The organism is Aquisphaera insulae (genome assembly GCF_011064615.1).
GTDB classification, from domain to species: domain Bacteria; phylum Planctomycetota; class Planctomycetia; order Isosphaerales; family Isosphaeraceae; genus Aquisphaera; species Aquisphaera insulae.
Genome location: NZ_JAALJH010000025.1, coordinates 56,729 through 101,177 on the forward strand (window position 1 = coordinate 56,729; position 44,449 = coordinate 101,177).

Sequence of the window (44,449 nt, forward strand, 5' to 3'; positions counted from 1 at the left end):
ATCACCCCTCTTCCGAGGAATGACCCGGCCGCGTTGCGCCGAATCCTGGACCTGGGGGATCGAGGAACCCTCGATCCCCGCTATACCGCGGGCACGTTGCCGCGGCCGAAGATCAGGCTGATGACGAGGAGCACCACGAAGATCAGCACGAAGATCTTCGCGATGTAGGCCATGTCTCCGGCGAAGCCGCCGAAGCCCAGGACTCCCGCGATCAGCGCCAAAATGAAGAAAGCAAGTGCCCACCTGAGCATCTGAGTGTCCTTTCCGATCCTGCACGGGTTGAGTGTGACCACCGCCCTCGCGGGCTCTTCGGAATTTTCAATGAAACTCCGATAAGCAAACGAGATGCCACGGCGGGCGGCGGTTGTGATGCCGCCGTCGCCGCGGTGGAGCGGCCGGTCGTGCGGATCAGAGGGGCGGCCGTCGGGGGCGGAGCGAAACGGGAGGCTGGAGGATTTCGGCGAGGACGGTGACCTCGCGGAGGCGCATGGGCGACGCCAGCATGGCGCGGATCTGCTCGCCGCTGAGGATCGGCTGGGCAGGGCGGCCGACTCCCGACGCGGGGAGGGGCGAGGGCGAGGTCGCGGCCGCGCCCGACGGCTCCGTGAGGGGCTGCGAGAGGGGCGTGAGGGGGGCGATCTCGAGGGGGCGATTCTTCTTCCGGGAGAGCGACTCCTGGAGCTGATCGGAGAGGGCGCGATGGGTCTCCGGCTCGCGCGGGCGTCCCGAGTCGCCGCCCGTCGACCTGGGCCGAGCGCCGCGGCGGCCCTGGCCGGGTCGAGGCGACCGCGCGGGGGTGATCGACGGCGAGCCGGCGGGCCCGGGGGTGAGGGGCCGCGAGGCGGGCTTCCGCCCGGTGGGGTCGTTCTCGAGGTAGACGATGGCATCATCCGGCGAGCCCGGGGTCGGCCTCGTGGGGAGGCGCCGGGGCGTCTGTCCTCGGAGATCCGGGTCGATGGTCCGCCATCCGGACGACGGCTCGACGAGCCGTCCCGGTCCGCTCGCCGGCCGGGCCGGCGCGGGGCCGACGGCGGGGCGGCCCGGCGGCGCGGCCATCCCCCCCGGCCCGGAGCCGAGGCCCGGCCCCGGGCCCATCCGAGGCCCCGCCGGTCGCCCCGGGCGGGGGGGCAGGGGCTGGGGGTCGCGGTTGAGCAGGCTCGTCAGCGCCCAGATCGCCACGAACGTGAGCGGGACGATGTACGGGATCAGGTTTTCGAGTCGCATCACTGAGCTCTCCTCAAACCTGTCGGCCGGCTCACTGGGGCAACGGGGCCACCTCGCGGCGGACGGCATTGCCGGTGCCGGCGATCGAGCTCCTCATCTCGGTGTCGGCCTGGACGTTCCGGAGCTGGTAGTACTCGGCGATGCCCAGGTTCCCCTTCCGGAAGGCCTCGGCGATGGCCATCGGGACCTCGGCCTCCGCGGAGAGGACCTTGGCGCGGTTCTCCTGGACGTGGGCGAGCATCTCCTGCTCCTTGGCAGCGCCGAAGGCCCGCCGCTCCTCGGCCTTGGCCCGAGCCACCCGGGTGTCGGCCTCGGCCCTCAGGGCCTGGAGGTTGGCGCCGATGTTGTCGCCGACGTCGATGTCGGCGATGTCGATCGAGAGGATCTCGTAGGCGGTGCCGGCGTCCAGGCCCTTCTCGAGCACTCGCTTGGAGATCGAGTCCGGCCTCTCGAGCACCTGGTCGTGGGTGTCCGCGGAGCCGATCGCGTTGACGATGCCCTCGCCGACGCGGGCGATGATGGTCTCGTCCGTCGCCCCGCCGACGAGCCGGTCGAGGTTGGTCCGGACCGTGACCTTCGCCTTCACCTTGAGCTGGATGCCGTTCTTGGCCACGCCGTCGATCGTCTGCCGCCCCTGGCTCGGGTCCGGGCACGGGATGACCTTCGGGTTGACGCTCGTCTGGACGGCCTCCAGCACGTTGCGGCCCGCCAGGTCGATGGCGGTGGCCCGCTTGTACGAGAGCGGGATGTCGGCGCGGTTGGCCGCGATCAGGGCACGAACCACGTTCGGCACGTTGCCGCCGGCCAGGAAGTGGGCCTCCAGGGCCCGGGTGGTGACGCCGTCCTTCTCCGACAGCCCGGATTGATGGGCCATGATCTTGGAGCGGACGATGATATTCGGATTCACCTTGCGGAAGGTCATGCCCACCAGGTCCCAGATGCTCACGTTCGCCTGCGTCATCTTGGCCTGGATCCAGAGGTTGAAGTACTTGGCCAGGAAGATGCAGAACATCAGCGCGATGACGCCGATGAGGATGACCAGCAGGTAGAAGTAGGTCGAAGCCGCGGACGGCGCGTTCACTTGCGCGAAGAGCGGGGCGCTCATGGAGACTCCTCGAGGATGGAGACCGCATCGGCGGTCGTGGGGGACGTCGGGATCGGCCCGGAGACATCTCGGACTTCCGGCCCGGCGCCTTCATCGCCCGGCCGCCGCCATTCTTTCCACGCGATGGCCTCGGGTTCAACCACCCCGCGGACGACCACCTGGCCGGAGCGGACGCGGACGATCCGGACGGACGTCCCTGCGGGCAAGAACCCCTCTTCCGCGAGCGCGTCCAGCCGCCGGCCGTCCACCTCGACGTGCCCGCAGGGCCGCAGCGGGGTCAGCACCCGGCCCTGGCGGTCGATCAGGCCGTCCAGCCTCGCTTCCGCGGTGGTGTCCTCGATCTCCTCACGCGTGGGGGGCCTGAGGAAGAACCGGCGGCCCAGCGGGGTCCGCGACCAGAGCGAGAATGCCAGCGAGACCGTCACGGGGATGGCCACCAGGTCCACCAGGATGAAGGCCGCCCCCAGGCCGAGCGACGAGGAGAATGCATACCAGAGGCAGAGCGCCAGGCACGCGAGCGAACAGATCCCGATCACCCCGCCGGAGGGGATCAGGAATTCGAGCAGGATCAGCAGGAGCCCGCAGACCAGGAAGACCAGGGGCCAGAAGACCACGCCCATCGTGTTGACTCTCCACGCATTCCGGCCCTCGTGATCAGGGTCGCGGGAACCGCCGGCTTGGCAAGCCCCAAGAACCCTGAGGCCGGCCGGCCTCCCTGGCTGCCTCATCCAGTGTAATCCATCCCGCTTACCTCCCGCCAATCCCCTCCATCGAGTCTCGACCGACGAGGCCCGCCGGTCCCGATCCAATCTCGCGGCCGGATCGACGAATGCTCACCGGATTTCAGGAGCGTGCCGCCCGGCCCCAGGGATCGGGCCCCGGCCATCGACCGCCATCACCCGGAAGCGATCATGCCCACGAGCCACACGATAGACCAGATCCGCCCGTCGACGTCCGAGCGGCGTCACGATCTGGACGCCCTGAGGGCGTTCGCCATGCTCCTCGGGATCGCCCTGCACGCCTGCCTGTCCTTCGCGCTCGGGATACCGTGGCCCGTGCAGGATACCCAACGGTCCGGGGGATTCGTCCTCTTCTTCCTCGCGGTTCACGGGTTCCGGATGCCCCTCTTCTTCCTCGTCAGCGGCTACTTCGCGGCCCTCCTGTGGAGGCGCCGGGGGCCCGCCGGACTGCTCCGGAACCGGACCTTGCGGATCCTGATCCCGTGCCTGCTGGCGATGGTGACGATCAACCCGTTGATCTCGGCGCTGCCGACCTGGGTCTCCGGAGGTTCGCTGAACAAGGCCCTCGTCGACGACGGCTCCCTCGTCGCGGCGGTCCGCCTCGAGGACGAGCCCGCGGCCCGCGATCGGCTCGACCGCGGCGCGAAGATCGAGGAGAAGGACCCCACCCTCCAGCTCGGTCCGCTCTACTGGGCGGCGCTCGAGGGGAACCTCGACATCGCCCGCCTCCTCGTCGAGCGCGGGGCGGACGTGAAGGCGAAGGCGGGCGACGGGACGACGCCCCTGCACGGAGCGGCCTTCCTCGGGCGGCCCGAGATGGTCCGTTTCCTCCTGGAGAAGGGGGCCGACCCGAACGCCAAGGGCGACGAAGGCTCGCGCCCGCTCGAGTCCGCCCGGGCCGACTGGGAGTTCACCAGCGGCCTCGCCGATTACCTCCAGGTGAAGATCGGGGACCGAGAGGACGTCGCCCGCCGCCGCGCCGAAGTCGTCCGGCTGCTGGAGCCGATCACGGACAACACCGCGGAGCGGACGGGGGGCGGCAGGGACCTCGGGCCGTTCAGCGGCCTGCTCAAGGCGTACGACGCCGCGCTCGGCTCGGAGCGACTGGCCGTGTGGATCGGCGGCCACCGCTATCAGCTCGTGAAGAGCAGCGTCTTCGCGCACCTGTGGTTCCTCTGGTTCCTCTGCTGGCTCGTGCCCCTCTTCGTCCTATTCATGGAGGTCGCGTCCCGGCTGGGGTGGAAGCGTCCGCCCGGCTGGATCGTGGTCTCCCCCGCGAGCTTCCTCTGGCTCATCCCCTTGACGTTCCTGCCCCAGTATTTCATGGGGATTGCCTACCCGAACTTCGGCCCGGACACGGCGGAGGGGGTGATTTTGCCCCCGCACCTGCTGCTCTACTACGGGATCTTCTTCGGTTTCGGGGCGCTGTACTACTTCGACGGCGACGAGCGGAACGAGCTCGGCAAGGGCTGGCCGTGGTTGCTGCCGCTGGCCCTGAGCATCCTGTTCTTCGGTGGGCTGATGGCGATCCCCAACCGACCGCTCAGCTCGGTCCTGCAGCCGGCCTACGCCTGGGCGATGTGCTTCGGGATGATCGGGCTCTTCCGGAGGCTGCATCCCGACGAGAACCGGGCGATCCGCTACGTCTCCGACTCGTCCTACTGGCTCTACCTGGCGCACCTGCCGATCGTCCTGGCGGCCCAGGCGATCGTCCGCGACTGGACGCTCGGGTCGTTCTGGAAGTTCTCGATCGTCTTCCTGGGGACGTCGGCCCTGCTCCTGGCGTCGTACCAACTGCTGGTCCGCCACACCTGGCTCGGATGGCTACTCAACGGCACGCGGCATCGGGCGGAGCATGACCAAGAGACGTCTACGCCATCGGCTTGACGATGACCTTCGGGCCCTGGACGTCGATGACCTCGACCAGGGAGTCCGCGTCGACGTAGAAGCCGTCGGCCGTGACGTCCACCAGGAGGTTGCCGAAGCGTGCCTTGCCGGTCGGACGCAGCGGAGACGTGGTCCGGCCGGTCTCCCCGATCAGGAAGGTGAGCGATTCGTAGCCGTCGAGCGAGGGCTTGGCGGAGGGATCGTCGCCGTCGATCCCGGTCCACGGCTCGGGCTTGAGGACCAGTCGATTGAGGAACGGGATGGAGGGGAGGTATCGGGCCAGGACCACCGCGCCGCCCCCGACGGCGACGAGGGCGAGGATGATCTGCACCAGGGTGAAGCCCATCTCGCGGAACTCGTATTCCTGGGTCGGCCAGACGAACGTATGGCTCGCCATGACGATGCTCGCCAGCATCAGCAAGATCCCGGGCATGCCGAAGATGCCGAAGCCGGGGAAGACGAAGAGCTCGATCCCCAGGCAGACCATGCCGACCAGGAAGAGGATGATCTCGAGCTGGTCCGCGGTGCCGCTGAGGTAGTGGCTCCAGAAGAAGAGGAGGAAGGCGAGCGCCGAGGTGATGGCCGGCAGGCCGATGCCGGGGAGCTTGAGCTCGACCACCAGCATGAAGATCCCCACGAACAGGAGGAGCCAGCTCACGTACGGGTCGGTGAGGACGCTGACGAGCGTGTCCACCCAGCTCGGGCCGTCGACGCGGATCGGCTTGCCGCGGAGCCCGTAGAGGCCCTTCAGCTCCTCCTCGCCGGCGACGACCTGCCCGAGGCCGAGCGAGGCCGCGTCGTCCGCGCCCAGGGTGAGGACGCGGCCGGGATCCTTGCGGGGCTGGATCCCCTGGAACCGGGCGCGATTGGCCTCGGCCTCCTCCCGAAGCAGCAGGCGGACGCCGCCGGTCTCGCGATCCGTGGCCTCCACGACGTCCGCGGCCGGGTCCACCATGGCCCGGGCGATGGCCTCGGGATGACCCTTCTTGCCGGCGAGGAAGGCCGCCTTGCGGGCGAGCATCTGGATCTGGGCCTCGCTCAGGTTCTCCAGCCGGTTGCTCCGCGCCGAGAGGATCTGGCGGACGTCGCCCATGCGACCGGTCTTCTTGAACACGATGTCGCGGCAGGCCAGCGGCAGGAGCGCGGCGACGCCCACCGCTCGGTCGTCCACGTAGGCGACGGTCTTCATGTCGGTGATCGCCGCGATCTGGTCGGCGATCCCGTCCGCGGCCATGTCCAGGCCGCCGGGGCTGTCGATCTGGAAGAAGACGAGATTCACCTTCTCCTGCCGGGCCTGCTCGATCCGCCGGGAGAGATACCCCACCTTGACCGAGTCGAGCGGCCCGTTGATCTTGATCCAGACGGGCCGGATCGCCTGTCCCAGGGTCGGGTCCTCGACGGCCGACTGGCCCCCGATCCGATAGAGCCGGGCGACGTCGGCCGGGTTTGCGACGATCGCCTTGGAGAAGCCCTCCGCGCGGGCCCTGGCGGCGGACAGGACGCCGCGCTGGCCCCCTTCCCACGCGGGCTCCTCGGACTTCACCTGGTTGGCCCGGCGGAACTCGTCGAGATGTTCGGGCAGCAGGTAATGGAGGGTGTTATCCGTCGTGCGGACGATCCGGAGGTCCGCGTCGCGGTCGAGCATCCCCAGCAGCAGGTCGGGATCTCTCGTCTTGCGGAGGGCGAGGAAGCGGACCGGCTCGCGGAAGGCCGGATCGAACGCGCCTCCGTCGGGCGTGATCGGGCCGAGCGACGCCGCGGGGCCCATCACGACCTCGGTGCAGGCAACCGCAGGAAGGACCGCATAACCCTTGAGCGGCTGGGGCACGTACGCCACGGTCATCCTGGCGCCGCCCAGCTCCTTGGAGATCAGGTTGGCCAGGTCGAACGAGGTCCCGAACTCGCTGGTCCCGGGGGCGGACTCCCCGGGGAGGAACTCGAAGACCAGGATCGGGCTCTTCCCCTTCGCCGCCCCGGCGTTGCGGTCGACGAGCTGGCGGGTCGCGGCGCGGATGTGCTGGATCGTGTCGTTGTTGATCGGTTCCGTGACGGTGAAGAACTGGCCCGGGGTGGAATCCGCGGCGTTGGTGGCCTGGGCACGGGCGGCGGCGGGACAGAAGGCCGTCGCGAGGGCGAGAGCGGCGATCACCTCGAAGGCCAGTCCGTGACGCGCGTTGCTGAGGCGGATCATAGAAGTCGGACCCCTCCGAGAGTCGTCCGCGGCGCGGATTCCGCCCCCCCGAGGCCGGCGACCGTCTCGACTTTCCTCGACGAGATCGGGGCCGTCGCTTCGATCTGGAGTCGAGCCCTGGGGCGGCGGACGGGTTGAGCGAGGTCGCTAACCCGGTGATTATAGGCAGGCCCGGAGGGACCGTCAAACCGCCGCACCAGTGCCGATTGCGAGCGGGCCGGGCCGGAGACTCCGGTCGGCCCCGTCCCCCCCGGTGGGCCGAGCACTACCGCGGGACGGCCTCGTTGCCGCGGCGGGCGGCGGCGGGGGCGGGACGCCGCGGGGCCGCACCCGGGGCGGGCTGGCGTTGATCACCCATGGGGTTGCGGATCAGCTTCCAGGCGGGGACCGTCTTGCCGACGAAGTTGTTCTCGTTGAGCTTCTTGTTCGGATACAACGGCCCCAGCTTGAAGTCCTTCTTGCTCTTGCCGTCGGGGGAGAGCATCAGGATCCGGACCGGCAGCATGAATTTCCGATCGAGGCTGATGAACGCCGTGCTGAAGCTCTCCATGTCCTCCTTGAGCTTGGGAACGATCCGCACGATGTAGGCGTCCGCCTTGGGGTCTTCCTTGATGAATGTCATGTCGTACCGCCTCTTGGCGTCGTCGGCACGCATGTTGAAGAGGAAGGGGAGGGGGCCCTCCTCGATGGCCTTCTTCTGGTCGTTCTTCTCCAGCGGGAAGATGAAGATCTGCTTGGTGTCGCACTTGTACTGCCAGACCTCGGTGCCGGTGCAGACGATCCGCTCGTTGGGCTCCGAGTCGTAGGCGCCCTGGGCGTTCTTGACAGGACGCTTCTGGTCGTCGGTCTTGATCTTCTTGAAGTCGATGAAGGCGAGGTTCGGGCTCTTGAAGAGGGCGCGGCCCTCGTAGTACTCGACCGTGCCCCAGGCCGGCGTGTCATCGGTGCGAAGGATGATCACTTCCAGGGTCTTGAGGAGCGTGCTCTGCTTCGCCCACTTCTTGAGGATGTCGTCCATTTTCGCGGGGTCTCCCGCACGATCCGCGGCGGCGGCCGGCTGTTGCGCGCCGCCGGCCGGGGCCGGAGCCTGTTCGGCCTCCTGGCCCACGGCATGAGATGCTCCGGCGATCGTCACCCAGGACGTCAGGACAAGGGCCAGATGGAACGTGCTTCGCCATCGCATGGGCAATCGACCTCCGTGCTTCCCGCCCGAGCCGTCGGGCGCCAATCCCTGCTCGCCCGCGAACCGACCGCGCCCCGCGCGGATCGACGCGAACACTACCAGAGACCCGAAATCCGGGCCAGTCCAGACGGATGCGACGACGGATTCGCATCGCCTCGAGGATGCGACAGAAGCTGGGCACGAACGCACGAACTTCCGGCGATGCGTCACCCGTCGCCGAAACCTTGACGCCCTATTCCTGGATACAAACCACCAAATATCAACAACTTGCATTGATTTGGCCGGATGGCACAAGGATTGCTTTGTGGTTAATACACTGGGTGGGCCGGAAAGATCGAGCAGGCCGAATCCGGTCAACCACCTCCCTGTTTTCGGGACCGTGCTTATCGAGAAGGGATGGCTCATGCGTCCTCAACCGATTCGTGAAATCGCTCCTCCCGCCTGGCCGCTCCCCCTGGTCTCCGATCCTCCTCGCAATCCTCGCTAGCAATCCGAGGATATGGAACGAGGGGTCGCCGCGCCGGTTCGCGACGAGCCTCCACCCCGTGCGCCTTGCGCCCCGTTCCCGCGGCGACCAGAACCGGCGTCTCCATGGACTGGACGCCAGGGCCGGCCGTGTGTTAGATTGCTTGACTTGCCCGATTGCGGCTGGCGGTACAATCCGAGATCGAACCACTCCATCCCGCGGCCTGCGCTGCATTCTCGGGGTTGAGACGGGATGGTCTGCGAAGGCCGAGATGTCCACGGCCCTGGCCTGGACGCGGTCGACGGACCTGCCGGGAGGCATGGCGTCCCGGAGCAGGGCGGGGTTGAGATTGGGGAAGGGACGAGCAGCAAGCCGAGGCTGTTGCCCCCACGGCACGACGGCCCCCGATCGCGAGCTTGAATGAACAGGATCTGACGATCATGCCCAAGATGAAGACCCATAAGGGGATGAAGAAGCGGTTCAAGGTGTCGGCCACCGGCAAGGTGTCGCACAAGCGGTGCGGCTCCTCGCACCTGAACAGCCACAAGAGCGGCAAGCAGATTCGCCGGCTCCGGAAGAAGTCCACCCTCCGCGTCTCGGCCGAGAACCGCCGCGTTCGCACGGCGCTTCGCAACAAGCCGTCGGTCAACCCGCTGGCCGTCGAGGCCGAGCGGCTGGCCGCCGAGGCCGCCCTGGCCGCGGCGCTCACCGAGGCCTCCACCGAGGCGGACTGATCGCGGACGAGCCCGATCCGGTCGCCGGGCGACGCCATCTAGCTGGCGATCAGAGAGACGACACGACATTCGGGGGCGTCACGGGAGGCGTCCCCACCGGAACAAGACGACGACGAGACGAGAACTGAACGATGCGTTCCAAGAGTGGTGCCGCCCGCAATCAGTCCAAGAAGCGGCTCTTCAAGGCGGTCAAGGGCTTCGTCGGCGGACGTCGCCGGCTCCTGAAGTCGGCCAAGGAGACCCTGCTGCGGGCCGGCATGTTCGCCTTCCGCGACCGCCGGGCCAAGAAGCGCGAGTTCCGCAGGCTCTTCATCACCCGCGTCAGCGCCGCCGCCGAGATGCGCGGGCTCCGCTACAGCCGGCTGATCCACGGCCTGAAGCTCGCGAAGGTCGGCCTCGACCGCAAGAGCCTCTCCGAGCTGGCGATCCATGACTCGGAGACCTTCGACGCCATCGTCGCCAAGGCCCGCCACGAGCTGGATGCCCACGACAAGGCCGTCAAGGCCCGGCAGCCCGTCGCCGCCGCCCGCTGACGAGCCCGGCCGTTCGCCGCGGGACGAACTTCCGGGGCCTGATCGCCCCGGCCTCCAGGTCCACAGGAACTTCCGGGGCATCATCGCCCCGGCCACGATGAGCTCCCAGGACACGCTCGAAACCGCCCTCGGTGATCTCGAACGCCTCGAATCCGCGGGCCTCGCGGCGCTGAACGCCGCCGCCGGGCCCGAGGCCGTCGAGGCGGCCCGGATCGAGTATCTCGGCCAGAAGGCCGGCCGCGTCAAGGCCGCCCAGGAGCGGCTCAAGGCGCTCGCGCCCGCCGACAAGCGGGCCTACGGCCAGCGCTTCAACGGCGTCAAGCAGGCCCTCGAGGCCGCCCTGGAGGCCGCCCGCGCCCGGCTCCAGCGCCAGGCCGTCGCCGCCGATGCCCTGGACGTGACCCTCCCCGGCACGAAGCCGCGGCTCGGCCATCGCCACCCGCTCTCCCAGACCGCCGACGAGCTGATCGACCTCTTCGGCCGGTTCGGATTCTCGGTGGCACGAGGGCCGGAGGTCGAGGACACCCGGCACAACTTCGACGCCCTCAACATCCCCCCGGTCCATCCCGCCCGCGATCCCCTGGACAATTTCTACCTCTCCGAAGGCACGATGCTCCGCAGCCAGACGAGCACCGTGCAGATCCGCGTGATGGAAGCCCAGGCCCCGCCGGTCCGGGTCATCGCGATCGGCCGCGTCTACCGGCCCGACACCGTGGACGCGACCCACTCCTTCATGTTCCACCAGGTCGAGGGCCTGATGGTCGACCGGGGGGTCACCATGGGCGACCTGAAGACCGTGCTCCGCCTTTTCGCCCGCAGCTATCTCGGCCAGGACGTGAAGATCCGCTTCCGCCCGTCGTTCTTCCCGTTCACGGAACCGAGCGTCGAGGTCGATATGCTCTGGCATGGGGGCGATCGTTGGGTTGAAATGGGAGGGGCTGGGATGGTGGATCCCAACGTCCTCCGCGCCGTGGGCTACGATCCCGAAGAGGTCACGGGTTTCGCCTTCGGCCTCGGCATCGAGCGGCTCTGCATGCGACGGCACGGGATCGACGACATTCGCCTCCTCTACCAGGGGGACGTCCGGTTCCTCGAGCAGTTCTGATCGCCGCGGCGTTCCAGGTCGGCACTCCCCGAAATCGACGATCCTCGCCCGATCCGCGCCCCACAACCCCCCCATACGAGCAGCCCACAACCCGAAGCGAGCCGGCCCCCCGGCGCTTCGCACACGGAGTCCTCGCCATGGCCAACGATTCGACGAAGGTCATCGTCACAGAGGGTGCGACCGGCCACACGACCCAGGCCTATCATCACGACTTCCAGGAGATCCGGGCGGACGGCAAGGGCGCCAAGGATGCCGCCGAGCTCCTGGTCAACAAGCTCAAGCTCGCGATGGATACCGCCCTCACCGAATGGCGCCGGCAGACCATCACCCAGGCCATCGCCGACGTCGAGTCGTTCGTGAAGGCCCAGGGCTGACATCCCGCCCGACCGGCCGCATCTCGCCCCGGAGGACCTCGACCTCATGACGACCGCCGAGACCGAACCGCCCCCGAAGGCCGCCAGGGCGGGGCTGCACCGCGACCTCGGCGTGATCGACGCCACCACGATCGTCATGGGGGGGATGATCGGCTCCGGGATCTTCATCACCTCGGCGGAGTCCTCGCGGCTCGTCGGGGCCCCGGGCTGGCTGCTCCTGGCCTGGTTGCTGGCCGGCGTGATGACCATCACCGGGGCCGTGACCTCCGCGGAGCTCGCCGCCATGATGCCCCGCGCGGGGGGGCAATACGTCTTCCTCCGCACCGCCTATGGCCCCCTCTTCGGATTCCTCTTCGGCTGGTCGATGTTCATGGTCGTGCAGACCGGGACCATCGCGGCGGTCTCGGTCGCGTTCTCCCGGTTCCTGGGGGTCTTCTGGCCGGCAATCGCGTCGGACGTCCATCCGCTCTTCCCGCCGCTCATCGTCGGGCGGTACGCGCTCAGCCTCTCCAGCCAGCAGATCGTCGCCCTCGTCCTGATCGTCGCGCTGACGTTCACGAACACCCGCGGGCTCCGGCTCGGGGCGCTCATCCAGAACACGTTCACGTTCGCCAAGACGGCCGCGCTCATCGGCCTGATCGCGATCGGACTGACGCTCGGCTACAGCCCGAAGGCCGCGGCGTGGACCTCTTCGTGGTGGAACCCGGCGGCGAACGGCTGGACCCCTTCGGTCGGCTACAAGGAGGCGCTGCCGGTCGAGGGGGGCGCGGCCATCCTCTTCCTGCTGGGCCTGGCGATGATCGGGCCGCTATTCTCCCAGTCGTCCTGGAACAACGTCACCTTCATCGGCGGCGAGACCCGGGATCCCGGCAAGACCCTGCCGCGGGCCCTCTTCCTCGGGACGATCAGCGTCGTCGGCCTCTACCTGCTGGCGAACCTGGCCTACCTGGTCTCGCTCCCGTTCGACCAGATCGCGGGGGCGAAGCAGGACCGGGTGGGGACGGCGGCCATGGAGGCGGCGCTCGGGGAGAAGGGCCGATACGTCATGGCGGGGGCCATCCTGATCTCGACATTCGGCTGCGTGAACGGGCTGGTGCTGGCCGGGGCGCGGATCTACTACGCGATGGCTCGCGACCATCTCTTCTTCCGGGCGGCCGGCACGACGAACGCCCACCACGTTCCCGCCGCCGCGCTCGTCGCCCAGGCGATCTGGTCGTCGGTGCTGGCGATGCTCGTGACCGTCACCGTGGATCCGACGACGAACCGGGCCAGCTTCGGCAACGTGTACAGCGACCTGCTCGAATACATCATCCCGGTCGATGTCACCTTCTACATGCTGATGGTCGGCGCCGTGATCCTGATGCGGATCAAGGCCCCGTTCCTGGCTCGGCCCTACCGGGCGATCGGGTATCCGGTCACTCCGGTGATCTACATCGTCCTGGCGTTGCTCCTCGTGATCGATTTCATCTACCTCAAGTTCTGGACCTCGGGGATCGGCTTCCTGATCGTGCTCGCGGGCATACCGGTATACGCGACCTGGCGGCTCGTCGAGAGCCGCCGGCAGGCGGCGCCGAGGCCCAGGGCGGACGCCGAGCCCCGTCCGGATGCGGACGCGACCTGAACAACGATGATCGTAAGCTGGAACTGGCTGACCGACTACGTCCGGCTCGACATGCCGGTGGAAGCCCTGGCGGAACGGCTCGCGCTGACCGGCCTGAACCACGAGTCCACCGAGGACGTCGGGGGGGACCTCGCGATCGACCTGGAGGTCACGAGCAATCGCTCGGACTGCCTGGGTCACGTCGGCGTCGCCCGCGAGATCGGCGTGGTGTTCGACCGGCCGCTCCGGGTGCCGGACCCGCGGCCACGGGCGAGCGGCCCGGCGGTCCTGTCCCGGGCCGCGGTGGCCGTCGAGTGCCCGGACCTCTGCCCGCGATTCACCGCCCGGGTCGTCACGGGCGCCCGCGTGGGGGAGAGCCCGTGGTGGCTGCGGAAGCGGCTCGAGACGATCGGGGTGACCCCCATCAGCAACGTCGTGGACGTGACCAACTACGTCATGTTCGAGTGCGGTCAGCCGCTCCACGCCTATGACCTGGACCTGCTCCAGGAGCATCGGCTGGTCGTCCGCCGGGCCCGGCCCGGAGAGACCCTGAAGGCGATCAACGGCAAGACTTACGAGCTGAAGCCGGAGATGCTGGTCATCGCCGACGCGGGTCGTCCCGTCGGGCTCGCCGGGGTGATGGGGGGGCTCGAGACCGAGATCGGCGACAAGACCCGGAACATCCTCATCGAGGCGGCGCGGTTCGACGCCATGTCGGTCCGGAAGACGTCCCGGGAGCTCGGCCTGTTCAGCCCGTCCAGCTTCCGCTTCGAGCGGCCCATCGATCCCGAGATCACCGAATGGGCGAGCCGCCGGTGCGCCGAGCTGATCCTGGAGACGGCCGGCGGCACCCTCCACGAGGGCCTCATCGACGTCGGGGCTCCCTCCCGGCCGCGCGAGCCGATCACCCTCCGCTACGCCCAGATCGAGCGGGTGCTCGGGATCCCGGTCGGCAGCGAGGAGGTCCGGCGGATCCTCGCGGCGCTCGGTCTCGAGATCGTCCGCCAGGACGGCTCGGCGATCACGGCCAGGCCGCCGACGTGGCGTCCCGACCTGGAGCGGGAGATCGACCTGATCGAGGAGGTGGCGCGGATCCACGGCTATGAGCACATCCCCGAGGACCGCGCCGTGCCGATGACGAGCGCGCCGCGGGCGGTCCGAGAACGGGTCGAGTCCGCGGTCCGCGAGACCCTGACCGGCCTGGGGATGGACGAATCCGTGACCTTCAGCCTGGTCGAGGAGTCCCTCGGCGGGCCGGTGCAGCCGGGGACGGCCGCCGCCCCCCTGCGGATCGATCACTCGAGCCGGAAGGTTGAAGTCGCGCTGCGTCAGAGCCTGCTCCCCAGCCTGCTGTCGGCCCGGGCTTACAACGAGTCCCGCGGCAATCCGGCGGCGGAGCTCTTCGAGATCGCCAACGTCTATCTCCCGCGCGGGGCCGGCGAGCTGCCCGACGAGCCGACCCGACTGGCGATCGTCACCAGCCGAGATTTCCGGGGCGCGAAGGGGGTCGTCGAGGGCCTCCTGGGCCGCCTCCACGTCGCCGGCCCGTTGACGGCCCGCGCGGTCGACCTGCCGCTCTTCGCGCCCGGGCGGGCCGCGGAGCTGCTGGTCGGGGGCGTCCACCTCGGCTATCTGGGCGAGGTCGAGAAATCCCAGCTCGACCGGTTCGAGCTCCGGGAAGGCTGCTCCGCGGCCGAGCTCGACCTGGGGGTCCTGCTCGATCGGGCCATCCTGATCCCGCAGCATCACGCCCTCCCGGCCTTCCCGGCGGTCTCTCGGGACCTGTCCCTGGTGGTGGACCGGGCGCTCGGGTGGGAGGACCTGGAACAGACGGTGCGGGCCGCCGGCGGTCCGTCGCTCGTGGGCGTGGAGTACCTCGATACGTTCCGGGGCGGGAATCTGCCCGAGGATCGCCAGAGCGTCCACTTCGGCCTGATGTTCCGGGAACCCTCGCGGACCCTGACCGGCGAGGAGATCGATCGGGCCATCAAGTCCATCGTTGACGCGTGTGCCACCCGCCTGGGCGCCTTCTTGCGGAACTGACCGAGATCGGCTCAGACGGCGACCAGTGCCAGCCCGACCGCGACGATGAGCGTGATGGCGATCACGATGTAGATGATGTGGCTCGCGCTCGGCTCCGCGAGGAAATCGCCGATCTGCTCTCCGACGCGTTCCAGCCACGTGGACTCGGAGTGGACAGTCGCACTCCGGGCCACCTGCTCGCTCCCGCTGGCGATCGCTTTCTTGAGCTCGATGACTTCCTTGCGGTAGTCCTTGTGGGCCGCGCCGGCGAGTTCGCGACGGAGATCGGCCTCCTCCTCGTCATCATCCAGTTCATGACGAGGGGCGTCCGGTCGGAAGGCGGGCCGCTCCTCGATCCTTGGGGAGGAGGAAGGGGGAGGAGTCGGCGAGGGGTCCGATGCCGGCTTCCGATCGGGACGGAGGGCGGATTCGATCCGGGACCAGTCGAGCGGGTCGTCCGGCGTCGCGTGGATCGCGACCGGCGCCTTGACCCGTCTCTCGATGGTCGAGGAGAGAGCCCGCCGGCTGCTCGGTCGATCGGCCTTGGGGAGGAGCGATTCGAGCGCCTCGGCGACCTCGCCGGCCGACTCGAACCGGTCCTCGGCCCGGAGCGCGAGGAGTCGGTCGATGGCCCGGACGAGTGGGAGCGAGAGATCCGGACGGATCTCCGTGATCGGGACATGAGGCTGGCTGACCCGCCGCAGCATCCGGTCCATCTTCGTTGCGCCCGGGAAGGCGTACTTGCCGGTGAGCAGGCGGTACATCGCGCAACCGAGGCTGAAGAGGTCGGTGCGGGCGTCCATCGACTCGCCGGAGAGCTGCTCCGGGGACATGTAGTCGGTCGTCCCCACCACGAAGCCCTCGTCCGTGTCGTGGGGCTCCGTCTTGGCGCTCGAGACGCCCACGAAGGCCCCCAGCCCGAGGTCGAGCACGCGGACGAAGCCGGTGTTGGTCAGGAACAGGTTCGTCGGCTTGATGTCCCGATGGATGACCCCCTTCTCGTGGGCGTGGGCGAGGCCCCAGGCCGCCTGGGCCATGTAGCCGACGACCTCGTCCGGCGGCAGGATCCCCCGGCGGCGGAGGGCCTTCTCCAGGTCCTCGCCTTCGAGGTATTCCATGACGATGAAGGGGGAGCCCTCGAACTGGTCGGCGTCGAATGCACGCACCACGTTGGGATGGTCGAGCAACCCGACGATCTTCATCTCGCGGAAGAACCGATTCACGGCGTTCGACGAGGTGGCGTGGGCGGGGAGCACCACCTTCAGCGCCACGACCCGGTCCATCAGCCGATGGCGGGCCTTGAAGACTCGCCCCATCGCCCCGAGCCCGATGCGATCCAGCAGCACGTAGCGATTGAAGACCAGTCCCGACGACTTGCCCAGGAGGAGTCGCCCGGCCTGGAACTCCGTCAGGTTGCCCCCCTCGACGAGCCGGCTGGCGACCGCCTGCGGATCGTCGTTGCGTCCGACCCCCTTGCGGATGGCGCGGATCTCGGAATCGGACAGGACTCCGGACAGCTCCAGAGTCGCCAGGAAGTCGCCCACCGTCCTTCGTATCGGCAGACCCTCGAGCTGATCTTCTACCACCGCATCCCGCTCCAGGCCGGCGCCCATCCTCACGGGCGCCCGGCGTCCTAAGACTCCGCGAATGCCACCTTCACATGGTTCGCCAGTTCATCATGTGCAGGCTCCGCACCCGCTTCCAGAGCAATCCACGGCAGACCCTGCTCCGCCCCTAATCGACTCGCCGATTGTTGCCATAACTAGCATTCTAGAATCAACTTATACCACAGGCAATGATGATTGCTTGGGAGCGACGCGCGTTGTGGTGCAGGGACTTCAGCCGCATCATCCGATGGATTGAGCGAATGGCATGCCGTCATCGTATCTGATGGGCGAGGGGAACCTTCCCGACGAGTGAGGCGGTGATCGGCGTCCCATTTTGTTGGCGGTCGTGCGAATCCGTGAGGGCACCCCGATCCTGGGCGGGCCGAGGTCGACGAACGGTGGGCGAGAATCGGTGCGGCAGTTGCTTGGGCGTAGTGGACGGCTTCCATGGTGCGTACCCCGATCGATGGCCGCGGGAGCGCGGTCCGGGTGCGTTGAGTAGGGGCACGACATGCTCGGCTTGCTGAAGCAGTGGCGACTCTGGGTCCTCGCGTTCCTGCTGGTCGGCCCGGTCGTCGTGTATGTCGGGTTCGGTACGATCTGGCTCTGGCAGGCGGGCTGGCTCTGGCTGGCGGCCCTCGTCTGGATCGCCGCGGGCGTGGCGTTTTCGGTCCTCGCCGCCAGATGGACCAAGAATGTACACGCGATCATGCCTCCGCTCGATTGGGATTCGCCCGAGACGTTCTCCCCCCGCGATCGCGACGCCTGGGGCCTCGTCGAGGAGGAGGCGAGGGCCGGCGACGAGCTGTCGATGGAGGAGCTCACGAACGCCGACCTCTACATGGAGACCGGCCGACGGCTCCTCACTCGCCTGGCCGGCTTCTACCATCCGAGCTCGGACAATCCCCTCTCCCAGGTGCCGCTGATCGAGCTCCTGACGGCGATCGAGCTGGCGTCGGAGGACCTGGCCCACCTCTCGCGTCAGGTGCCCGGCGCGGACGTGATCACGCTCGCCCACTGGCAGCGTGCCGTGCAGATATCGAACTACATATCCAAGGCGAATGACATCTACTCGATGTTCTCCCCGCTCCTCAACCCCCTGAGCGGCCTGGCGCGGCTGGGCACGCGAGAGATGCTGGTGAAGCCCGCCTGGCGGGACATGCAGTTGAACGTGCTGCGATGGTTCTACCAGGCGTACGTCAACCGGATCGGCGTCCACCTCGTCGAGCTGATGAGCGGCCGGCTGGCGATCGGCGCCGACCGATATCGTCGCCTGACCCGTCGGTCCGGCGGACGGCGTCGGGAGGAGCCGGCCGCGGATGCGCCGCTCGTCGTCGCGGTCGTGGGGGTGCAGGGGGTTGGCAAGTCCAGGCTGATCGAGGCGCTCAAGCAGGCGACGGCGGGTGACGCGGGCCTGATTCGGGCCTGGTTCGAAGGGCAGGGGCTGGACCCCTCGCTCATCGATCGGCTCCGCCAATTGCGCTGGGTGGAGGCGCCCGGATACTCCGGCACGGTCGATCGAGAGGGCCGCCGCGACCGTCGATCCCGGAAGGAAGCGACCGAGGCGGCCATCCACGCCGACCTGGTGATCCTGGTGCTGGACCAGTCCCGCGGCCTTCAGCCGGCCGACGTCGCCGTGGCGCAGGCATGGGACCACCACTTCATGGAGCATCCGCAGCAAGAGGCCCCGCCGACGCTGGTGGTGGTCACGGGCGTGGATCGGGCCGAGATCGGTGCTCCGTGGGCTCCCCCCTATGACTGGGAGAATGGGAAGGGGGTCCGAGAGGCGGCGGTTCGATCCGTCTTCGATGCCGTGAGGTCGACGCTGCCGCCGGCCTTCGGGGCCTTCGCGGCGGCCGGCCTGGGCGACGACAAGGCCTTCGGCGTGCTGGAGTCGGTCCTGCCGGCCCTGGCCGCGCAGCTTCACCGGGCGGAGCGGACCAGCCTGGTCCGCCAGCTCCATTCCCTCTCCGGACGGTCGGCCCTGGGACGCGTGATGAGCCAGCTCGGGGACCACGGCCGCCACGCCTGGGCCAACATCAAGGAGCGACGGAAGTCGTCCAGGTCGGGTGCATCCTGACGGATCCCGCGACGGCGGAGATTGTACGCATTGCATCGCCGGGCCCGCGGCCGGCGCGGGAATCTCCGTCCCCGGCGGCTGAAGTTGCTCGTCCGGGGCGCCGATAACAGGCCTGGACCAAGCGGTCCGACCCATCGCCGATGGCTTGGCAACGCTCGACCTGGTTGGTTGGCATCTCCAAGGAAGGAGCGCATCCGATCCCCGGATGCACGCTCGATCGTCACACCAAGCGTATGCTCTCGACTGATGGAGATGCACACATGGCATACCGATTCCGCGCGCATCGCGCCGGGGCCTGTCTGGCCGCAATCCTCGCCATTTTCTGCGGTCCCGAGGCCGCCGACGGCGGCGAGAAGGGGGAGGCGGCCGAGATCGCCTGGCGGGGCGATTATTCCCGGGCCTTCGAGGAGGCCCGCAACCGCGACCAGCTCCTCTGGATCCAGTTCACCGGACCGTGGTGCCCCAACTGCACCAGGATGGAGCACGACACCTTCCCCGATCCCGACGTCCGGGAGCGGGCCCGACGCTCGTTCGTCCCGGTCCGGCTCCGCGCGGATGTCGAGGAGCAGCTCGCGCTCGGGTTCAACCTGACCGGCCTCCCCGCCACGGTGATCGTCGCGCCCTCGCGCGAGGTCATGGCCGTCCGCCAGGGTTACCTCAGCCCTCGGGAGCTCGACGAGCTCCTCGACGAGGCCGTCGCCCGACAGCGGGCGCGGATCGACGCCGCGCGTCGCCTCGTCGCCGAGCCCGAGCGGCAGAAATCCGGCCCCGGCGGCGAGGCCGCGAAGGTGGCCCGCGAGCAGCCGCGGCCGAAGGTCGAGGAGCGGCTCGCCCTCTCCGGCTATTGCCCCGTCAGCCTGATCTCGGACAAGAAGCTCGTACCGGGACAGACCGAGTACACCGTGGTGCACGACGGCCGCCTCTACCGGTTCGCCAGCCTGCTCACGTTCAATCTCTTCCGCCGCGACCCGGCGCGTTATGTCCCGGTCAACGGCGGGAACTGTCCGGTCGCGGAGATCGACCGCCAGAGCACCGAGCCGGGCAGTCCCAGGCACGGCGTCCTCTACCAGGGCCGACTCTTCCTGTGCGCCTCGGAGTCCGCTCGCAGGACGTTCCTCGCCCAGCCCGATCGATACCAGGTGGTCGACGTGGCCGAGCGCGGCTACTGTCCTCATTGCCTCTCGCATGAGGGCCTCCTCGTCCGCGGCGACCCCCGGGTCGAGCTCAAGAGCGAGGGGAAGCGCTACTGGTTCCCCGATCCGTCCCACCGCGAGGCCTTCGTGGCCTCCGCAGCCGCCGACGGATCCGTGAGGCGGTGAGCGGCAGGGCCCGAGGCCCCTCGGCGGAAGGCCGGTTTCGCGGGCTCTCTCGGCCCACCTGTTTCGCCGCGGGCGGGGTCTGTAGGATGGATGGCCCGCGACCCCGGCAAGCAAGGCGCGGGAGCGTAACCATCGAGGGCGAGACGTGGCGAGCCTGACCGTCGAGAATTACGTCAAGACGATCGCGCTGATCGCCGCGCGAAGATCCGCAGACCAGGCTGTTTCGACGGGCGAGCTCGCGCAGGCGATGCGCGTCTCCCCCGGCACCGTCACCGGGATGCTCAAGACCCTCTCCGAGGCGAGCCTGGCGACCTACACCCCGTACGAGGGGGCCCGCCTCACCGCGGCCGGCGAGCGGCTCGCGCTCAAGGTCATCCGACGTCATCGGCTCCTGGAGCTTTTCCTGGCCCGGACGCTCGAGATGTCCTGGGATGAGGTGCACGAGGAGGCCGAGCACATGGAGCACGCCGCGTCCGAACGGCTCATCGATCGGATCGACGCGTTCCTCGGCTTCCCCGCGGTGGACCCCCACGGCGATCCGATCCCCCGCGCCGACGGCTCGCTCACCGAGCCCGAGGGGACGCCGCTCGCCCTCTGCCCGCCCCAGAAGGTGTTCCGCGTCGTCCGCGTGATGGATCAGGATCCGGCCTTCCTCCGCTACCTCTCCGAGTGCGGCCTCGAGCTCCATGCCCGCGGGGTCCTGGAAGAGAATCGTCCGGAGGCCGGGGCGCTCGTCTGCCGGATCGGGGACGGCGATCGGACGGTCGCCCTGGGGCTGGCCGCCGCGGCCAAGGTGCTGGTCCGGGTGGAATGAACCTCGATCCTCGGCCCGGCCGTCCCGGTCAGGATCGGAATGTGTCCTCGGCGTGGTCGACCTCTCGATCGAGCCGGAACGGACCGAGATCCATCGCCGGCGTCCGGCCCAGGATCAGGGCCGCCACCAGCTCCGCGGTCGCGGGCGAGAGCTGGAGGCCGGCGCGCTTGTGGCCGGTGGCGACGATCAGGTTGTCCAGGCCGGGAGCCAGCCCGATGTATGGCTTCGAGTCGATGCTCCCCGGCCGCAGGCCCGCCCAGGTCCGCTCCACCTCCGCCCGGCCGAGAGACGGGCAAAGCCGGATCGCCTCGTCGATCAGGGCCCGAACGCCGGCCGCGGTGGGCCGCGTGTCGAATCCCGCGTCCTCCTCCGTGGCACCGACCAGGATCCGGCCGTCGTCGCGCGGGACCAGGTAGCACCGCCCATGCTCCACGATCCGCCGAAGCAGGGGCCGATCGTGGCGGAGCAGCACGATCTGTCCCTTGACCGGCGGGGTGGGTGCCGAGACCCCCACGCCTTCGAGCAGACCTCCCGACCATGCTCCCGCCGCCATCACGACCCAAGAGCAGGCGATGGTCTCGGATCCGACCCGGACACCCGCGACCCGGCCGTCCTTGACATCCAGCCCAAGGACGGGCTGCCACGGCCGCAGTTCGGCGCCGCGGCGACTTGCCGCGATGGCCAGGGCGGCCAGGTGCCGGGGGTTCCTGACCTGGGCGCGATCCGGGAGGAAGTACGCCTGTCGGACCGACGGGCCGAGGGCCGGCTCGATCCGCGCGCAATCGACCGCCGCCAGCCGCTCGTGGACGATCCGCTCGGCCCGCCATCGGCCGGCCGTGGCTCGCAGCGACCGCTCCTCCGCCTCGTCGCAGGCCACGTCCACGCCGCCGCATCGCCGGTAGCCGTTGTCGATGCCCGTCTCGTCCTGGAGCCGCTGCGACCAGCTCGGATAGAGCGATGCGCTCCAGGAACGGAGCGCGGCCAGCGGCGGCAAGCCCGTGACGGAATCGGTCGCGCCGGCACCGCGATCCGGGGGCTCGCTGGGCGGGGGCAGGAGCCCGGCCCCGGCCCAGGATGCTTCGCGCCCGAGCTCCCGCCGATCGAGGACGAGACAGCGAATCCCCTCGCGCGAGAGGGCGTAGGCGATCGAGAGTCCGATCACGCCTCCACCCACCACGACCACGTCTCGACCGGCGACGGACATCACGCACCCCGCCCGCTCTTGATCCCGACCGTCACGGCTTCCCGGATCCTGGAGAGGCCCGCCAGGTGGCCGCGGCGAGGCGATCGACTCCCTGTCCTTCGCTGACGAGGATCAGGTCATCGCCGTCCCAGGTGATCCCCTCGACGGGCCGCTCCGGATAGCGGACCGTCGACAGGAGTTCCCATCCGCCGTCGCGGTCGCGGCGGTAAATCCGCGTGACCGACTCCGAGCAGGCGGCAAGGAGCGTGCCATCGGCGTTCAGGCTGGTCCCCGTGACCGGCTCGACGAATCCCGGCAAGGTCCCCAGTCGCCTGGGCATCGCCGGCCGGAGCAGGGGGGCCGCCGGCCGGAAGGGGATGGCGTTGAGCACCGCCTCCTTGCCGTCGAACCGCTTGGTCGCGACGATCACCGAATGCGAGCCCGCGTCGTGGAAGATCCCCTCGGCGTCGAAGCGACCGCCCGGGGGGAAGCCGTAGAAGCTCGCCGACGTGGGCTTCAAGGCTTCGACCGCCGGCCTCGCCGGGTCGGGCTCGTCGATCTGGTAGATGACGCGGAGGGGGAGCCGGCCGCCGTTGTTGCCCGTGTCCCCGAGGTAGAGATGCCCCTCGTCGTCCGCGGCGATGTCCTCCCAGTCCACGTTCGGCACCGCGATCCGGAAGCTCGCGACGATCGAGCCGTCGCGGCGAATGGCGAAGAGGAGCGGGGCGTTGCCGGAGTCGTTGTGGACCCAGAAGATCCCCGGATGACGCCGGCTGCGGACGATCCCCGAGGCCTCCGGCAGGATCCGTCGATCGAAACGGCCGAGCGACTCGAGCGGAGGCTCCAGGCCCAGGCAGAGCAGGACCGGGGCGAGGATCGCGATCATTCGCGCTCCTCCACGACGGGAGGCACGGGGTCGCCGACGCGGAGCCACGCGGCTTTCAGGTAGGCCCCCTCGGGGGCGTCCAGGGCCACGGGATGGTCCGCGGAGGCCCCGGTCATGGCCAGGAGCTGGACCGATCGACCGGCCTTCCGGGCCGCCGCGCGGAGCAGGTACTGGAAGTCCGCGGCGGCCAGCAGCCCCGAGCACGAGCAGGTCAGCAGGAGCCCGCCGGGCTCCACCAGGCCGATCCCCAGGACGTTCAGGTCGAAGTACTTCCGCTTGCCCGCGGAGACCTCCTCGCGGTCCAGGATCAGCTTGGGGGGATCCAGGACGACGACGCCATAGGTCTTGCCGTTGACGCCCATCTGCCGCATGTAGCCGAAGGCGTCGGCGTGCACGGCGTTGAGGCGCACGTTGTTGGCGTTGCCGTTCTCGCGGGCCAGCGCGACGGCCTTCTCGTCGAGATCGACGCAGGTCACCTCGCTCGCCCCGCCGCGGAGGAGGGCGTTGAGGCCGAATCCACCCGTGTAGCAGCAGGCGTCCAGGACGGCCTTGCCGCCGCAGAATCGGGCGAGGTCCTTGCGGTTGTCGCGCTGGTCGCAGAAGAAGCCCGTCTTGTGCCCCTCGTCGAAGTGGATCCGGTACTTCACGCCGTGCTCGACGATCGTCACCCGCGGCGGCAGGCCGGGGCTGGCCAGGGCTCGGCCGGGGAAATCCTCCTGCATCGCGACCCGGTCGTCGACGTGGACGCGGAAGTGCTTCGTCCCCATCCGGGCCGCACAGAGGTCCAGGATCGGGCCGATTCGCTGGTACATGCCGATGCTGAAGATCTCGACCGAGAGGACGTCATCGTAGCGGTCGACGATCAGGCCGGACAGGCCGTCCCCCTCCGCGTGGAGGAGCCGATAGGCGTTCGACTGCTCGTCGAGCTTGAGCAGGTCTCGGCGGAGGGCGACCGCCCGGTCGATCCGGCCCGCCCAGAAGTCCGGGCCGGGAGGGCCGGCCTCACGCCAGAGCATCCGGAGCGAGATCTGCGACCGGGCATTCCAGAGGCCGTAGCCGATCGCTCGCCCGTCGCGGTCGACGACGCGGACGAGGTCCCCCTGGTTGGGGATCCCGGCCCCGACGGGGCCGTCGATCATCTTGCGGAAGACGAACGGATGGGCCCCGGTCGCCCGGATGGCCACCGTCGGCAGCGCTCCTTCGGGCTCGAGGCTGCGGTCGGGGATCGCCATGGGGGGCGATTCCGACTCCGCTCCCTGGGGGCGGAGCCGGGGCCGGGGATTCGGTCGGGAGCGGGGGCTTCGTGGCGGCATCGGGATGAGACTGGGCTAAGTAGGTTGGGGCAGGGGAGGTGGCGACGAGCCTTCAGACCTCGTCATCGCCGTCGATGTCGTCGATCTCATCGGGGCCGATCTCGCCGCGACGGATGAGTCGTCGGAGCCGGACCAGGAGGGCCGTGGCATAACGCTGGAGCGCGAGCTGCTGCGTCAGCACCGCCTCGTCGGCGGCCGAGACCGGAATCCCGGCCATGATCCGGTGGGCCTGAACCAGGCTGTCCCAGCCGATGTCGATCACCTTGGGGACCGCCTCCGGATCTTGCCGGGCCTGGGCCATGAGCTGGCGGGCCTTCTTCAATCCGGCCTGAGCCTGCTTGAGGTTCCTCAAGGCCGCTCCCGAGCTCATCTCCGCCATGATCCGCCCCGCGTCGTGTGGTCTGAAATCCGGATTTTCACTCGTTCTTCTCCGGCTGCCGATATTAGAGTAGTGGAGACGGACACGCGTGCACAACGCCTCCCAGGAGTCGAACACATGTCGGGAGACTACGAGTCCAGCACCGTTGTCGAGCCGGCGGTGGAGCAGGAAGTCCGCACCAAGCGGCTGCCCCCGTACAACGTGATCCTGGTCAACGACGAGGATCACACCTTCGAGTACGTGATCGAGCTGCTGATCAAGCTCTTCGCCCACTCCCTGCCGCGTGCCAAGGACCTGACCTGGGAGGTCCACTCGCGAGGCCGCGCCATCGCCATGACGACCCACAAGGAGCGCGCCGAGCTCAAGCGCGACCAGGTGCTCGCCTATGGGCCCGACCCGCGGCTGGCTCGCTCGAAGGCCTCGCTCCGCTGCTACATCGAGCCGGCGGAGGGCTGAGCGTGGCAACGACCACGGCCTCCGTCCGGACGCCTCGACGGATCATCGCAGGCATCGCAGGGTTGTGATCAGACGACCGCACTCCTCCCGGGCGGAGCGGACGGACTCCACTCCTGAGCAGCCCCCGATGCGGTCTCCGGATCGCTCCAGGGCCTCCTCGATGAGCTCCGCGTCAAGCCATGGTCGTGCGTGGAGTGCCCGCGGGTCGTGGCCTTCGATCTCTCGGTGCAGGATTGCGGAGACGCGATCCAGATGGGCCGCGATCGAGTTCGAGTGGCTTTCGCCCCCGGTACCGAGCTGAATCTCGGCCTCCATGACCTGCGCGGAGGCATCGACGAGGGCCTCCGGCGGGAGCCGGCCTCCCTCGTAGAGGCTTGCTCGAGACCGGAATCGCCCTATGACCCTGGCGTGTTCCTCGAGGGAACGGCGCCTGTGCGCGAGTATACCGGTGGTGAGGACGACCGCGGCGATGGCAACCAGCGTCAGCAGGTGACGGATCGAGCGGCAGGCCGGCCGACCGGCCTGCGCACCGCGAACCTCGCCGCGGCCCGATCGGGTCATGCCTTGGGGGCGAGGATGGCGGTCATCCGGCGTCCTTCCATGGATGGGTTCTTCTCGAGCTTGCCGACGTCCTCCAGGGACTTCAGCACCTCTTCCATGACCCTCCGCCCCTCGTCGATGTGGGCGAGCTCGCGGCCGCGGAAGAGGACGTTGACCAGGACCTTGTCCTTCTGGTCGAGGAATTCCCGCGCGCGTTTGACCTTGACCTCGATATCGTGCTCGCCCGTCTTGGGCCGCACGCGGATCTCCTTGACCTGGATCTGGTGCTGCTTCTGCTTGGAGAGCTTCTTCTTCTGGGTGTACTTGAACTTCCCGTAGTCGATGATCTTGCACACCGGCGGCCGCTCGTTGGCGGCCACCTCGACCAGATCCATGCCCGCCTCGCGGGCGTGCTCCAGGGCCTTGCTCGTCGGCATGACGCCGAGCATGGCACCTTCGGCGTTGATGACCCGCACGGGGGAGATGCGGATCTGCTCGTTCACCCTCAATCCACGCTCGATCGGTCCGATGACACGTCCTCCTCAAGGACGAAGCAGGATTTCCTCCGCGAACGGGAGCGATCTGCCGCCCGACCCGGGGCGGAAATGCTCCCGAAACGACATCCGCCGGCCACATTAGCCGGCCATTCCGTCGCCGCGAGGCAATCAAGGACTGTAATTTCGGATTGGACTTGTGTCAAGATCCGGCGCGAAGTCATTAGGGGATCGCGCCCGGACTCATTTCCGGGCCTCGCTCCCCGGATCGGCCGGCAGCGTGCGGACGTCGAAGAGGCCCCCCGACATGTTCCCGGGGTGGCCCTGGAATCGGATCGTGATCGTCCGCTTGCCCCTGGTCAGGTCGCGCGGGATGGGAACCTCCACCGTGTAGAAGTCCTCCGTGCCCCGATCACCGAGGGTTGTGGTCGCAATCGTCTTGCCGTCGGCGAGGACGTCGAAGGTCCGGGCGCCGGTCTCCCGGCCCCAGTAGCGGCAGGCGAGCACCGCCCCGGCGGCCGGCTCGACCTTCATCACGTAGCTGAACCAGCCCCCCGGAGAGGCGTCACGCCAGTGCGATTCCATCCGCCGGCCGTAGGCGCCGGGGCCGGTGTTCGATCGCTCAGATTCGAGGTGATGGGCGGACTCCGACACCGGGTCGCCGATCCGCACGAAGTCGATCGACCGGGCGTCGAGCTCACGGAACCGCTTCGCCTCGGCCTCGAGGCGGGCAACCTCCGCGTCGTACGCGTCCGGGCTCAACGTCCGCCAGTAGACCGCGTACCGCGCGTAGTGGTTCCGGTAGAACGGGATCAATTCCTGCTCCGCCGGCCGGAGAAATCCCCTGGTCGTCCGGAACGTCAGGGGCTTGCCCGGGACCGGCTCGAGATGATCGAGCAGGGCCGCGGGCGTCTCCGCCGCGATCGTCGGGACCGTGGCCTCGGGGACCGGTCGGCGGCCGATGGTGTCCCCGATCTGCCAGAAGTCAAGCCGCGACAGCTCGCCCGCCCCGAACGCCCCGGACAGGACGATCGGCCCGTACAGGAACGCCGCGTAGCGATCGCTGTTCCGCAGGCGTTCCATGGTCAGGTGCATCGGCAGGGAGACCGCGACCGAATCGCCGGGCTTCCACTCCCTGGTGATCGCCGCGAAATCGCCCGGTCGAGTCGAGGAGTCGACGGGCTGCCCGTTGAGCTCGAGCTTCAGCGCCCCCGCGGGTATCCACGACGGATGGCGGACCCTCAGGGTCCACGGCTTGCCCGGGGTCTTCACCACGGCGAGCCTCGTCGAGGGGACCTCGGGGAATCCCGTCTCCTGCCGGACGGTGATCCCGGCCTCATCCCAGGCCAGCTCCGAGGCGATGAACAGGTTCACGTCGATCGCCGAGCTGTCCGGCGCGTGAGTGTAGATCATCTGGGCGTACTTGCCGGGGCTCTCCAGGCCGGTGCCGGTGCAGCACCACATCGAGTCGAACTCGTCGGAGTACACCCGGTACGTCCCCGGCAAGAGCGGCGTGTAGTAGCAGACCATGCCTCGCTCGGGCTCGTGGGCCGCCAGCAGGTGATTCCAGAGGATCCGCTCGTACTGATCGAGGGCGGCCGGCGTGGGCCTCGACTCGTGGAGTGCCTCGATGAGCCGGAGCATGTTCACGGAGTTGCAGGTCTCCGGCCCGGCCGGGACGTGGAGCGCCCGCTCGGCCTCGTCGGGCGGGAAGAAGTGCTCCCCCGCGCTGTTGCCGCCGATCACCCAGGAGCGGCGGCCGATGACCTCGTCCAGGAAGTGGCCCGCCGCCTGGTGCAGGCGAGCCTCGCCGAGATGCCGGTAAACCCGCTCGAACCCGGTGAAGGCGGGGATCGTGCAATTGGCGTGATATCCGTCGAGGAAGTCGCCGCGATTCTCGGCCATCGGCCCCAGGACGCGATCGAAGCAGAGCCGTCGAGCCCATTTCAGATACTTCGGGTCACCCGTCAGCCGGTAGACGTCGACCATCGACTCGTGGATCGACCCGTGCTCGCAGAAGAGGAGCTCCTGGACCTTCCGGTCGTCGAGATGATCGAGGACGTCGTGGCCGAACCAGTCCGCGGTCCGGATCAGCACCCGCCTGGCCGTCTCGCTGCCGGTGGCGAGGTAAGCCTCGTAGAGGCCCAGCGTGATCTTGTTCCAGGTGTAGGTCGGCTCGAAAACGCCGTTGATCTGGTAGCCGTAGTTCGGCTCGGGATTCGTGACCTTGAAGTTCCCGGCCGCCACCTCGGCGAACAACGCCTTTCCCCCCGGCACGGGGAGGAGATAGCCGGAGCGATTGGCGGCCTGGACCTCCGCGAGCTGGTCGGCGATGTACTCGAGCCGGGATTTCAGCGTGGCGTCGCCCGTGGCCTGGACGGTCATCCCCGCGCCCGACATGAAGAAGCCCAGGATGTGTCCGTAGAGCAGGGGCGGCTCCGACTCCCAGCCGCGATAAGGGGGCGCCTTCGGCTCCAGCCCGGCCTCCTTGCGGAAGAGGCTGAGCAATCGATCCGGATCGAGCTTCAGGAGGTACTGGCGGTTCTTCTCCTGCTGGGCGCCGAAGGGCCCGCCCCGGAGCCGGACCTGCCGGAGCGGGAAGAGGACGGACCTGGCGGGGACGGCTCGCGGCGGATTCGTGGGATCGGCCAACGATCGCGAGCTCGACAGCGTCCATGCCAAGATCGCCGACAGTACGAGCCTGGTCGCGGACGAGGAGAGGGTCGATTCCAGCATCTTCGGCTCCAAGGCAGACCTCCGTCTCCGGCTCAGTCATCCGTGAGCGCGGTGCGTCGAGACGTGTTGACGGCCGGCCCTTTCCCGCTGCGAATATGGGTGATCTCGGTCCCGGGCCTCCCCGTGATCCAGACCGAGATCACGTGGTGGATCGCCACGCCCGGTGCTTCCGGCGCCTCGATGGCGTTTTCGGACTTCGTGGGCGAGTGGAGGAAGACCCCGTAAACCCCCAGGCCGCGGGCCTCGTGGCGGGTCACGCCGCTGGCGACCTTGTAGGCGGCGTACCCATTGACGCCGTCGTGCCGCCACGCCTCCTGGGTCGGGGCATCGTAGGGGAGCTCGCACTGGTAGAAGAAGACGCGGCCGTTCTCGCCGTTCCAGAGCGTCTGGTACTCCTGGAAGTGCTCGACGAAGAGGCCGTAGATCGTGACGTCGTCGCCGTTGACGATCAGGCCGTTCTTGGCCCGGTTCACGTCCCATTTCGCCCCCGCGCCGTGGTCCGCACGCCAGATCCAGAGGTTGTCCCCGATGACGTCGTCGGAATCGATGACGAGGCACGCGTCCGCGGCCCCCGGGCTCGCCCCGCCGACCCGGCAGAAGACATCGGCCAGGAGGGTCGGGTTGGTGGAGTGACCCGCCTTGCCGGCCCGGCCGACCTGGAGGAGCACGGGCGATTTCTGCCTGCCCGCGTCGATCATGATGCCGCAGATCGAGGCGCCGTCCACGTCGTCGATGACCATCGCCGGCGTCCCACGATCCGGAACGAGCGTGGCGATTCCCAGCCCGAGCACCACGGTCCCCGGCCGCGTCACCTGGATGGGCTCGTCCAGGTGATAGACCCCGGGGGTCAGGAGCAGGTGCTTGCCGTTCGCGAGCGCCGAGTTCATCGTCGCCGCGGTGTCCTTGCCGGCCTGGGCCACGAGGAACCGTTCGATCGAGACGGTCTCCCCGCCCTTCTCGCCGCCGGACCAGCTCACACCCCGGCTGGCCGAGGCGACCAACGCCGGCACCCGGACCGCGAGCCCTCCGCGGCCATGCTGGACCATATAGGGCTTCTCGCGGATCCGCGGGGTCTCCGAGATCACGGTGTAAGGCTTCCCGGGCCACGGCTCCGTGGGCGGATTGTCCGCGCCGACGAAGACCATGTTCCAGTTCGCCCCCAGCCATTGCCTCCACTCCGTGTTGCGGGAGAGCCACTGCTGCTGCGTGCCGGAATTCACCCGGCCGTCGACGCGGGAGTCGGCAAGGAAGCCGCCGCTCGACCAGCCGCCGTCCCAGAGGTTCAGGTGGCCGTGCACATGAACGCGGCGGAAAGACGTCCCCTGGGAGACGGCGAAGTTGATCGGCGTCGGCGACGTCGGCTGGACGGTCAGGTTCTCCGCGCCCCGCCAGAAGGTACAGGTCGCGTTCCCCCTCATCCAGTCGGCCTCGGAATGGACCGAGCCCCGGATGACCACGTCGCCCGGCGACGTGCCCAGCCCCAACGCCTGGGTGTAGAAGCCGAGGTTCACGTCCAGGTCGTAGGTGCCCGGCTTGAAGAGGTACGCGTGCCTGCCCCCGCCGAATTGGCTGTGCTCCTGCTCGTGGAAGACGGCGTTGAGCGTCTTCTGGATCTCCGCGGATGGCATGGAGGGGTCAAGGATCAGCACGTTCGGGCCGAGGTCGGGCTCCTCGGCGGGGGCGGGGGTGACCAGCAAGAGGCAGGAACCGAACGCGAGCACGGCCGCCGCGACGAGTGCGGCCGGTCGACCGGAAAAGCGATCGTTCCGACAGTTCGCCACCATGTCTTTCTCCTCGCCTCACTGCGACCACTTCGTCGGCGTCCGGTCCCAACGATGCCCGCGGAGCTGCTTCAGGAGGGCCGGATCGAGCCGGCGGCCGTCGCTCGCGGCGAGGTTGGACTCGACGTGCCGGACGCTCCGCATCCCCGGGATGATGGTGGAGACCGTGGGCTCCTCGAGGATCCACCGCAGGGCCAGCTCGGGCATGGTCATGCCGGCCGGGATCAGTGGGCGCAGCCCCTCGGCGCGATCGACGCTCGCCGCCAGGTTCTCCGGGACGAAGTAGGTGTTCCGCCAGTCTCCTTCGGGCCAGCGGGTCTCCTTCGTCAGGGTGCCGGTGAGCGTCCCCTCGTCGAACGGGACCCGGGCGATGACGCCGATGCCGTGCTCGCGGCAGAGCGGGAAGAGGTCGTCCTCGGGCGACTGGTCGAAGAGGTTGTAGATGACCTGCACGGCGTCGATCCGGCCGGTCCGGATCGTCTCGAAGACGTTCCAGGGCTCCCAGCGATTGACGCTGACGCCCCAGGCCCGGACCAGCCCCTGTCGCGTCAGTTCCTCGGCCGCGCGCTGCCATCGCTCGTCGGCCGCCCAGGCGTCCTCCCAGACGTGGAACTGCATCAGGTCGATGGCGGGCAGGCCGAGGTTCTCCAGGGACTTCTCCGTGTACTCTCGGATGTGCTCGGGCGGAAAGCAGTCGTCGAGGGTCGAGCCTCGACGCGACGGCCACTGGAAGTTCTTGGGCGGGATCTTGGTGGCGACGTACAGCCGCTCGCCCGGGTGGGCCGCCACCAGTCGGCCCAGGACCTGCTCGCTCTTGCCGGCCCCGTAGCCCCACGCCGTGTCGTAGAACGTGCAGCCGAGAGCCACGGAACGCTCGAGGGCCGACTCGTAGGCCGACTCGTCCGAGCCGGTCCAGCCCGCGAGTCCCCACATCCCGTAGCCGATCTCGCTGACCGACCAACCCGTCCGACCGAATGTTCGATACTTCATCGCTCACTTACCCTCGCAAGGCCCCGGGCTCCGCGTCTGCGCCCGCTAACGGCCGCCGGTGAGCCGTTCCACGAGCATCCGGTCGAACGCCGGCCGGTCCTTCCACGACATGGCACAGTTGATTCGCGGCCCGGCCGGGTCGATGCGGGTGATCCCGTCGTCGCCCACCACGATCGGCAACTCCTCCATCGTCAGCCACTCGTGAGTCCGGGCCAGGTGGATGGCCACCGTGTCGAACAGGATCGAGCTGGCGACGGGTGCGTCTCCCTCCTTCGAAGCGGGAGCCTGCGAGCGATGCCAGATGCGGTAATTCTCGATGACCGCGCGGGCCAGGGGGTCCTTGCTCTCCGCAACCTTGCGGTAATTCTCGCCCGTCAGTTGCACCAGTCCGCACGTATCCAGCGGCGTGATCGTCCTGGGCCACCCGGCGGCGAAGGCGGCCCGGGTCGACTCGACGTCGTTCACCACGTTGGCCTCGGGATCCGGCTTCGGCTTGCCGCCATATCCGAGGCGAATGCTGCCGTGCATCCCCACGAACTTCGCCCGACTCGCGATCTCCGGCGCACGCTTCAGGGCCTCGCGGATGTTCGGCATGGCCCCGATGCAAATGAGCGTGATCGGCGACTCGGGCCTCGCACCCTTGATGGCGTCGATGATGGCCTGGACCCCGTCCTCGTGCACCTTACCGGGATACTGCGACAGCTCGTATCCGGCCACCCACGCGGACTGCGGGCCGCCGTCCCGGCTCTGCCTGATCCCCACGCCCACCGGGATGTCCGCTCGGCCCGCCACCTCCAGCAGCCTGGCGATGATCTTCGACCGATAGACCGTGTCGCCGGTATCCGACACCACCAGCTTCACGTCGAACTCGGGCGAGCGGAGCAACAGCGCCAGCGCCCAGGTGTCGTCGATGTCACCGCCGATGTCCGAATCGAGGATGACGGGGATTTTCGCCGGCTGCGCCTCGCTCGCGCGGCCACCCAGGAGCATCAAACCCAGGAACACGATCAGCGCCGGTCGTCGTGTGTTGCCCATCCCAGCCTCTCCGCGTCACCCGGTCAAAGGACACTTCTGTTCACGAACCCTCAGGACGTCCCATTCCCCGCGCCCGCCGCGATCACCCCGCGTGCCCAGGCATCGACGGCGATATCCAGCGGCGGTACGGGCGGCAAGCTGTAATCGATCCGCAGGTCGTAGCGGGCTCGTCCGTAGACCTGGTCGAGCAGCGCGTTCAGGTCCAGCACCGGCTCCGGATCCTCCGGCAGCAGGGGAATCGGCACGGCCGGAATGGGCTGGGGCAGGCTGAACAGGTACACGGCGGCCCGCCGAGGAGTCTGCCCCCGCCGCACGACCGTCCGGTAGTGGCTCGTGACGCCCAGCTCGAAGTGGTCGGCTCGCTTCCCCGCGCGCATCAGGTCGATCTCGACCAGGCTCGTTCGAGTCGACAGCACCTGGGAACGCTTCCGCAAGTACTTCCGCCGCCCCTTCGGATCCGTCTTGTTCGCCCGCGACAGCAGCTCCACGACCGTCACGATCCGATCGCCCGCCGACTGCCGAATCACCAGATACCAGTCGACCAGCGCCTCGAGCGGGTCGAACTCCAGCATCACCGCCTCGGTCAACTGCGGCGCCGCCTTCGAGGCGGTCAGGGCAACGGCCTCGTCCTCCCCGCCGCGCACGACCGCCAGATCCGGCCGCCTGGCTGGCGGCGCGTCGGTCGGCTCCGTCACCGTCATCCGCTCCTCGAGACTCACGTAATACTTGGGCGCAAGCTGCGGCGACAGTTCATCCCGCATCGCCGCGATCAGGGCATTGTGAACATCCGGCCAGATTGCCGGATGCTCGAGCCATGGGTCCATGCCGGGGAACGGAGGTCTCATGGGCCCATTCTATTCGTCTCGAGATCGCCCGATCAATTCAGCGGGCACCCTCCGACGTCGCGAGGCCGCCCGACGGTCCGCGGTCGAGGCTCACCGGCCCCTGGGCGAGGCCCGTTTCAGTCGTTACTCTGACTTGAGGGCAAGCCTCCGTCTCTTCCAGGGGAATCCCGGCCATGAACGATCACGAGTCAGGGGAATACGGCCTGGCCGATCTCCCCGAGGAACCCGCCCCGAAGCCGAAACCGGTGCCCTCCACGGCAGGCAAGCCGCTCCCGAGGCTCTGGAAGGATGAGGTCGAGCCCGAGGGCGCGGACAAGCCCCCGGGCCGGACGACGGCCGGTCGGGGCAAGGACGCGGCCGGGACGAGGTCGGAATCCTCGGCGGAGCCCCGCCGCAGGTCGGGCCAGCCCGCCGCGACCCGGGGACGGAAGGAGGCGGACGACGGGCCGAAGCGCGTCCTGGTCGAGGATACGCCCGCCCTGGATACCTACGACGCCCGCCAGAAGGGCCGGATCCTGATCGGCGGCCTCTTCGCGCTGGTCTTCGGCCTGGTCGGCTACGTCGTCTACGCGCTCTTCCTCTACGACCCGATGCCGATGACCGACTACACGGGCGAGGAGCCGCCGTCCCCCGCCGCCGCCTCGCCGGCTCTCGCCGCATCACCGTCCGCCAACCTGGAGATCGAGGCCCGCAGCATGCTCGATCGCGCCCGCGACTCGGCCAAGGCCGGCCGCACGGACGAGGCGATCCGGGTGCTCGAGACCGTCGCCAAGACATACTCGAAGACGAAGGTGGCCGCCGAGGCCAAGGAGGCATTGGCGCGGCCATCGGAAGGCATGCCCCTGTTCCTGGACCGGCCCGCCGTCAAGGCCGATGCGCCGGCCCAGCCCCCCCCGGCCGAGCCCGCCGAGCCCCCGGCGATCGTCCAGGCCGCCCCGCCCCGGACGGGCGGCCCGGCCACCCTGACCCTGCCGGCGAATGCGTCCGAGGTCGCCCCGACGAAGCCATCTCCGCTGGCCATGGCCGGGAACAACGCGGCACCCGGGAACGCCACGATCTCCCCGCCGGAATCGGTATCCACGCCGGCCCACGCCCCCACGCCGGCCGCCCGACAGCTCCCTCCCCCCGCGGGATTCCGGGCCAAGCCCGAGGCCGGCTACGACGAATCCGGCTGGCCGCTGGTCATCGTCGGCGACCGCGACGGCGCCCCCATGGTCTTCGTCCCCGGGGGAGTGATCACCCTCGGCGATGATGCGGGGGCCGGCTCGAGGATCGCCCCCCGGCAGGTCGAGCTGACCCCCTATTACATGGACCAGCACGAGGTCACTCTCCGCCAGTTCAAGGTTTTCCTGGGCGAGACCCGCTACAAGGGCCAGCCCCCGCGGAGCTGGTCCGACGAGTACCGCACCAACCCGAATGAGCAGATGCCCCTGACGATGGTCAATCTCCGCGACGCCACGGCCTTCGCGGAATGGGCCGGGAAGAAGATCCCCAGCGAGGCCCAGTGGGAGCTTGCCGCGCGATCCACGGACGGCCGGACCTATCCCTGGGGCAACGACCCGGCGAAGGGCACACGGCCCCCCGGCGCGATCAAGTTCGACCCGGCGGGAGCCTTCCCGGCCGACGTCTCCGCCTATGGCGTCCTCGACCTCGGCGGCAATGTCCTGGAATGGACGCGAGACCCCTACGACGCCAGGTCCTATCGCGATCCCGCGGCCGACGGCAGCGACTCGGCCTCCTTCGGGCGTCTCCGCACCTTCGACGCGGTCGTGAAGGGAGACCGAAAGGTCAACCGCGCCTCGTTCCGCCAGGGTATCAACGCCGACAAGCGGATGAACTACGTCGGCTTCCGCTGCGTCCTGCCCGTGACGGCTCCCCCGGCCCCGGTCGCCGCGAGCCCCGTCCCGACGCCCCCGGCGGCGGCCCCGGCCGCGATGCCGGCCCCGCCGGCGGCCCAGCCGAACGCGCCCGCGTCCACTCCGGCGGCCGGAGCCGGCCAGCCCCAGCAAGGGAAAACCGCCCCGCAGCCCTCGGTGCCATTCTGATCGCCGGAGACGACTTCCGGATGGGATACGCGACCTTACTGCTCGCGACCGCAATCGCGACCCTCGGCGACGATCCGGGCCCGGACGGCCTCCGGATGGAGCCCGTGAACGGACGCTGGTTCCGCGTCGAGCCCGGCAAGCCGGCCACGCTTCGATGGAAGGGGACCGAGGCGGGCAAGGCCGGCCCTCTTCGGTTCATCGTCCGCGACTACGCCGGGACCGAGGAGGCGGCCGGCACGCTCGCGGTACGGGACGGCTCCCCGACGCTCGATCGGACGTTCTCGCAGGGGTATCACGAGATCGAGCTCCCGGGCCTGAAGCGGAGATTCGGCCTGATCGCCGCGACGGCCTTCTCGGGAAGGCCGGATCCGTTCTTCGCGATCGACGGGGCCCTGACCTGGCTGACGGCCGACGACCGGGTCCGCCAGGCCCTGATCGCGGAGGCCCGGGACGCCGGCATTACCCTGGTGCGGGAACGCGTCCGCTGGGGATCCATCCAGCCCGCGAAGGATCGCTGGGCGTGGGACGCCGACGGCAAGGCGGACGGGCTCCGCCTGGCCTTCCGCCGCGCCGACCTGCCGATCCTGGAGATGGCTCACGACGCCCCTGCCTGGACCGGCCTCGAAGGCGTCTACCCGGGCGACCTCGCCGCGACGGCTGATTCCTGGCGTGAGATCGGCCGGCGGTGGCAGAAGACCTGGGGCGGCGTCGAGCTCTGGAACGAGCCCGATATCCAGTTCGGCGGCGACCGTCCCGCGGACCAGTACGCGGCCTTCGGCAAGGCCGCGGCAACCGGCCTGAGGGCCGCGGGGATCGACGCGCCGATCGTCGCGGGGGTGGTGTCGAACTTCAGCCCCGACTTCCAGGAGACGCTGGCCGGCAGCGGCCTGCTCGAGCGGGCCGATGCGTTCAGCTTCCACGACTACGGCTCGGCGATCGACCTGGAATCGAAGACGGCGAGGTTTCGCAACTGGCTCCGGAACTCCGGTCGACCCGACATGCCGCTCTGGCTGACCGAGTGCGGCTGGCCCTGGAAACGCGGGGCCGAGCGGCCGACCGCCGAGGAGGACGTGAAGAGCGCCGGGGCGATCGCGGCCAAGGCCGTCGAGGCGAGGGCCTGCGGCGTGGCCCGCTACTTCCCGTTCGTCCTTCCCTACTACGAGGAGAACGCCAACAACTTCGGCATGACCGATCGCGGGGGCTCGCCGCTGCGGTCGTTCGCCGCCTATGCCCAGACGATCCGCGCCCTGGCCGGGCTCGAGTACCTGGGCGACCTGAAGGTCGAGGGATCGGAGATCGGCCGGGCCCGCGTCTTCGGCGACGGCAAGGCCGCCGTCGTGGTGCTGCTCGCGGCGAAGCCGACCGCGATGGCGAAGCTCCCGGGCCTGACGATTCTCCACATCGAGGGAGCCGACGGCCGCGAGGTCAGGGCGAGGGACGACGAGTCCTTCGAGATCGCCGACGGCCTGGCGTTCGTTCGGGTCGATCAGGGTACGCTGGGCGACCGGCTGGTCGTGAAGACAGCGGCCATGTCGTTGCGGCCGGCGAAGACCGAGGTCCGCGCCAAACCCTCCTCGATCGTGGTCCGCCCGCATCTCGATCCGGCCCGGTTCCTGACCTCGACGTCCGGCTACCGGATCAAGGATTCGGGCCAGACCCGGACCGACCTGGCCGCCGAGGTCTGGAATCTGGGCGACGAGGCGGAGTCGATCGAACTGACGCTGCACCTGGAGGGGGCCCGCACCGACCGGCCGCGGAGGCAGATCCAGGCCGGGCCCCATCAGAAGGTCGTCGCGACCTGGTCCGTCGACCTCAAGGGCTCGCTGGTGGGGTTTCGTCCGATCCGCGCCACGCTGGAGGCGGAGGGCACGGGCGGCCTGCTCGACCGGGCCGAGTTCCGCGTCGGGGGCGAGCCCAGCCTCGAATCCGCCCTGGCCGGGCTGAGCCATCCCACCCGGCTGCCGATCGACGACCTGACTCGCTGGAAGCCGAGCATCAGCGCCGGAGGCATCCTCAAGGTCGAGCCCCTGCCGCCGGCCGGCTGCCGGCTTCGCATCGTCGACCATCCGAAGGGGGACCGCTGGGCCTATCCCGAATTCCGACTCCCCGACGGCGTCTCGATGCGAAACGCGAGGGCCCTGATCGTGCGGGCGCGTTGCGAGAAGTCCGCCCAGGTGCGAGCCTTCTTCTGGGAGGGCGAATCGGGGGTCGGCTATTTGACGCCGTCGCCCATCATTCAGGCCGACGCGGCCTGGCACGTCGCCAGGATCGAGCTCGATCGCCTGGTCCTCAGCTCCGCCAATGAGCCCGATCCGGATGAGTTCTTCGACCGGCACACGGTGCGGCGGATCAGCCTGGGGATGAACAACGAGCATGCGTCCAATGCGCTCGAGATCAGCGACCTCTACGTCGAGTGGCCGGGCGACGAGATCGGGGCCCTCTGGAAGGACCTCGAGAAGGATGAGGTCGAGGCGAGCCGCGCCCTCCTGATCCTCTCGACGCGGCCCGCGGAGGTCGTGCCCTTCCTGAAGGAGCAGCTCAGGCCCCTCAGGCTGGACGCGGTCCGCCTCAAGGCGTACCTGTTGCGGCTGGTGAGCCCCAACGAGGCCCTCGCGAAGAAGGCGTTCGAGGACCTCGAGTACTTCGATCCGCGGCTGGCGATGGACCTGACGGCGCTCATGGAGAAGACCACCGAGACCCCGATGCGACAGCGTCTAGTTGAGGTCCTCAGCGGCCGCGAACGGGGATCGCTCAAGGAGATCGCGGTGGAGCTGAGGTCGTTCGACAACGGCAAGAACTTCAACTTCTTCCAACCCAACGTCGGCTCCTGGTGGGCCGAGCGTGACCTGTCGCTCCTCAACACGCGGGGCTGGGGCGACAACAAGCGGAAGTGGACCCGCGCCGTCCGGGCCATTGCCCTCCTCGAGCACATCGGCACGCCCGAAGCCCGGAAGATCCTCGAGGACATGGCGACCGGCCACCCCGACGCCCTGCCGACCAGGGTCGCGGCGGAGGCGGTGCGGAGACTCCGCGACTCAAGGCCCTGAATCCAGCCCCCCGCGCCAGCCCTCCTGTAGCTGTTCGCTGCACTGGGCGACGACCTGGGCGGCGACCTGGTTGACCCCGTAGCCCCCCGGCAGGCGGACCATGGGCTTGCCGTGGCGATCGCAGAACCGCCTGACCTCGCCGAAGGAATGGCTGGACCAGCGGATCGCCAGCAGGACGACGGCGACGTCGGGTCGGGCCACGTAGGGCTCGAAATGGTCGATCGACTCGTGCTCCTTCGTCTCGAGCCAGGTCAGCTCGGCGAGGTTGAGGGCCGCCTTGAGGGCCTCGTGCGCCCCGGGGCGGCGACTGCCGCCGATCAGGACGGCCGACCGGCCGGCCAGGAGCCTGGCGGCGAGGGCCACCTCGGGGGTGGGCCTCTCCGCGGGCGCGGACTCGGGGGCGGGTGCGCGGGTGGCGAGGTAGCGGTCGATCTCCTTGAGGACGAGCTGGAAGCCCGCGGGAATCGAGTCCAGGTCCGGCATCGCCTCCAGGACCGGCAGGATCGCCTCGCGGATCTCCACGCTGCTCGGCGGCGTGCCGCCGGCGACCAGCTCGTCGACCGACTCGACGATCTTCCGCCAGTCGTGCTCGTCCCCCTTCCCGGAGTCGATCCGCTTGACGTGGTAGCGAAGCTGACTGAGGACGGACTTCCTCCGCTTGCCCCGGTCCCTGGACTGCTGGAACCGAGCGTCCAGGTCCTCGATCCGGTTCTCGAGCTCCGGGAGCCGGGCCGGGTCGGCGGGGTCGTCGATGCGCATGTGCCGGCTGATGTAGATCCGCTCGCGCGCGGTCACGTCGCGGAGCCAGTCGTACGCCCGGTACTGGTCGCCGTCGCGGGGGCCGTCCGCCCGGTCGACCGCGACTCGCAGGGCCGACTGCGCCTCGGCCATCAGGTCCAGGGCGGGTTCGAAGAACTCGCGATTCGCCTCGGCGTCCGGGAGCATGGACCGCACCAGCGCGATCGCGTCGGCGAGGGCCTCGTACCAGCCCGCCAGGTCCTCCAGGGCGGAGAAGTCCCTGGGGATGGTGAAGTCGGGCGAGTTCATCCAGAGGAAGCAACTGATCTCGCCGGCCCGATCCAGGATCTCGCGGTCCCTGGGCGCGATCTCGAGCCGGAAGTCGGCCCCCTCCTCGATCCGTCGCGATCGCGTCGCGGCCCAGCGAATCCCCTCCGCCTTCAAACGGCAACGGGCCTCGACGGCGGGGAGCTCGGAGTCCATCGCCGCCCGCTTGCTCGCCTCCCACCGCAGGGGCTCGATCCGGACCGGCTGATGCGACGGCGCGGCTCGCCCGAAGGTCAACTCCGGGAGCGGCGAGGGCGGCGACGCGGGCGCGGCGGGGGCCGGCTCGGCGGAGGCGGGCTCGGGTGCGATTCCCGGCCCGGTGGCATCAGCCTGGCCAGGGGACGTTGGGGGAGCCTCCTCGGCCGGCCCTTCCGCGGCCTTCGCCAGGGCCCCGGCGAGGACCCGCAGGTCGTCGCGCAGGCCCTGGTCGGTCGCCGCGAGCGCCGACAGTCGCGTCACGAGCGACGCGATCGAGCGGACGAGTTCTTCATCCACGCTGGGCCTCCGTCGTGCAAGTCGAGTCCTCGGTGCCGATCCGCTCGGCGATCAGTCTGCCGGCCCTGCCCGCGCGGGATCCCCCTGGAGGACCTCGCGGAGCACGTACGTCGGCTTGTCCTGGGATTCGAAGTAGGTCCGCATGATCAGCTCGGACTGGATACCCAGCAGGATGCTCATGCCGCCGGCGAGGAAGAACATCACCACGAGCGAGGGGATCGGGGTCTCCACGAAGTCCTTGGGGGGGAAATGCACGAACTTGTAGTAGAGCATCGTGAGGAAGCAGGCGAATCCCGCCAGGAACGACCAGATCCCCAGCCGGCCGAAGAAGTGGATGGGCCGCTGGGCGTAGCGCTGGAGGAACCGGATCAGGATCAGGTCCAGGACGACGTTGAAGGTGCGGCCCAAGCCGTACTTCGTCTTGCCGGCCCGCCGGGGGCGATGGTTCACGACCTGCTCGGTGATCCGGGCGCCCTGCCAGGCCGCGAAGATCGGGATGAACCGGTGCATCTCGCCGTAGAGCCGGACGCCGGCGAGCACCCGGCGGCGATACGCCTTGAGGGTGCAGCCGAAGTCGTGGAGCGGGACGCCGGACAGTCGCGCGACGATCGTATTGGCGACCCTCGAGGGGACCTTTCGCGTCAGCAAGGTGTCCTGCCGGTCCTTTCGCCAGCCCGAGACGACGTCGTACCCGCGATCCAGCGTCGCCAGCAGCTTCGGGATGTCCGCGGGGTCGTTCTGGCGGTCCCCGTCCATGGGCACCAGGATCTCGCCCCGGGCGAGGTCGAGCGCCGCGGAGATCGCGGCGGTCTGGCCGCAGTTCCTCCAGAGGAAGGCCACGCGCACGTGTTCCGGGTCCCGGGCCTGGATCTCCCCCAGCCGGGCGGCCGTGCCGTCGGTGGAGCCGTCATCGACGAATATCAGCTCGTAGGCGATATCGAGCGGGCGGAGCGCGGCGTGGAGCTCCTCGTGCAGCGGCCCGACGTTGTCCGCCTCGTTGTAGACCGGGATCAGCACGGACAGGTCGAGCGAGGGCCGGTCGTCGGCCCTCCGCGTGTTGTGAACTGCGGTCGTCCCCACCGGGATCGTCATGCAATTGGTCCCCCGCGCCGCCGGCCGCTCCCGACGGCCTCAGCCCTTGATGTACTGGAGCAGGTAGCGGCGGCTGATGATGAGCGAGTCGAGCCGCGCCTCGAGCGTCCCCTCGAAGGCGCGGTCCTCGACCTCGATCGCGACGTCCCCCTCGTAGCCGATCTCGCCGAGCGTGCCGAAGAAGGCGCCCCAGTTCACGTCGCCCTGGCCCGGGATCTTGGGCGTGTGCCAGAGCTTGGGGAAGGCGAAATGGCCGTGCTCGTTGAGCCCCGCGCGATCGATCCGGAGGTCCTTGGCGTGGACGTGGAAGATCCGGTCGCGGAACTCGCGGAGGGGGCTGATGTAGTCCATCCCCTGGAGGACGAAGTGGGACGGGTCGAAGTTGAGCCCGAAGGAGGGGCTGGGGATGTCGCCGAACATCCGCCGCCAGATGGCCGGCGACGTGGCGAGGTTCTTGCCGCCGGGCCATTCGTCGCGGCCGAAGGACATGGGGCAGTTCTCGATGCCGACGCGGACCCCCTTCGACTCGGCGTGCGCGATCAGGGGCCTCCACGTCTCGAGGAACCGGGGCCAGTTGTCATCGACGGAGAGGCCGGGATCGCGGCCGACGAACGAATTGACCTGCCTCAGCCCCAGGGCCGACGCGGCGTCGATGACCTTGCGGATGTGGGCGACGGCCACCTCGGCCTCGGACCGGTCCGGGGAGAGGGGATTGGGGTAGTATCCCAGGCCCGAGATCGACACCCCGCGGGCGGCGAGCCGGTCGCGGATGCCGTCGAGGGCGGCCGCGGACAGGTCGGCCACGTCCAGGTGGGTCACGCCCGCATACCGCCGCTCCGCCTTGCCGACGGGCCAGCACATCAGCTCCACGCTCGAGAAGCCGGAGTCGCGGGCGAAATCCAGGACCTGGTCGAGCGAGTATTCCGGCACGATCGCCGTGACGAATCCGAGTTTCATGGTGGGAGCCTCGAGTGGGAAAAACCGTTCCGCCGGGCCGGCCGGTCAGTATCTCAGCACGCCGAAGATGATGCCGACCAGCAGGCCGACCACGTGGGCGGCGTTGGCGATCGGGCCGAGCATCCCGGTCATGCAGAGGACCAGCCAGATCAGCATGGTCGAGATCGTATTCGGGTGGAGGATCATCCCCTCTTCCGGCTGGAACTGGCCTTTCATCCAGAGATAGCCGAAGAGGGCGTAGCCGACCCCGGAGAGCCCGCCGAAGAGATGCACCTCGTCGGGATCCATCCGCTTTCCGTAAAGGTATTGGCCGGCGTTGGAGAGGATGGCGGAAACGAGGACGAGGATCAGCAGCCGGAGCGTCCCCTTCCGGGTCTCGATGAGTGTCCCCTCGACCATGGTGGCCCAGCAATTGAACAGGATGTGCATGAAGCTGAAATGGAGGAAGATCGGGGTCACCAACCGCCAGACCTCGCCTCCGAGGATGGCATCCAGCCCGGAGTCCGCAAGGTCTCCGGTCTTCGGGTCCACGTGGACCGGGGAGAAGAGTAGCAGGTTCTCGACCGGCTTGATGCCCGGGACCGCGTCCGGGCCCCGCCTTCTCGGGGCGGACTGGAGCAGGAGGAAGACGACGATCGAGACCGCGACCAGTCCCACCGTCACCGGCCTCCGCGAGGCCTGGAGCCCCCCCCAGCCGTCGGCAACCTCCCGGTAGTTCTTGCGGTATTGTCGGTCGAGCTTCGCCTCCCGGGAGCGGATGGCGGACGCGACCTGCAACGACTCCGTGAACCGGGGGTCATCGGGCCGGCCGATGTAGTCGTCCAGCTCCTGGCGACCACGCGCGACGTGATCTTCATTGATCACCCAGACGGCCCAGCCGTCGGCCGTGCGGTCGAAGCGGGTCTTGATCCCCCGCGACAGGAGATAATCCTCGATGACCTTTGCATCGAGGTGTTTCGGGAGCGTGCCGATCTGGCGCAACGGTCCTACCCCTGTCGTCGATGAACCGCGGCCGGCGATCCCGCGCCGGCCCGTCTCCCCGCGCGGGCTTGAAGCATGTCGGCCGTAGAGACCCTCTGAAGGTAACACAAACGGGCACCGGGGTTCATCCGCGCACCGCCGGAGGGCCGGCCGATTGGACGGTCATCGCCGACCTGCTAGGATGGCGTGCGGCCCATCCACCCCATCCGTGCCGTTCCGCCGTGAACGACGTGATCAGGAGCCGCCGCGGACCATGCCCGACTCGCCGGCCCGCTACCGCCTGGTGATCTTCGACCCGATCGAGGATCCCCTCTCCCTCCGCGACCCGATCGCCGAGACGACCGGGCTGCATCCGACGGACGTCGTGCAGTGGCTGGCCCGGGCGCCCGGCGTCTGGCCCCATCCGCTCGACGAGCCGACGGTCCGGAAGATGCTCGACCGCCTCTTCGACGCCCGGATCGCCGCCGAGGCCTGGCGCGTCGACCAGTTCCCGGAGCTCGGCTCGCCGCGGACGATCCACCGCGCCGCCTGCCTCGAACAGGGGCTCCGCATCGACGGGCTCCGCGGCGAGCCGACGCACTGGGTCCCCTGGGATCGGATCGAGCTGATCTGCGCCGGGCGGATCGCGGCCGAGGACGAATTCCGCGAGACCTCGGCACCGCGGTGGCCGTCCAATCTCGTGACCGGGATCCGCGCGCTCGCCCTCCGCAAGCCGCGCCCCGTGATCAGGGCGGCCCGCGCCAGCCGGATCCCCCGCGACCCCGCGGGAGAGGTCCTCGTCGTCCGCCGCGACCCTCGGGTCACGTTCCGTTTCGTCGAGGGCCAGATGAACTACACCTATCTGGGCGACCGCCTGCGGAAGACCGCGGCCGAGAATTTCCCCCTCTTCCTGGCCGACCTCTGCGACCGCGCCCGCGAGGCCTACCTGACGCCGTCCACCCGGGCCTGGACCGAAGGCAAGGACCCATCCGGCTACGAGTTCCCCACCTCCCAGGCACTGATGGAGTACGCGACCCATCGCCTGCTCTGGAGCTGGTATCGCCGCGACCGTGAGGCCGCCGGGACGGAAGGGGACGAGGAGCAGCCCTGACCCGACTCCTCGACCGCGGGTGGGGCGCACGACACGGTTTGTATTGACGGCGGTT

General features: G+C 69.1%; 35 protein-coding genes. 14 read left to right on the plus strand and 21 right to left on the minus strand.

What is annotated here, in order from left to right; genetic code table 11:
- Positions 1 to 80: 80 nt before the first annotated feature.
- From G6O54_RS15525 to G6O54_RS15540, 4 genes are all read right to left on the minus strand, one after another.
- Positions 81 to 251 carry a DUF1328 domain-containing protein gene (locus G6O54_RS15525; RefSeq protein ID WP_165226561.1) on the minus strand — a complete coding sequence of 57 codons (171 nt, stop codon included), beginning with the start codon at positions 249 to 251 and terminating at the stop codon, positions 81 to 83.
- Between the two features lie 157 nt (positions 252 to 408).
- Positions 409 to 1,224, minus strand: a complete 816-nt coding sequence (locus tag G6O54_RS15530) for a hypothetical protein (protein ID WP_165226562.1) — start codon at positions 1,222 to 1,224, stop codon at positions 409 to 411.
- A gap of 31 nt (positions 1,225 to 1,255) precedes the next feature.
- Positions 1,256 to 2,329, minus strand: coding sequence for a flotillin-like protein FloA (gene floA / locus G6O54_RS15535; protein WP_165226563.1), 1,074 nt, complete (start codon positions 2,327 to 2,329; stop codon positions 1,256 to 1,258).
- Positions 2,326 to 2,949: an NfeD family protein gene (locus G6O54_RS15540; protein ID WP_165226564.1), complete on the minus strand. Its 624-nt coding sequence runs from the start codon at positions 2,947 to 2,949 to the stop codon at positions 2,326 to 2,328. The genes floA and G6O54_RS15540 overlap by 4 nt, the downstream gene beginning before the upstream one ends.
- Positions 2,950 to 3,240: 291 nt before the next feature.
- On the opposite strand from G6O54_RS15540, the gene G6O54_RS15545 reads away from it, so the two are divergent.
- Positions 3,241 to 4,956 (plus strand): acyltransferase family protein, encoded by a 1,716-nt coding sequence (locus G6O54_RS15545; protein WP_165226565.1) that lies wholly within the window; start codon positions 3,241 to 3,243, stop codon positions 4,954 to 4,956.
- Here G6O54_RS15545 and G6O54_RS15550 read toward each other — a convergent pair.
- On the minus strand, positions 4,940 to 7,147 hold the full coding sequence (locus G6O54_RS15550) for an NfeD family protein (protein ID WP_165226566.1): 2,208 nt from the start codon (positions 7,145 to 7,147) through the stop codon (positions 4,940 to 4,942). The genes G6O54_RS15545 and G6O54_RS15550 overlap by 17 nt on opposite strands.
- A gap of 265 nt (positions 7,148 to 7,412) precedes the next feature.
- On the minus strand, positions 7,413 to 8,330 hold the full coding sequence (locus tag G6O54_RS15555) for an outer membrane lipoprotein-sorting protein (protein WP_165226567.1): 918 nt from the start codon (positions 8,328 to 8,330) through the stop codon (positions 7,413 to 7,415).
- A 906-nt stretch (positions 8,331 to 9,236) separates the two neighbouring features.
- On the opposite strand from G6O54_RS15555, the gene rpmI reads away from it, so the two are divergent.
- The 6 genes from rpmI (at position 9,237) to pheT (ending at position 15,185) form a co-directional block, all read left to right on the plus strand.
- Positions 9,237 to 9,530: a 50S ribosomal protein L35 gene (gene rpmI / locus G6O54_RS15560; protein ID WP_165226568.1), complete on the plus strand. Its 294-nt coding sequence runs from the start codon at positions 9,237 to 9,239 to the stop codon at positions 9,528 to 9,530.
- Between the two features lie 131 nt (positions 9,531 to 9,661).
- Complete coding sequence (gene rplT, locus G6O54_RS15565; protein ID WP_165226569.1) at positions 9,662 to 10,063, plus strand: 50S ribosomal protein L20; 402 nt, start codon at positions 9,662 to 9,664, stop codon at positions 10,061 to 10,063.
- Positions 10,064 to 10,160: 97 nt separating this feature from the next.
- Positions 10,161 to 11,168 carry a phenylalanine--tRNA ligase subunit alpha gene (locus tag G6O54_RS15570; RefSeq protein WP_165226595.1) on the plus strand — a complete coding sequence of 336 codons (1,008 nt, stop codon included), beginning with the start codon at positions 10,161 to 10,163 and terminating at the stop codon, positions 11,166 to 11,168.
- 137 nt (positions 11,169 to 11,305) lie between these two features.
- Entirely contained in the window at positions 11,306 to 11,542 is a 237-nt protein-coding gene (locus tag G6O54_RS15575; protein WP_165226570.1) for a hypothetical protein, read from the plus strand.
- Positions 11,543 to 11,588: 46 nt separating this feature from the next.
- The gene (locus G6O54_RS15580) at positions 11,589 to 13,163 is read left to right on the plus strand and encodes an APC family permease (RefSeq protein WP_165226571.1); all 1,575 of its coding nucleotides are present in this window, start codon (positions 11,589 to 11,591) and stop codon (positions 13,161 to 13,163) included.
- Positions 13,164 to 13,169: 6 nt separating this feature from the next.
- A complete protein-coding gene (pheT, locus tag G6O54_RS15585) occupies positions 13,170 to 15,185 on the plus strand; it encodes a phenylalanine--tRNA ligase subunit beta (protein WP_165226572.1) in 2,016 nt (671 codons plus the stop codon).
- 11 nt (positions 15,186 to 15,196) lie between these two features.
- Here the strand turns inward: pheT and G6O54_RS15590 are convergent, their stop codons facing one another.
- Entirely contained in the window at positions 15,197 to 16,750 is a 1,554-nt protein-coding gene (locus tag G6O54_RS15590) for a serine/threonine-protein kinase (RefSeq protein WP_165226573.1), read from the minus strand.
- 532 nt (positions 16,751 to 17,282) lie between these two features.
- Here G6O54_RS15590 and G6O54_RS15595 point away from each other — a divergent pair.
- The 3 genes from G6O54_RS15595 (at position 17,283) to G6O54_RS15605 (ending at position 20,984) form a co-directional block, all read left to right on the plus strand.
- Positions 17,283 to 18,851, plus strand: a complete 1,569-nt coding sequence (locus G6O54_RS15595) for a GTPase (RefSeq protein WP_165226574.1) — start codon at positions 17,283 to 17,285, stop codon at positions 18,849 to 18,851.
- 260 nt (positions 18,852 to 19,111) lie between these two features.
- Positions 19,112 to 20,170 (plus strand): thioredoxin fold domain-containing protein, encoded by a 1,059-nt coding sequence (locus G6O54_RS15600; RefSeq protein ID WP_165226575.1) that lies wholly within the window; start codon positions 19,112 to 19,114, stop codon positions 20,168 to 20,170.
- Positions 20,171 to 20,315: 145 nt separating this feature from the next.
- On the plus strand, positions 20,316 to 20,984 hold the full coding sequence (locus G6O54_RS15605; RefSeq protein WP_165226576.1) for a metal-dependent transcriptional regulator: 669 nt from the start codon (positions 20,316 to 20,318) through the stop codon (positions 20,982 to 20,984).
- Positions 20,985 to 21,012: 28 nt separating this feature from the next.
- Here the strand turns inward: G6O54_RS15605 and thiO are convergent, their stop codons facing one another.
- The 4 genes from thiO to G6O54_RS15625 form a co-directional block, all read right to left on the minus strand.
- Positions 21,013 to 22,188, minus strand: coding sequence for a glycine oxidase ThiO (thiO, locus tag G6O54_RS15610; protein ID WP_165226577.1), 1,176 nt, complete (start codon positions 22,186 to 22,188; stop codon positions 21,013 to 21,015).
- Positions 22,189 to 22,219: 31 nt separating this feature from the next.
- Positions 22,220 to 23,053: a hypothetical protein gene (locus tag G6O54_RS15615; protein ID WP_165226578.1), complete on the minus strand. Its 834-nt coding sequence runs from the start codon at positions 23,051 to 23,053 to the stop codon at positions 22,220 to 22,222.
- Entirely contained in the window at positions 23,050 to 24,285 is a 1,236-nt protein-coding gene (locus G6O54_RS15620) for a class I SAM-dependent rRNA methyltransferase (RefSeq protein WP_250846914.1), read from the minus strand. Before G6O54_RS15620 ends, G6O54_RS15615 begins: the two co-directional genes overlap by 4 nt.
- A 133-nt stretch (positions 24,286 to 24,418) precedes the next feature.
- Complete coding sequence (locus G6O54_RS15625) at positions 24,419 to 24,736, minus strand: hypothetical protein (RefSeq protein ID WP_250846915.1); 318 nt, start codon at positions 24,734 to 24,736, stop codon at positions 24,419 to 24,421.
- 126 nt (positions 24,737 to 24,862) lie between these two features.
- Here G6O54_RS15625 and G6O54_RS15630 point away from each other — a divergent pair, with 126 nt between their 5' ends.
- Positions 24,863 to 25,201 (plus strand): ATP-dependent Clp protease adaptor ClpS, encoded by a 339-nt coding sequence (locus G6O54_RS15630; protein ID WP_165226581.1) that lies wholly within the window; start codon positions 24,863 to 24,865, stop codon positions 25,199 to 25,201.
- 557 nt (positions 25,202 to 25,758) lie between these two features.
- Here the strand turns inward: G6O54_RS15630 and infC are convergent.
- The 6 genes from infC to G6O54_RS15660 all read right to left on the minus strand — a co-directional run bounded on the left by infC (position 25,759) and on the right by G6O54_RS15660 (position 33,622).
- Positions 25,759 to 26,250, minus strand: a complete 492-nt coding sequence (gene infC / locus G6O54_RS15635) for a translation initiation factor IF-3 (RefSeq protein ID WP_369432144.1) — start codon at positions 26,248 to 26,250, stop codon at positions 25,759 to 25,761.
- A 228-nt stretch (positions 26,251 to 26,478) separates the two neighbouring features.
- A complete protein-coding gene (locus G6O54_RS15640; protein ID WP_165226582.1) occupies positions 26,479 to 28,971 on the minus strand; it encodes a beta-L-arabinofuranosidase domain-containing protein in 2,493 nt (830 codons plus the stop codon).
- A 32-nt stretch (positions 28,972 to 29,003) separates the two neighbouring features.
- Positions 29,004 to 30,755, minus strand: coding sequence for a pectate lyase-like domain-containing protein (locus tag G6O54_RS15645; protein WP_165226583.1), 1,752 nt, complete (start codon positions 30,753 to 30,755; stop codon positions 29,004 to 29,006).
- 15 nt (positions 30,756 to 30,770) lie between these two features.
- Positions 30,771 to 31,742 carry an aldo/keto reductase gene (locus G6O54_RS15650; RefSeq protein ID WP_165226584.1) on the minus strand — a complete coding sequence of 324 codons (972 nt, stop codon included), beginning with the start codon at positions 31,740 to 31,742 and terminating at the stop codon, positions 30,771 to 30,773.
- Between the two features lie 45 nt (positions 31,743 to 31,787).
- Complete coding sequence (locus G6O54_RS15655; RefSeq protein ID WP_165226585.1) at positions 31,788 to 32,777, minus strand: nucleoside hydrolase; 990 nt, start codon at positions 32,775 to 32,777, stop codon at positions 31,788 to 31,790.
- A 50-nt stretch (positions 32,778 to 32,827) separates the two neighbouring features.
- Positions 32,828 to 33,622, minus strand: coding sequence for a DUF4058 family protein (locus G6O54_RS15660; protein WP_165226586.1), 795 nt, complete (start codon positions 33,620 to 33,622; stop codon positions 32,828 to 32,830).
- A gap of 173 nt (positions 33,623 to 33,795) precedes the next feature.
- On the opposite strand from G6O54_RS15660, the gene G6O54_RS15665 reads away from it, so the two are divergent.
- A complete protein-coding gene (locus tag G6O54_RS15665; protein WP_165226587.1) occupies positions 33,796 to 35,667 on the plus strand; it encodes an SUMF1/EgtB/PvdO family nonheme iron enzyme in 1,872 nt (623 codons plus the stop codon).
- A 20-nt stretch (positions 35,668 to 35,687) separates the two neighbouring features.
- Complete coding sequence (locus G6O54_RS15670) at positions 35,688 to 38,714, plus strand: glycoside hydrolase family protein (protein ID WP_165226588.1); 3,027 nt, start codon at positions 35,688 to 35,690, stop codon at positions 38,712 to 38,714.
- Here the strand turns inward: G6O54_RS15670 and G6O54_RS15675 are convergent.
- The 4 genes from G6O54_RS15675 to G6O54_RS15690 are packed head-to-tail and all read right to left on the minus strand — an operon-like array spanning position 38,703 to position 43,304.
- Positions 38,703 to 40,274, minus strand: coding sequence for a hypothetical protein (locus tag G6O54_RS15675; protein WP_165226589.1), 1,572 nt, complete (start codon positions 40,272 to 40,274; stop codon positions 38,703 to 38,705). The two genes, G6O54_RS15670 and G6O54_RS15675, sit on opposite strands and share 12 nt — an antisense overlap.
- A 51-nt stretch (positions 40,275 to 40,325) precedes the next feature.
- Entirely contained in the window at positions 40,326 to 41,366 is a 1,041-nt protein-coding gene (locus tag G6O54_RS15680; RefSeq protein ID WP_165226590.1) for a glycosyltransferase family 2 protein, read from the minus strand.
- Positions 41,367 to 41,405: 39 nt separating this feature from the next.
- A complete protein-coding gene (locus tag G6O54_RS15685; protein ID WP_165226591.1) occupies positions 41,406 to 42,323 on the minus strand; it encodes a sugar phosphate isomerase/epimerase family protein in 918 nt (305 codons plus the stop codon).
- Between the two features lie 45 nt (positions 42,324 to 42,368).
- On the minus strand, positions 42,369 to 43,304 hold the full coding sequence (locus G6O54_RS15690) for a rhomboid family intramembrane serine protease (RefSeq protein ID WP_165226592.1): 936 nt from the start codon (positions 43,302 to 43,304) through the stop codon (positions 42,369 to 42,371).
- A gap of 253 nt (positions 43,305 to 43,557) precedes the next feature.
- Between G6O54_RS15690 and G6O54_RS15695 the strand changes: the two genes are divergently transcribed.
- Positions 43,558 to 44,394, plus strand: coding sequence for a hypothetical protein (locus tag G6O54_RS15695; RefSeq protein ID WP_165226593.1), 837 nt, complete (start codon positions 43,558 to 43,560; stop codon positions 44,392 to 44,394).
- Positions 44,395 to 44,449: the final 55 nt, after the last annotated feature.

Coding starts and splice junctions, on each gene's coding strand:
- G6O54_RS15525 (WP_165226561.1), bottom strand. CDS start 251: ATGCTCAGGTGGGCACTTGCTTTCTTCATTTTGGCGCTGATCGCGGGA.
- G6O54_RS15530 (WP_165226562.1), bottom strand. CDS start 1,224: ATGCGACTCGAAAACCTGATCCCGTACATCGTCCCGCTCACGTTCGTG.
- floA (WP_165226563.1), bottom strand. CDS start 2,329: ATGAGCGCCCCGCTCTTCGCGCAAGTGAACGCGCCGTCCGCGGCTTCG.
- G6O54_RS15540 (WP_165226564.1), bottom strand. CDS start 2,949: ATGGGCGTGGTCTTCTGGCCCCTGGTCTTCCTGGTCTGCGGGCTCCTG.
- G6O54_RS15545 (WP_165226565.1), top strand. CDS start 3,241: ATGCCCACGAGCCACACGATAGACCAGATCCGCCCGTCGACGTCCGAG.
- G6O54_RS15550 (WP_165226566.1), bottom strand. CDS start 7,147: ATGATCCGCCTCAGCAACGCGCGTCACGGACTGGCCTTCGAGGTGATC.
- G6O54_RS15555 (WP_165226567.1), bottom strand. CDS start 8,330: ATGCGATGGCGAAGCACGTTCCATCTGGCCCTTGTCCTGACGTCCTGG.
- rpmI (WP_165226568.1), top strand. CDS start 9,237: ATGCCCAAGATGAAGACCCATAAGGGGATGAAGAAGCGGTTCAAGGTG.
- rplT (WP_165226569.1), top strand. CDS start 9,662: ATGCGTTCCAAGAGTGGTGCCGCCCGCAATCAGTCCAAGAAGCGGCTC.
- G6O54_RS15570 (WP_165226595.1), top strand. CDS start 10,161: ATGAGCTCCCAGGACACGCTCGAAACCGCCCTCGGTGATCTCGAACGC.
- G6O54_RS15575 (WP_165226570.1), top strand. CDS start 11,306: ATGGCCAACGATTCGACGAAGGTCATCGTCACAGAGGGTGCGACCGGC.
- G6O54_RS15580 (WP_165226571.1), top strand. CDS start 11,589: ATGACGACCGCCGAGACCGAACCGCCCCCGAAGGCCGCCAGGGCGGGG.
- pheT (WP_165226572.1), top strand. CDS start 13,170: ATGATCGTAAGCTGGAACTGGCTGACCGACTACGTCCGGCTCGACATG.
- G6O54_RS15595 (WP_165226574.1), top strand. CDS start 17,283: ATGCTCGGCTTGCTGAAGCAGTGGCGACTCTGGGTCCTCGCGTTCCTG.
- G6O54_RS15600 (WP_165226575.1), top strand. CDS start 19,112: ATGGCATACCGATTCCGCGCGCATCGCGCCGGGGCCTGTCTGGCCGCA.
- thiO (WP_165226577.1), bottom strand. CDS start 22,188: ATGTCCGTCGCCGGTCGAGACGTGGTCGTGGTGGGTGGAGGCGTGATC.
- G6O54_RS15615 (WP_165226578.1), bottom strand. CDS start 23,053: ATGATCGCGATCCTCGCCCCGGTCCTGCTCTGCCTGGGCCTGGAGCCT.
- G6O54_RS15620 (WP_250846914.1), bottom strand. CDS start 24,285: ATGGCGATCCCCGACCGCAGCCTCGAGCCCGAAGGAGCGCTGCCGACG.
- G6O54_RS15625 (WP_250846915.1), bottom strand. CDS start 24,736: ATGAGCTCGGGAGCGGCCTTGAGGAACCTCAAGCAGGCTCAGGCCGGA.
- G6O54_RS15630 (WP_165226581.1), top strand. CDS start 24,863: ATGTCGGGAGACTACGAGTCCAGCACCGTTGTCGAGCCGGCGGTGGAG.
- G6O54_RS15640 (WP_165226582.1), bottom strand. CDS start 28,971: ATGCTGGAATCGACCCTCTCCTCGTCCGCGACCAGGCTCGTACTGTCG.
- G6O54_RS15645 (WP_165226583.1), bottom strand. CDS start 30,755: ATGGTGGCGAACTGTCGGAACGATCGCTTTTCCGGTCGACCGGCCGCA.
- G6O54_RS15650 (WP_165226584.1), bottom strand. CDS start 31,742: ATGAAGTATCGAACATTCGGTCGGACGGGTTGGTCGGTCAGCGAGATC.
- G6O54_RS15655 (WP_165226585.1), bottom strand. CDS start 32,777: ATGGGCAACACACGACGACCGGCGCTGATCGTGTTCCTGGGTTTGATG.
- G6O54_RS15660 (WP_165226586.1), bottom strand. CDS start 33,622: ATGAGACCTCCGTTCCCCGGCATGGACCCATGGCTCGAGCATCCGGCA.
- G6O54_RS15665 (WP_165226587.1), top strand. CDS start 33,796: ATGAACGATCACGAGTCAGGGGAATACGGCCTGGCCGATCTCCCCGAG.
- G6O54_RS15670 (WP_165226588.1), top strand. CDS start 35,688: ATGGGATACGCGACCTTACTGCTCGCGACCGCAATCGCGACCCTCGGC.
- G6O54_RS15680 (WP_165226590.1), bottom strand. CDS start 41,366: ATGACGATCCCGGTGGGGACGACCGCAGTTCACAACACGCGGAGGGCC.
- G6O54_RS15685 (WP_165226591.1), bottom strand. CDS start 42,323: ATGAAACTCGGATTCGTCACGGCGATCGTGCCGGAATACTCGCTCGAC.
- G6O54_RS15695 (WP_165226593.1), top strand. CDS start 43,558: ATGCCCGACTCGCCGGCCCGCTACCGCCTGGTGATCTTCGACCCGATC.